Genomic DNA, 56,556 nt, shown 5'->3' with positions numbered 1-56,556 from the left:
CACGCCGAAGCGGATCAACGCCTGCACCTCGTGCATCAAGGCCGGCAAGGTCTCGCGCTAAGCGAGTGATCTTTCCCGCGCAAGCGGACACCGGTCCACCTTTGGGTGGGCCGGTTTTTCGCATGCCCGGAAGCATGCTCTGAAGCACTCCCGGCGGAAGCATGCAGGGCGGATTCCGGGGCGCCCCTTCGAGCGCCCCGCGTTCCGTCATCCCCTGAAACGCCACCCGTGGTCCACGGGCCCGATCCCGCCGCCCAGCGCGAAGCCCGCGGCGATGGCCCCGGTGACATAGTCCTTGGCCGCCGTGACGGCCTCCGGCACCCCGCTCCCCTTCGCCAGTTCCGCGGCGATGGCGCTGGCGAGGGTGCAGCCGGTGCCGTGCGTGTGGCGGTTGTCGTGGCGGGGGGCGCGCAGCCAGTGCTCCTCGGTGCCGTCGGTCAGGAGGTCGACGGCCTCGGCGCCGTCCAGGTGGCCGCCCTTGACGAGCGCCCACGCCGGCCCGAAGGAGAGCACCGCGTCGGCGGCCCTGCGCATGTCGGCCTCCGTGGTGACCCGTACGCCCGTGAGCCAGGCGACCTCGTCGAGGTTGGGGGTCGCGACGGTCGCCACGGGCAGCAGCTTCGTGCGCAGCGATTCGAGCGCGGAGGCGGCGAGCAGGGGGTCGCCGTGCTTGGAGATGCCCACCGGGTCGACGACCACGGGGGCGGCGAGGCCGGTGAGGAGTTCCGCCACGGTCTCCACGAGTTCGGCCGAGGCGAGCATGCCCGTCTTGACGGCCTGGACACCGATGTCGTCGACGACGCTGCGGAACTGGGCGCGCACCGCGTCGGCGGGCAGCTGCCAGGCGCCCTGCACCCCGCGGGAGTTCTGCGCGGTGACGGCGGTGAGCACGCTCATGCCGTGCACGCCGAGGGCGAGCATCGTCTTGAGGTCGGCCTGGATGCCCGCACCGCCGCCGGAGTCGGATCCGGCGACGGTCAGCACGCGTGGAGGTATCGGCATGCCGCCGAATCTACTCGTCGGGTTCGGCGTCCCCGAAGTGGTCCCAGCCGCCGGCCTTGTCCCAGGGGGCGCCGTCGACGGTGACCTGCGGGAGCGCGGAGGGGCTGACGACCTCGCCGATGACCTTCCAGCGGGCCGGGAGCTTCACGTCCGGCGGGAAGGTGGCCACGATCGCGTGGTCCTCTCCCCCGGTGAGCACCCACTGCAGGGGGTCGACGCCGACGGCCTGCCCGATGTCGGACATCTGGGTGGGGACGTCGATCGCCGCGGTCCGCAGGTCGATGCGGACCTTGCTGGCCTCGGCGATGTGCCCGAGGTCGGCGATGAGACCGTCGCTGACGTCGGTCATCGCCGTGGCGCCGAGCCCGGCGGCGGCGGGGCCCGCGTGGTACGGCGGCTCCGGGCGCCGGTGGGCCTCGACGAAGGCGCGGGGCGAGCGGAAGCCGCGGACGAGCACCGCGAGTCCGGCGGCGGACCAGCCGAGCCAGCCGGTGACCGCGACGACGTCGCCCGGCTGGGCGCCGGAGCGGGTGACCGGCTCGTGGTTGCGCAGGTCGCCCAGGGCCGTGATGGCCACGGTGATGGTGTCGCCGCGCACCACGTCGCCGCCGACCACGGCGGCGCCCGCGACCTGGCACTCGTCGCGGATGCCGTCCATCAGCTCGGTCGGCCAGGTGGCGGGGAGTTCGGCGGGCACGACGAGGCCGAGCAGGACGGCGGTGGGGACCGCGCCCATGGCGGCGATGTCGGCGAGGTTCTGCGCGGCCGCCTTGCGGCCGACGTCGTACGCCGTGGACCAGTCGCGACGGAAGTGCCGCCCTTCCAGGAGCACGTCCGTACTGGCCACGACCCTCCGGTCGGGCGCAGCGACCACCGCGGCGTCGTCACCCGGCCCGAGCCGGACCGCCGGGGTGGTGGTGAGCCGGGAAGTAAGCTCTCTGATGAGCCCGAACTCCCCCAACTCGCCCACGGTGCCTTTCACTGAGCTCCTCCTAGGAGTATCGGTTGTGACATTCGCCGCGCCGCGCAGTCAGCGCGGGTCTCCCCGCGCCGTACGGCGACGCGGTACCGTGGCGTCTCTTCTCCCCACATGATCCTCGTAGCCGCCCTGGAGGTTCCGTGGTACAGGCGTACATCCTGATCCAGACCGAGGTCGGCAAAGCGTCGACCGTGGCCGAAGTCATCGCAAAGATCACGGGGGTGATCCAGGCCGAGGACGTGACCGGTCCGTACGACGTGATCGTCCGCGCCCAGGCCGACACGGTCGACGAGCTCGGCCGGATGGTGGTCGCGAAGGTCCAGCAGGTGGACGGCATCACCCGCACACTGACCTGCCCGGTCGTTCATCTGTAGGTCCCCCGTATGCTCGGCCGGTGAAGTTTTCGCTCCGCCGGTCGCTCGGTCCGCCCGCTGTCGTCGTGCTGTTCGCAGCCGTCGGCTGTTCTTCGGGCAACGACACGGCGGGCCCGGCGGTTCCCACGCCGCCGGCGCGGGCGGTCGGGCCCTGCCGGGCACTGCACAAGGCGCTCCCGGAGTCCGTGGGCGGGATGGAACGGCGCAAGGCCGATCCCGTCTCGGACTTCACCGCTGTCTGGGGCGACCCCGCGATCGCGCTGCGCTGCGGGGTGCTGCGCCCCGAGATCATCCGGGAAGGCTCCAAGACGTACGCGCCCTCCACCGGCTCGGTGGAGGCCGACGGTGTGGAGTGGCTGCCCGAGCTGCAGTCGGACGGCAGCATCCGCTGCACCACCGTGCACCGGGAGGTGTGGGTGGAGGTGACGCTGCCGAAGAAGGTCGCCGGTGACGCCGGCGATCTCGGTGCGCTCACCGATCTCGCCGACGCCGTCAAGAAGACGATCCCCTTCGGTTACGTCGACTAGCGCAGGCCCGTGGACCGGCGCAGCGCCGCCTGGACGAGCGCGTCGATCAGCTCGGGGTAGCTCACGCCGCTCTCCTGCCACATGCGCGGGTACATCGAGATGGGCGTGAAGCCCGGCATGGTGTTGATCTCGTTGATGACGAACTCGCCGTCCTCGGTGAGGAAGAAGTCCGCGCGGACCAGGCCCTCGCAGGAGACGGCGTCGAAGGCCTGCACCGCCAGCTCCTGGACGCGGGCGGTCTGCTCCGGCGTCAGCGGCGCCGGGACGATGCCCGCGGCGGAGTCGATGTACTTCGCCTCGAAGTCGTAGAAGTCGTGGGCGGTGACCGGGGGGATCTCGGCGGGGACGCTCGCGCGCGGCCCGTCCTCGAGCTCCAGCACACCGCACTCGATCTCCCGGCCGCGCAGCAGCGACTCCACGATGATCTTGGGGTCGTGGCGCTGGGCCTCGGCGATGGCGTCGTCGAGACCGGCGAGGTCGTCGACCTTGGTGATGCCCATGGAGGAGCCGGCGCGGGCGGGCTTCACGAAGAGCGGCCAGCCGTGCTCGCCGGCGAAGTCGACGATCTTCTTACGGGCGGCGGCCGGGTCGGCCTGCCACTCGCGGGGGCGGACCACCTCGTACGGACCGACGGGCAGGCCGTAGGAGATGAAGACCCGCTTCATGTACTCCTTGTCCTGGCCGACGGCCGAGGCGAGGACGCCGGCGCCCACATAGGGGATGCCGGAGAGCTCCAGCATGCCCTGGAGGGTGCCGTCCTCGCCGTACGGGCCGTGCAGCACGGGGAAGACGACGTCGATCTCGCCCAGCGCCTTGGGGACGTTGCCCGGCTCGGTGTAGACGACCTCGCGGGAGGCGGGGTCGACCGGCAGCACCACGGTGCCGTCGGGCGACCGGTCGAGCTGGTCGACGTTCGGCAGCGTACGGCCGGCGATGGCCATCCGCTCGGGGTCGTCGGCGGTGAGCGCCCAACGGCCGTCGGTGGTAATGCCGATCGGCAGCACGTCGTACTTCGTACGGTCGATCGCGCCCATGACGGCGCCGGCGGTGACGACGGAGATCGCGTGCTCGGAACTGCGACCGCCGAACACGACCGCGATGCGCGGCTTACGGCTCCGGTCAGGGCTCTGGGTGGTGGTCTCGCTGCTCATATCGCGACGAGACTACCTGGTGGTACGGGGTGAGTCAGTGCCGCTCGGGCTTGGCGCTGCGCGACATCAGCTCCTTGAGGGCCACCAGCGGCGGCTTCCCCTCGTGGACGATCTCCACGACGGTCTCCGTGATCGGCATGTCGACATCGTGCCTGCGTGCCAGATCCAGCACGGACTCACAGGACTTGACGCCCTCGGCGGTCTGGCTGGTGACGGCGATGGTCTCGGCGAGGGTCATGCCGCGGCCGAGGTTGGTGCCGAAGGTGTGGTTGCGGGAGAGCGGCGAGGAGCAGGTGGCCACGAGGTCGCCCATCCCGGCGAGACCGGCGAAGGTGTGCGCGTCGGCGCCCATGGCGAGGCCGAGCCGGGTCGTCTCGGCCAGACCGCGGGTGATGAGCGACGCCTTGGCGTTGTCGCCGAGGCCCATGCCGTCGGCGATGCCCACGGCGAGCGCGATGACGTTCTTGACGGCGCCGCCCAGTTCGCAGCCGACGACGTCGGTGTTGGTGTAGGGGCGGAAGTACGGGGTGTGGCAGGCCGTCTGGAGCCGCTTGGCCACGGCCTCGTCCCGGCAGGCGACGACGGCCGCGGCGGGCTGCCTGGCGGCGATCTCCTTGGCGAGGTTGGGGCCGGTGAGGACGGCGACGCGGTCCGCGGAGACCTTGGCGACCTCCTCGACGACCTCGCTCATCCGCTTGGCGGTGCCCAGTTCGACGCCCTTCATCAGGGAGACGAGGACGGTGTCGGCGGCCAGCAGGGGCGCCCACTCGGTGAGGTTGCCGCGCAGGGTCTGCGAGGGCACGGCGAGGACGGTGAAGTCCGCGCCGGCGGCTGCCTCGGCGGGGTCGGTGGTGGCCCGCACGGCGGCGGGGAGCTCGGTGCCCGGGAGGTAGTCGGGGTTGGTGCGGGTGGTGTTGATCTCGGCCACCAGGGACTCCCGGCGGCCCCACATCATCACCTCGCAGCCCGCGTCGGCGAGGATCATCGCGAAGGCGGTGCCCCAGGATCCGGTGCCGAAGACGGCGCAGCGCGTCACTTGGTGTCCTCCTGGGCCTTGCGGCGGTTCGCGGCAAGGGCCTTGCGGTGGTTGTACGGCTCGGCGGGGGCGCTTTCGCCGCGGAGTTCGGCGAGGAGGGCCGTGATGGCGGCCATGATCTCCTCGGTGGCGCCGCGCAGCACCTCGGCGGTGGGCTCCTTGCCGTAGTACGCGGAGAGGTCGACGGGCGGGCCCGCGAGGACCTTGAGCGTCTTGCGGGGGAAGAGCCGGAGCTTCTTCTCCTTGGCGTACGGCGGCATGGCCTCGTTGGCGCCCCACTGGGCGACCGGGATGACGGGCGCCTGCGTGAGCAGCGCCACACGGGCGGCGCCGGTCTTGCCCTCCATCGGCCACATGTCGGGGTCGCGGGTGAGGGTGCCCTCGGGGTAGAAGGCCACGCACTCGCCCCTGTTGATGGCGTCGACGGCGGACCGGAAAGCGGTGGCGGCGTCGGTGGTCTCGCGGTAGACCGGGATCTGCCCGGTGCCGCGCAGCACCGCGCCGACGAAGCTGCCCTTGAACAGGGCCGCCTTGGCCAGGAAGCGGGGGACGCGGCCGGTGTTGTACTGGAAGTGCGCGTAGGAGAGCGGGTCGAGATACGAGTTGTGGTTGACCGCGGTGATAAACCCGCCGTCCGCCGGAATGTGCTCCATTCCGCGCCAGTCCCGCTTGAACAGAACCACGAGCGGCGGTTTCGCCAACACCGCCGTAAAGCGGTACCAGAAGCCGATTCTGTGGCGGGACACTCGGACACCCTTCTCTCGGGACCTGGGGGCTGTATGAACCCGGGGGCCGCACAAGTGTCGCCCCAGGTACCCGGTCTGTCGAGAACACCGTAACCCCGCGCCCCGCGGGCGACTGCGGCAGCGGGTGACAATGAGGCTGATGCGAAGAGAGGGGGCGGATGTGGTCTGGACCCTGGTGGTGCCGCTGAAGCCGCTGTCCCAGGCCAAGAGCCGTCTCGCAGGGGGCACCGGGCACGCTCCGCGGCCCGCCCTCGCGCTGGCGTTCGCCCTGGACACGGTGGCGGCCGCGCTGGCCTGTCCGGCGGTGGGGGGTGTGGTGGTCGTCACGGACGATCCGCTGGCCGGTGCGGAGCTGGGGGCGCTCGGGGCCCGGGTGCTGCCGGAGCCGACGGGGCCGGGCGGGCTGAACGGCGCGCTGGCGCACGGTGCGCGGACCGTGCGGGCGCAGTGCCCGCGGTCCGCCGTGGCGACGCTCAACGCGGATCTGCCGGCACTGCGGCCGGTGGAACTCGGGCGGGTGCTCGATTCGGCCGGGGAATTCCCGCGGGCTTTTCTCGCGGACGCGGCGGGAATCGGGACGACACTTCTCGCGGCGGCTCCCGGAATGGAATTGGCTCCGGCGTTCGAGGGGCGTTCGCGCGCCCGCCACCGGGCCTCGGGGGCCCATGAGATCGAACTCACGGGTGTCGATTCCGTGCGCCAGGACGTGGACACGGAGTCCGATTTGCGGGCGGCGCTGGATCTCGGGCTGGGCCCGCGTACGGCCGCCGCGGCGGCGGATCTGCTGACGCGCGGGCCGGGACGGACCGACTAGGCGGAGCCGGGCGGGGTTTTCCGGGCCGATGGGGGGACATCCCCGAGGGCTCCGGACTGAGTCCGCGTCCAGGGGTCGCGGAGACCCCCGTCGCGGGTGGGGGAAATCCGCCGGGCCCGCCGCAGGCCGTAGGCTCGACCCATGCAGGCCACCGCGTACACCTACGACCCTCAGACCCGTTCCGGCAGCGTGCTGCTGGACGACGGCACGCCCGTGCCCTTCGGCACGGCGGCGTTCGACGCCGGCGGCCTGCGGCTGCTGCGCCCCGGTCAGCGCGTGCGCATCGAGCGCGCGGAGGGGCAGCGGGGCGAGGGCCCCGGGGCCATCACGCTGGTGACGCTGCAGACGTTCTGACAGGCCTCTCGCAACACCGCGGGCCGGGCTCCCCGAAGGGAGCCCGGCCCGGTGCGTGACGCCTTCGCTGCCTTACTTCTTGGCGGCGGCCTTCTTGGCGGTGGTCTTGCGCGCCGTCGTCTTGCGCGTCGCAGCCTTGGTCGCCGTGGCCTTCTTGGCGGGCGCGGTCTTCTTGGCGGCCGCCTTCTTGGTCGTGGCGGTGGCCTTCTTCGCCGTCGTGGTGGTCTTCTTGGCGGCGGTCTTGGTGGCCGTGGCCGCCTTCTTGGCCGGGGCGGCCTTCTTCGCCGTGGTCTTCTTCGCGACGGCCTTGGTGGCGGTGGCCGTCGTCTTCTTGGCGGTGGTCTTCTTCGCCGTGGCCTTCTTCGCGGTGGCGGCCGTGGTGGCCTTCTTCGCGGTGACCTTCTTGGCGGTGGCCTTCTTGGCCGCGGCCTTGGCCGTCACCTTGGTGCCGCCCGAAAGGCTGCCCTTGGGCGCCTTCTTCACGGCGACGTCGTTCTTCGGCAGCTTCTTCGAGCCGCTCACCAGGTCCTTGAAGCCCTGGCCCGCGCGGAAGCGCGGCACGGAGGTCTTCTTGACCCGCACGCGCTCACCCGTCTGCGGGTTGCGGGCGTAACGGGCCGGGCGGTCGACCTTCTCGAACGAGCCGAAGCCGGTGACCGAGACCCGGTCCCCTGCGACAACTGCACGGACGATCGCGTCGAGTACCGCGTCGACCGCGTCTGCGGCCTGCTGACGGCCACCGAGCTTGTCGGCAATCGCTTCAACGAGCTGCGCCTTGTTCACGTCTTCCCCTTCGGAGACATTGCTGGAACGAATGCGTTCCAGCCTTTTCGCACGTTAGGCAGATATATACCGCAAATCAAACACGAAACGGTCTAATCACCCTTGTGCCGCAACGAACTCGACCATCACGGAGTTCCGTCACGGTCGGGCTCTTCGGGGAAACGGCCCTCGTCGAGGTCGTTCATCAGCCGGTCCAGACGCTTTGCCGCGCCTGAGAGATCGTGCTTTGCCGCAGCCGTGATGGCCAGCAGCTTCCGGGACAGCGCCATCCGTACGCCCTCCGGGACTTGCAGTGTGCGCACCCTGGTGTGCGCTTGCTTGAGTTGGTCGGCGACGAGCCGGTAAAGCTCGAGTTGGCTGTCGCGTTCCATGCACCGATTGTGCCATCTGAGGCGAGTTGTCGCTTCACAGGGCCTCAACAATGCGATGCGCCCCCTGTCCGAAGACAGGGGGCGCATCATGTCAAACCCTGGGTGAGCAGCGAAAATCCGGGTCCCCGCAAGCGTGTCGGCCGACCGCCGGACGGGCCTGAAATCCGTGTCAGAACTGGGCCGTGGACGGCTTGTACGAAGGCCTCCGGGCCTCGAAGGCGGCGATGTCGGCCTCGTGCCGGAGGGTCAGGTCGATGTCGTCCAGTCCCTCCAGAAGACGCCGGCGCGCGTTCTCGTCAAGCTCAAAATCAGCCGTGATTCCCTCGGCCCGGACCTGTCGTCCGACGAGGTCGACCGTCACCTCGGCGGTGGGGTCGGATTCGGTCAGCCGCCAGAGCGCGTCGACGGTCTCCTGCGGCAGGACGACGGTCAGCAGTCCGTTCTTCAGCGAGTTCCCGCGGAAGATGTCGGCGAAGCGGGACGAGACGACGGCCTTGAAGCCGTAGTTCTGGAGCGCCCAGACGGCGTGCTCGCGGGAGGAGCCGGTGCCGAAGTCGGGGCCCGCGACCAGGACGGTGGCGCCCCGGCGCTCCGGGCGGTTCAGCACGAACTCCGGGTCCTTGCGCCATGCCTCGAAGAGCCCGTCCTCGAAGCCGTCGCGGGTGACCTTCTTGAGCCAGTGCGCCGGGATGATCTGGTCGGTGTCGACGTTGCCGCGGCGCAGCGGTACGGCCCGGCCGGTGTGCGTGGTGAAGGCTTCCATGTCTCCTCAGACCCCTACGGCAGTACGTACGTCGGACGCGTCGGCCAGGTCGGCCGGGGAGGCCAGCCGGCCCAGGACGGCGGTGGCGGCGGCGACCTGGGGCGACACCAGGTGGGTGCGGCCGCCCTTGCCCTGCCTGCCCTCGAAGTTGCGGTTGGAGGTCGACGCGGACCTCTCGCCGGGCGCGAGTTGGTCGGGGTTCATGCCCAGGCACATGGAGCAACCCGCGTGCCGCCATTCGGCCCCGGCGGCGGTGAACACCTTGTCCAGCCCCTCCGCGACGGCCTCGAGGGAGACGCGTACGGACCCGGGGACGACCAGCATCCGGATGCCGTCGGCGACCTGCCGGCCCTCCAGGACGGCCGCGGCGGCGCGCAGGTCCTCGATGCGGCCGTTGGTGCACGAGCCCACGAAGACGGTGTCCACACGGATGTCGCGCAGCTTCTGACCCGCCGTCAACCCCATGTATTCCAGGGCGTTTTCGGCGGCGAGCCGGTCCGAGGGGTCGGCGTAGGAGGCCGGGTCGGGAACGCTCGCCGACAGGGGTGCGCCCTGGCCGGGGTTGGTACCCCAGGTGACGAACGGCGAGAGCCCGGTGGCGTCGATGACCACCTCGTGGTCGAAGACGGCGTCGTCGTCGGTGCGCAGGGTGCGCCAGTGGGCGACGGCGGCGTCCCAGTCGGCGCCCCGGGGTGCGTGGGGGCGGCCTTCGAGGTAGGCGAAGGTGGTGTCGTCGGGAGCGATCATCCCGGCGCGGGCGCCCGCCTCGATGGACATGTTGCAGACGGTCATCCGCGCTTCCATCGAGAGCTTCTCGATGGCCGGGCCGCGGTACTCGATGACGTAGCCCTGGCCGCCGCCGGTGCCGATGCGGGCGATGACCGCCAGGATCAGGTCCTTGGCCGTGACGCCCTCGGGCAGTTCGCCCTCGACGGTGACGGCCATGGTGCGGAACGGGGCCAGCGGCAGGGTCTGGGTGGCGAGGACGTGCTCGACCTGGCTGGTGCCGATGCCGAACGCCAGCGCGCCGAAGGCGCCGTGGGTGGAGGTGTGGCTGTCGCCGCAGACGACGGTGGTGCCGGGCTGGGTCAGTCCCAGCTGCGGTCCCACCACGTGGACCACACCCTGCTCGACGTCGCCCAGCGGGTGCAGCCGCACCCCGAAGTCGGCGCAGTTCTTGCGCAGGGTCTCCAGCTGGGTGCGGGAGACGGGGTCCGCGATCGGCTTGTCGATGTCGAGGGTGGGGGTGTTGTGGTCCTCGGTCGCGATGGTGAGGTCGAGCCGGCGGACCGGGCGGCCCGCCTTGCGCAGCCCGTCGAAGGCCTGCGGACTGGTCACCTCGTGGAGCAGGTGCAGGTCGATGAAGAGGAGGTCGGGCTCGCCCTCGGCGCGCGTGACGACGTGGTCGTCCCAGACCTTCTCCGCGAGTGTCCGTCCCATCGCTGTCCCTCCGGCCGGCGTCGCCGCCGGTCCCATTCGTGTCGCTCGTGGGTTGCTGTCCCTCCAGGTTGGCGGGTCCGCCGGAAAATTGAACTTGCGTTTCACAGTGTGAGACGGGAGTATCGTTTCATGGACAACTCTGGTGGCGCCTCGAGCGGTGTGGGCGTTCTCGACAAGGCGGCTCTGGTTCTGAGCGCTCTGGAGTCCGGTCCGGCGACGCTGGCCGGACTGGTCACGGCGACCGGGCTGGCGCGCCCGACGGCGCACCGGCTCGCGGTCGCGCTGGAGCACCACCGCATGGTGGCGCGGGACATGCAGGGCCGCTTCATCCTCGGCCCGCGGCTGAGCGAGCTGGCGGCCGCGGCCGGCGAGGACCGGCTGCTGGCCACGGCCGGGCCGGTGCTCACGCACCTGCGGGACGTGACGGGCGAGAGCGCGCAGCTCTACCGGCGGCAGGGCGACATGCGCATCTGTGTGGCGGCCGCGGAGCGGCTGTCCGGCCTGCGGGACACCGTGCCGGTCGGCTCGACGCTGCCGATGAAGGCCGGTTCCGCGGCGCAGGTGCTGATGGCCTGGGAGGAGCCCGAGCGGCTGCACCGCGGCCTCCAGGGCGCCCGCTTCACGGCGACGGCGCTCTCGGGCGTGCGGCGCCGCGGCTGGGCCCAGTCGATCGGCGAGCGGGAGCCGGGCGTCGCCTCGGTCTCCGCTCCCGTGCGGGGCCCGTCCAACCGCGTGGTCGCCGCCGTCTCGGTCTCCGGACCGATCGAGCGCCTCACCCGCCACCCGGGCCGGATGCACGCCCAGGCGGTCATCGACGCGGCCGTGCGCCTGAGCGAGGCCCTGCGCCGCAACGGCTGACCCTTCGGTTCGAAAAAGCCCTGTGAGGGCGGGCGCGACGCCCGCCCTCACAGGGCTTCCGCGTCTCCCGGGCCGGCGACGCGCAGGGTGATCCGGGTCCCGTCGTCCCGGGAGCGCACGTCCAGGGACTCGCTGAGGCGGCGGGCGAGCCAGAGGCCGTCCTCCCCGCCCCGGGCGGCCCCGGGCGGCGCGTAGCCCGCGAGCGCGGGCACGGGGGCGCCGAGCGGCCCGGGACGCCACAGGTCGTACACCAGGGCCCCCGGCTCCTCCCAGGCGCTCAGCGTGACGTGCGCGCCGTCGGCGGTCAGCAGGTGGTCCGCGGCCTCGTGGACGGCGAGCACCGCCAGGGCGAGCCGCTCGCCGGTGAGGCCCGCGGCGGCCCCCCGGGCGCGGGCGAAGCGGCGTACGGCGGGGAGGTCGGCCGTCGGAGGGGCCAGGGCGGCCGAGGGCGGCGGCGGGAGGTCGGGCGGCGGCACCGACGCCGTGTAGTGCGCGGGGTCGCGATAGGCGGCGCACGGTGTCACGCGCTCGCCGTCCAGCCGCGCCGGATGGGTCGCGCAGGCCGCCTCGGCCACGTCGGGCGGCACGGTCCGGGTGTCGTACGGGCAGATCATCCACAGCGGAAGTCCGGCCAGCAGCAGGTTCAGGCCGGACTCCATCCGCTTCCACTCGGCGGTCTGGCGGGCGGATCTGCCGCTCCACACCGGCTCGGCGATCATCCGCAGCCGACCGCCGGGCCGGGCCCGGCGGTCGTGGTAGCGCAGGAAGGCGGAGACCCGCTCGACGGGTCTGCGGCCGAAGTACGCGGTCTCGGCGGTGTCCAGGGCGTGCGCGTCGTCCCCGAGGGCGGCGCGCAGGAGTTCGATGTTGGCGGGGGTCGTCGCCGCCAGTACCGGCTCCCCCGCGGCCAGCCCGGCGTGGACGAAGGGCACCGCCATGGCGAGGAACTCCTCGTCGCTCCCGTACAGGCAGGCGTGATGGACGAACCCCCGGGCGGTTCCGGGCCCGTCGGGGCCCGCGTGCTCAGCAGGCATGGGCGGCCCCCAGCCGGAGGCCCGGTGTCCGGTCCCAGCCGATCAGGGTGATGACATGCAGCAGATGGGGCGGCACCCCGGCCAGTTCGACGGTGCAGTGGCGGGCGGCACGGGCCCTGGCGAAGGTCATCAGCAGCCGCAGCCCGGCGAGGTCGAGGAATTCCACCCGGGACATCTCCAGCCGGACGTCGCCCCGGACGGAGGCGACGGACTGGAGGGCGTCGCGCAGGTGCCGGTGCGAGGCGGTGTCGACCACCCCTTCTATCCGCAGGCCCGGTGGGTCGAAGGTGCGGACGACGACGAGTTCGGCGGTACGGATGAGGGGATCCACTTCGACGCTCCTGGGATGAGCCGATGCGAAGGCGTCCAGGGCGGCGGGGTCGCAGCGGCGGGTGTCGCACTGGCAGACCGCCAGTGCCTCGCCGGAGCCGAACTCCGCGGCCAGCAGGGCCTCGTAGCGCAGCAGCCGGGAGACGTCCCGGCCGTCGCACAGAGCGGTGCACAGATCCCCCGTGATGCGCAGCGCGCGGTAGCCCTCGCTGCGGGACCGGTCGACGGCCGCCCGCAGCGAGCCGAGTAACGCGGCCGGGTCCAACTCGCCCTGCCGCGGGGAGAGCTCGGCCGGTCCGAGCACCTCCAGCTGCCCGGCGGGCACCTCCGGCGGCCCGGTGAACCGGCACTGCTCCAGCAGTTCTCCCGGTCCCCGTGGGCCGTCCGCGCCCGCGAGGTAGAGGATCTTGTGCTTCGCGTCCAGCCCCCCGAGCAGGAAGCCCCGCAGGATCGACGCCCGTTCCTCGTCCGACGCGTAGAGCGCACAGGCGTGGTCGCCGGGACGGAGGTCACCGACGTGAACCGTGCCGGCCGTGCCGCCGGTGCCGCTCGTGCCGCCCCGGTGTCGCGCGCCGTCGGTATGGGCCATGCGTGGATTATCGGCCCCGGTCCGTGCCTGCGGAAGCCCGCACGAAAAAATGCCCCCCGCTTATGCGGGAGGCATCTTTCCTTTTTGTACCCCCGACCGGATTCGAACCGGCGCTACCGCCTTGAGAGGGCGGCGTGCTAGGCCGCTACACAACGGGGGCCTGCTTTGCTGTTTGCAGAGCTATCGCTCTCTGCGCTGGGCTACCAGGACTCGAACCTAGACTAAGGGAACCAGAAACCCTCGTGCTGCCAATTACACCATAGCCCATGGTGTTACAAGTACCCCCGACCGGATTCGAACCGGCGCTACCGCCTTGAGAGGGCGGCGTGCTAGGCCGCTACACAACGGGGGCCCTAGCGATCCATTCCTCGCCTCCGGGAAATCTCCGGATGGTGATGAATTCAGGATCTGTACCCCCGACCGGATTCGAACCGGCGCTACCGCCTTGAGAGGGCGGCGTGCTAGGCCGCTACACAACGGGGGCTCGCACTGCGCTTTACTGCGTTTCCTACTTTATCAAAAGAAATCCGAGTGAATTTCTTTTGCTGGGGTACCAGGACTCGAACCTAGACTAAGGGAACCAGAAACCCTCGTGCTGCCAATTACACCATACCCCACCAGAACTCGACCTCCCTGAAGGGGTCTTGCTCGGGCTTGCTCCGTCCGTTCCGGCCTCTCGGCCCTCTCGGGCGGCGCAGGAAGAACATTACCCGAAGGTGGAGGGTGCTCCAAAACCGATAAGCCCGCGCACCGGCCGGGACACCGCCGCAAGGCCCCGTGGGCGACCGGGAAGAGGTCCCGGGCGCCGCACACGGCCCGTGGAGCGGCCCCGGCGGAAAAGGGCCGAGGGCCTGCCCCGCGGACTCGTACCGCGCGAACAGGCCCTCGGCCCCCGGTGTGCCGGAACGGCCTTACGCCGCCAGCTTCGCCAGCGCCGCGTCGATGCGCGCCAGGGTGCGCTCGCGGCCCAGGATCTCCAGGGACTCGAAGAGCGGCAGGCCGACCGTGCGGCCGGTGACGGCCACGCGGACCGGGGCCTGCGCCTTGCCGAGCTTCAGGCCGTGCTCCTCGCCCGCCGCCAGGACGGCGTTCTTCAGGGACTCGGGGCTGGACCAGTCGGCCGCCCCGAGCTTCTCCCGGGCGGTGCGCAGCAGGGCGTCGGATCCCTCCTTCATGGCCTTGTTCCAGGACGCCTCGTCCTCCACCGGCTCCTTCAGGAAGAGGAAGTCGACGTTGGCCGTGATGTCCGACAGGACCGTGACGCGGGTCTGGGCGTGCGGGGCGATCGCCGCCCAGGCCGCCGGGTCGAAGTCCTCCGCGGCCCAGTTGGCGTGCGGGGCACGCAGCCACGGGGCGCAGGCCTCGGCGAAGGCCTTCACGTCGAGGCGCCGGATGTGGTCGGCGTTGATCGACTCGGCCTTCTTGAGGTCGAAGCGGGCCGGGTTGGCGTTGACGTCCGCGAGCTCGAACTTCGCCACCATCTCGTCGATCGAGAAGATGTCCTGGTCGGCCGAGAACGACCAGCCGAGCAGCGAGAGGTAGTTGAGCAGCCCCTCGGGGAGGAAGCCGCGCTCCCGGTAGAGGTTGAGGGACGCCTGCGGGTCGCGCTTGGAGAGCTTCTTGTTGCCCTCGCCCATGACGTACGGCAGGTGGCCGAAGGCCGGGATCTCCTTGGCGACGCCCAGCTCGATCAGCGCCTTGTAGAGCGCGATCTGGCGCGGGGTGGAGGACAGCAGGTCCTCGCCGCGCAGCACGTGCGTGATCTCCATCAGCGCGTCGTCGACGGGGTTGACGAGCGTGTAGAGCGGGGCGCCGTTGGCGCGGACGATGCCGTAGTCCGGGACGTTCTCCGGGGTGAAGGTCAGCTCACCGCGGACCAGGTCGGTGAAGGTGATCGCCTCGTCGGGCATCCGGAAGCGGACGATGGAGGGGCGCCCCTCCGCCTCGTACGCGGCCTTCTGCTCGGGGGTCACGACCCGGCACTTGCCGTCGTAGCCGGACGGCTTGCCGGCGGCACGGGCGGCCTCGCGGCGGACGTCGAGCTCCTCGGTGGTGCAGTAGCAGTGGTAGGCGTGGCCGCCGTCCAGCAGCTTCTGCGCGACGTCCTTGTAGATGTCCATGCGCTGCGACTGGCGGTAGGGGGCGTGCGGGCCGCCTACCTCGGGGCCCTCGTCCCAGTCGAAGCCGAGCCAGCGCATCGAGTCGAGCAGCTGCTCGTACGACTCCTCCGAGTCGCGCGCCGCGTCGGTGTCCTCGATGCGGAAGACCATGGTGCCGCCGTTGTGGCGGGCGAACGCCCAGTTGAAGAGGGCGGTGCGGACCAGACCCACGTGGGGGTTGCCGGTCGGCGAGGGACAGAAACGGACGCGTACGGGAGTTGCGCTAGCCACGCTTGATCACCTTATTGGTGAGAGTGCCGATGCCTTCGATGGTGACGGCGACCTCGTCGCCGACGTTCAGGGGGCCGACGCCGGCCGGGGTGCCGGTGAGGACGACGTCGCCGGGGAGCAGCGTCATCGCCTCGGTGATGTGGACGATCAGATCCTCGATGGAGCGCACCATGTCGCTCGTGCGGCCGAGCTGGCGCTGCTCGCCGTTGACCGTGCACATGATCCCGAGGTCGCTCGGGTCGAGCTCGGTCTCCACCCAGGGGCCGAGCGGGCAGGAGCTGTCGAAGCCCTTGGCGCGGGCCCACTGCTTCTCGCGCTGCTGGATGTCGCGCGCGGTGACGTCGTTGGCGCAGGTGTAGCCGAGGATGACGTCCTTCACACGCTCGCGCGGGACCTCGCGGCACATCCGCCCGATGACCACGGCCAGCTCGGCCTCGTGGTGCACCTCGCTGGAGAAGGAGGGGTACGCGATGGGGTCGCCGGGGCCGATGACCGAGGTGGACGGCTTGAAGAAGGCGACCGGGGCGTCGGGGACCTCGTTGCCCAGCTCGGCGGCGTGCTCGGCGTAGTTGCGCCCGATGCCGACGACCTTGTTGGGCAGGACGGGCGGCAGGAGCCGCACCTTGGAGAGAGGGATCTTCTGCCCCGAGCGCTCGAATTCGGCGAAGGGGTGGCCCTTGATGATGTCGAGGACGGGGCCGCCTTCGGTTGAGGCGTCCCCTTCCACGACGCCGAAGGCGACGTTGCCGTCGATGGAGAACCTGGCGATGCGCACGGGAAGCTGTTGCCCCTTATCTGATCCGGCCGGAGTCTGACCGTCTCAGGCTATCGCGGGGGGCGTGCGCGGCCCGTGCGCCGCCGGGAGGGTCAGCCCTGGGGGGCCGCGACGGGGGCGGTCATGAGGACCGTGCGGCGCGGGTTGGCCGTGACGGCCGGCAGCTCGACGGCGTGCTCCCGGGGCTCCAGGGCGCGCAGCGCCTGGGCGCTCTCCAGGTGGGCGAGCGTCGTGCGGCGCGGGTTGGCGGTCTTGCGGGACACCAGCGTCGTCGTGGTCTTCGTCTTCTTCGTGGTGCTCTGCACTTGCTGCCTCGCGGTGTGGTGTGTCGCGGTCGTTTTCGCGGCTTGTGTAAAGGACCAGGCTAGGCGCGCCTATCCCCAGTCGTCCGCGCGAGAAGTCATGACTTGCTTGTGAGTTTGCTCACGAGCGCGCTGAAAAATGCCGCATAGCGGGCGTCGATTTCGCCTTCGCGAAACGGACATTGCATGGCTGAACCTGACGTTCCGCTCCTGATCATGGCGACTGGGACACGTGGCGGCCGGGGTTGCCCAAGGGGTGAATTGTCGATTTCAGACCCATATAAAGGCTCTGGTCCTCTACACCCCGTGACGGATCACGGCACCGAGCGTCACGCACCGCACGGGGGCGTGCACCGGCCTTGTTGGAGATCCGGCACTGTGCTGGAATTCCACGGACCGCCAGGGGGCAACCGCGGTCCCCCCACGACTCGACACCGTCCCGCCGCTCCACCGGTGGGACGCCTGGTCCAGAGGTTGCGACGCTAGTGCAGGGACGTTTCAAGAGGGATGGCAGCGCTGCGGCGGAGCCGGAGCCGCGCGGTGCGACCGACCGCGGCACGTCCGTCGACGCGCCGACCGGTGGCGAATCCGCCGAACGGTCGAAGTCCAAGTCGAAGGCGAAAGGGCCCAGCGGGCCGGGCTCACGAATAGCCCTGCGCAACTGGCGCATTTCAACCCGGCTCGTCTCCCTGCTGGCACTCCCCGTCGTCGCCGCGACGACCCTGGGTGCCCTGCGTATCGACAGCTCGCTCCAGAACGTCGACCAGCTCGACCACATGAAGCTCCTCACCGACATGACGGGCAAGGCCACCGCACTGGCCAGCGCCCTGCAGGAGGAGCGCGACAAGACCGCGGGGCCGCTGGCCGCCGGCAACAAGACCAACGACCTCGTGGTCTCCACCCGGCAGCGCTCCGACAAGGCCATCCAGGCCTTCAGCGACGCCACCGAGGGCGTGAAGCCCAACGACACGACGATGGTCGGCGTGCAGACCACCCTGGTCGACATCAGCCGTCAGCTGAAGAAGATCCAGGACGTCCGCAACACCGCGTACAACGACGACGCCTACATCGCGAAGACCGTCAACAACTACGACTCGCTGATCAACTCGCTGCTGTCGCTCTCGCAGGACATGGCCCAGGCCACCAGCAACGCCGACATGATCACCGCGACCCGCTCGCTGGCCACGTTCTCCGCCGCCAAGGAGTACGCGTCCATCCAGCGCGCCGTGATCACCGCGGCGCTGGCCGCCAAGGGCGGCGCCAACCTCTCCGACAACGACCGCCAGTACGCCGACGAGGCGCGGCAGGCCGAGGACCAGGCGATCAAGCGGTTCTCCGCGATCCACGCCGCGGACGCCAAGACGCTGCTTCAGGCGCTCAACGGCGGTGCCCCGGACGTCACCACGGCGAACGCCCTAGCCGAGCGCGTGCTGTCCAAGAAGGACGGGATCAAGGACGCCCAGGCCACCTGGATGGACTGGTCCGACCAGTCGGGCACCAAGATCACCGAGATGTCCAAGGTCGAGCAGACCCTGCTCTCGCAGATGGAGCAGAAGGCGCGCGAGCTGCGCGACGAGGCCCAGCAGGAAGCCATCCTCAACGGTGTGCTGATCGTGCTCGTCCTCGGCATCTCGCTCGTCGGCGCGTTCGTCGTGGCACGGTCCATGGTGCGCTCGCTGCGCCGCCTCCAGGACACCGCCCAGAAGGTCGCCCAGGAACGTCTGCCCGAGCTCGTCAAGCAGCTCTCCGAGACCGACCCGCAGGACGTCGACACGTCCGTGGAGTCCGTCGGCGTGCACAGCACGGACGAGATCGGCAAGGTGGCCGCGGCCTTCGACGACGTGCACCGCGAGGCGGTCCGCCTCGCCGCCGAGCAGGCGCTGCTGCGAGGCAACGTCAACGCGATGTTCACCAACCTCTCGCGCCGCAGCCAGGGCCTCATCCAGCGTCAGCTGTCGCTGATCTCCGAGCTGGAGAGCCGCGAGGCCGACCCCGACCAGCTCTCCTCGCTGTTCAAGCTCGACCACCTCGCGACCCGCATGCGCCGTAACGGCGAGAACCTCCTCGTCCTCGCGGGTGAGGAGCCCGGCCGCCGGTGGACCCGGCCCGTGCCCCTCGTCGACGTCCTGCGCGCCGCCGCGTCCGAGGTGGAGCAGTACGAGCGCATCGAACTCAGCGGTGTGCCGCCGACCGAGGTCGCCGGCCGCGTGGTCAACGACCTCGTGCACCTCCTCGCCGAGCTGCTGGAGAACGCCACGTCGTTCTCCTCGCCGCAGACCAAGGTCAAGGTCACCGGTCACGCGCTGCCCGACGGCCGGGTGCTGGTCGAGATCCACGACACCGGCATCGGCCTCTCCCCCGAGGACCTCGCCTCCATCAACGAGCGGCTCGCCAGCCCGCCGACCGTGGACGTGTCGGTCTCCCGCCGCATGGGTCTGTTCGTGGTCGGCCGCCTGTCCCTGCGACACGGCGTCCGCATCCAGCTCCGCCCGTCCGACTCGGGCGGCACCACCGCGCTCGTCATGCTCCCGGTCGACGTCGCCCAGGGCGGCAAGCGGCCGATGCCCGGTGCCACCGGCGCGCCCGCCCCGGCGGGCATGCCCCCCGCGCCCGGCGGCAAGGGCGGCCCCGGCCCGATGGGCTCCGCGCCGCGCCGCCAGGTCCCGGCCAGCGGCCCGCGTCCGGCGCTGCCCGGCCGCCCGGCCACGACGGAGAGCGGTCTGCCGACGCGCCCCGTCCCCGCGCCCGGCGCGGGCAACGGCGCCGGTGCGGGCGCCGGTTCGACCGGTGGCAGCCTCTTCGACGCCGCGCCGCGCGGTGGCGGCGACGCCAAGGGCGCCCCGGGCGCCGACGGCCGCCCCGCGCTGCCGTCCCGCGGTGAGGGCGGCCCCGCCGCCATCCCCCCGGCGAGCGACAACGTCCGCCGCCCGCAGATGCCGAGGCGCCGGGGCAGCGGTCCCGCGGCCGCCCCCGGCTCCGCGCCCGAGCTGCCGACCCGCAAGACCCCCAGCTGGGGCGGCCAGCAGCAGCCGGCCGCCCCGAAGCCGCCGGCCGACGACTGGCCGGTGCCGTCCGCGGACGCCGCGGGCCGCGCCGCGCAGGACACCCCGCGCGGTCACCAGGACGTCGACGCCCTCGGCTCCTCCGAGAGCACGGGCAGCTTCGCCGCGCCGGCAGGCGGCACGTCGGGCGGGTTCGCCCTGCCCGCGGGTGGCCCCGGCGACACCGCCCAGTTCCCGGCGATCGGGTCCGCGCCCGAGCCGTCGGGCAGCACGTCGGGCGAGTACGCGCGCCCCGACGGTCCGGGCGGCACGGGGCAGTTCGACCTCCCCAACAGCACGAGCGGCCAGTTCCCGCAGCCGAACGGCCCCGGTACGACCGGCCAGTTCGCACTGCCCGCGAGCACGGACGCGCCCAACAGCACCAGCGGCCAGTTCACGCGGCCCGACGGCACCGGCCAGTTCGCACTGCCCGGGACCACGGACGCCCCGAACAGCACCAGTGGCCAGCACGCGCGGCCGCAGGCACCGCAGCACCAGGCACCGGCGGACGACTGGCCGCTGGCCGGTGACGGCTCCGCCCGTACGCCGGAGCGCCGGTTCGGTCAGCAGGACGGCGCCGCGGGCGGTCACGCCCGTCCCGACGCCGCGCCGGCCCCGCTGCCCTCGGCCGGTCCCGGCGACGGCCGGACCCCGCTCTTCGAGGAGCTGGAGTCCAACTGGTTCCGCGGCACGGACGAGAACCAGGCACCCGCGGCGCCGGAGCCCCCGGCGGCCACCCCGCAGCGGCTGCCGCGGCGCGAGCCGCGCCAGACCCTCGACGACCCGCAGCGCTCCCAGGTCCCGCCCGCCCCGCGGGCCGCCCGGCCGCAGCCGGGTGCGCAGGACAACTGGCGCGACTCCCCCAACGACGCGCGCTGGCGCCGGGCCGAGCAGGTCCGTGAGCCGGCCGCGGGCGGGATCACCCAGTCCGGTCTGCCGCGGCGCGTGCCGCGCGCGAACCTCGTCGAGGGCACCGCGGAGCAGCAGCAGAACAACCCGACCGGTCCGCAGGTCTCGCGTGCGCCCGACGACGTGCGCGGCCGTCTGACCAACCTTCGCCGGGGCATCCAGCAGGGCCGTCAGGCCGGTAACTCCTCGGCCACCGGCAGCCACAACGTTGGCCCCACCTACCAGCAGGAGCGTTAGTTGAGTCCGATGAGCCAGGCGGCGCAGAATCTGAACTGGTTGATCACCAACTTCGTGGAGAACACCCCAGGGGTGTCCCACACGGTGGTGGTCTCCGCCGACGGACTCCTTCTGGCGATGTCCGAAGGTTTCCCGCGGGACCGCGCGGACCAGCTGGCGGCGGTCGCCTCCGGCCTGACGTCCCTGACCGCGGGCGCCTCCCGGATCTTCGAGGGCGGCGCGGTCAACCAGACCGTGGTGGAGATGGAGCGCGGCTTCCTCTTCATCATGTCCGTCTCCGACGGATCCTCGCTGGCCGTACTGGCGCACCCCGAGTGCGACATCGGCCTCGTGGGCTACGAGATGGCTCTCCTGGTCGACCGCGCGGGCACCGTGCTCACGCCCGATCTCCGTGCCGAGCTCCAGGGCAGCCTGCTGAACTGACCCGCGCACACCGCAGATACCGTCCGACCGCACGGCCGAAAACCCCCCACCGGCCACCGCTCGACGGCATTATTGCCATCCTGCTGTCCCGTCCGGAGGATTCATGACCCCGCCCGCCTCGCCCGGCCCGTACGGCGCTTCTCACCACGCGTCGTACGGGAGTGAAGGCGACCAGCCGCTGGTCCGCCCCTATGCCATGACGGGTGGCCGCACCCGGCCGCGCTACCAGCTCGCCATCGAGGCCCTGGTCAGCTCCACGGCCGATCCGGCGCACCTCCAGGGGCTGCTCCCCGAGCACCAGCGGATCTGTCACCTGTGCCGGGAGGTCAAGTCGGTCGCGGAGGTCTCGGCGCTGCTGAACATGCCCCTGGGCGTGGCGCGCATCCTCGTCGCGGACCTGGCGGAGGCCGGGATGGTGGCGATCCACCAGCCGGGCGGCAGCGGCGAGTCCGGCGGGACGCCGGATGTGACACTGCTCGAAAGGGTGCTCAGTGGACTTCGGAAGCTCTAGCGGGGGCGCGGGCCGTTCCACCACCTCCGCGAAGATCGTGGTGGCGGGCGGCTTCGGCGTGGGCAAGACCACGTTCGTGGGCGCGGTCTCGGAGATCAGCCCGCTGCGCACCGAAGCCGTGATGACGTCCGCGTCGGCCGGGATCGACGATCTGAGCCACGTCCAGGACAAGACCACGACGACCGTGGCGATGGATTTCGGCCGCATCACGCTGGACGACGATCTGATCCTTTATCTGTTCGGGACGCCGGGTCAGGACCGTTTCTGGTTCATGTGGGACGACCTGGTGCGCGGTGCGATCGGTGCCGTCGTGCTGGTGGACACCCGCCGGCTCGCGGACTGTTTCCCCGCGGTCGACTACTTCGAGAACAGCGGCCTGCCCTTCGTCATCGCCCTCAACGGCTTCGACGGGCACCAGCCGTACGGTCCCGAGGAGGTGCGCGAGGCGCTCCAGATCGGCCCGGACACCCCGATCATCACGACGGACGCCCGCCATCGGAACGAGGCGAAGAGCGCCCTCATCACTCTTGTCGAGCACGCCCTGATGGCGCGGCTGAAGTAGCGACGCGCAATCTCCTGGTTGTCGCAAATGGGTTGTGGTATTGAACACGACCCGGCACTGCGTTCATAACGTTTCGACAGAGAATCGACCGGACGCGGACACAGCGTGCGTTCGACCGACTTCGCTGCGCTCATGATTCGCCCGCCATTTGGCGTCGCTCGCTCTTAATGCCCGTTTTATGTCGGGCAAATCGCTTCGGCCGTCGGCCGCGTGCAGTGTTTGGAATGCGCACGCCTGACGTGCTGGAATTCCAGGAACTGAGCGGTAACGGCTCAGTTCGAAAAACGGCACACAACGCAGGTGCCGACGCCGAGAGGTTGTTGGTCGAGTGACGCGCAGAAAGACGGGCGCCGCACAGCAGGCGCGGGACGAGCGGGGCAACTTCACCCCGCCGTCGCGCACAGCGGTGCCGCCTTCCGACGTGCCAGAAACGCCCGCCCCGCCGCCCGCGGCCCCCGGTGGCCGCTTCTCGCCCCGCAACTGGCGTGTGCCCGTTCGCCTGAACGCGATCCTGCTGATCCCGGTGCTCGTGGCCCTGGTCTTCGGCGGTCTCGACGTCAAGGGCTCGGTGGACACCTGGACCGAGGCGAAGGACGCGGCGAACACCGCGCGTCTGGTCCGTGCCGCGGCCACGTACGCCCATGCCGTCATCGACGAGCGCGACCTGAGCACGCAGCCGATGCTGCTGAAGCACCGGGACGACCCGGTCGTCAAGAAGGCGCAGGCCGCGACGGACACCGCCAGGGCGGAGTTCGACAAGGCCGTCGCCAAGGCGCCGGACACCCAGAGCCTGCGGCGCCGTCTGAAGCTCTTCCGCGAGGCCGAGCTGACGCTGCCGAAGCTGCGCCAGGCGGCCTTCACCTCGGAGATGCCGCAGGTGAAGTCGGAGGACGGCTACGGCGCCATCCAGCAGCCGCTGATGACCTTCGCCAACGAGCTGGGCCTGGGCACCGGCAACAACTCCTACGGCCGCATGGTCTACGCGATCGAGCTGGCGAAGGCCGCCGAGTCGCTCCAGCGCTCCATCGGCACCCACCTGCTGGTCCAGCCGGCCGAGGGCGAAGCCGACCGGGCCGCCCAGACGACCGCGTTCATCTCGTACAACTTCCTGGAGACCATCGCCCGGCGTGAGTACGACGCCGCCGGCAGCGAGGACGACATCAGCCGCCTGAACGACATCATGGCCACCAAGGCCAAGTCGTCCGAGCAGGACAAGATCTTCAACCTGATCGCGGCCGGCAAGATCTCGAAGCAGCAGCAGACCGCCCTGGACATCAGCCCCGAGAGCTGGTTCACGGCCGCGACGGCGAAGTTCGACGCCTACCGCGAGGTCGAGAAGGAGCTGGCCGACAAGGCGGTGAACGAGGCCGAGCAGGTCTCCTCCGACGCTCAGCAGACCGCCTACGTCAACGGCGCCATCCTGGTCACCGTTCTCATCATCGCGTTCTTCGTGGCCGGGATGATGGCCCGCTCGATGAGCCGCAACATGCGCCACCTGCGGCGCGCCGCCTTCGACGTGGCCGAGCAGCGGCTGCCGGCGCTGGTCGACCAGCTCTCGCGCACCGACCCCGGCCGCGTGGACACCCGGATCCAGCCCATCCCGATCACCACCCGGGACGAGATCGGCGAGGTCGCCCGCGCCTTCGACCAGGTGCACCGCGAGGCCGTCCGGCTCGCCGCCGAGCAGGCACTGCTGCGGGGCAACGTCAACGCGATCTTCACCAACCTCTCGCGCCGCAACCAGAGCCTGATCGAGGGCCAGCTGACCCTGATCACGGAGCTGGAGGAGAACGAGGCCGACCCGGACCAGCTGGAGAACCTCTTCCGCCTGGACCACCTGGCCACCCGCATGCGCCGCAACGGCGAGAACCTCCTGGTCCTCGCCGGCGAGGAGCCCGGCCGCCGCTGGGACCAGCCGGTCCCGCTGGTGGACGTGCTGCGCGCCGCCTCCTCCGAGGTGGAGGCGTACGAGCGCATCGAGCTGTCCGGCGTCCCGGACGCCGAGATCCACGGCCTGGCCGTGACCGACCTCGTGCACCTGCTCGCGGAGCTGCTGGAGAACGCGACCTCGTTCTCCTCCCCGCACACCAAGGTCAGGGTCACCGCGACGCGGCTGCCCGACGGCCGCGTGATGGTCGAGATCCACGACAAGGGCATCGGCCTGACCGCCGAGGACTTCGCGGACATCAACCACCGCCTGGCCAACCCGCCGTCCGTGGACGTCGCGATCGCACAGCGCATGGGCCTCTTCGTGGTCGGCCGCCTGGCGACCCGCCACGGCATCCGCGTCCAGCTCCGCCCGTCCGGCGAGCAGGCCGGCACCACCTCGCTGGTGATGCTCCCGGACGCCATCACGCACGGTGGTGGCGGCGAGGACGAGCTGGCCGGCGACGACTTCACGGTCTCCCGGATGGTGCCCGAGCAGCAGGCCACGCCCATGGCCCGGGCCCGCACCGCGGCCGAGCTCGGCTTCGACGACTCGCGCTACGAGCCCCGGCAGGAGAACTCCGGCGCCCCGGCGCTGGACCCGCTCGGCCGCTCGCGACTGCGCGAGGAGCGGCGCGCGGCCCTGGAGGCACAGGTGGCCGAAGGCCGCCCGCTGTTCCAGGACCAGGTGTCCCAGCAGCCGTACGAGCAGCAGGGGTACGAGCAGCAGCCCGACCAGGACACCGGTGGCCACGCGGTCCCCTACCCCGGTCAGCACTCGACGGGCCAGCACGCCGTCCCGCAGCAGGGGCAGCACTCGACCGGCCAGCACGCCGTGCCCCAGCAGGATCAGTACTCGACGGGGCAGCACCAGGCGCCGCAGCCGGAGCACGAGTCCTACGAGCAGACGTCCCAGCACGCCTACCCGGAGACCGCCTATCCGGACGCCGGCTACGACGCCGGCTATGCGGAACCGGGCTACGCCGGGCAGCAGCAGGGCTTCGACGGTTTCAACGCCCCGGCCCAGCAGGGCGGGTGGCAGGAGTCTGGTCCGTACCAGAACGCCCCCCAGCGGGGTTACGGAGCGGATTCGGAATCCCGGCCGCCCGCTGACACGGCACAGCCCGAGCGCGTAGAGTTCGACCGTCCGGGCCCCGCCTCGAGCGGCTCCCACTCGCTGACCGGGTCCGGTCTGCCGCGCCGCGCGACGCAGTGGCAGCAGCCCGAGTCAGTCGAGGACGCCGCGGGGGCCGGCGAACCGGAGCAGCCTCAGCAGGACGTCCGACAGCAGCCGCACGAGGGTGACGAGCCCGACTGGCGATCGACGAACGACGAGCGCTGGCACCGCGCCGAGCAGCTCCGTGAGCCGAAAGCCGGTGGAATCACCCCCTCCGGCCTGCCCCGCCGAGTGCCCAAGGCCAATCTGATCGAGGGCAAGGCGGCGCAGACCCCCCAGGGCGGCACCCAGATATCCCGTGCCCCGGAGGACGTACGCGGCAGGCTGAGCAATCTGCGCCGCGGTGTCCAGCAGGGGCGCAGCGCGGGCGGCGACACCGCCGGCTCCGCGCAGGAGCAGCATGAGCAACACGACCAGGGCTTCGGCCCCGGCGGTACCTACGATCAGGAGCGTTAGTGTGAGCCCGATGAGCCAGGCGGCGCAAAACCTGAACTGGTTGATCACCAGTTTCGTGGAGAACACCCCAGGGGTGTCCCACACCGTCGTGGTCTCCGCCGACGGACTCCTTCTGGCGATGTCCGAAGGTTTCCCGCGGGACCGCGCGGACCAGCTGGCGGCGGTCGCCTCCGGCCTGACCTCGCTGACGGCCGGCGCCTCCCGGATCTTCGAGGGCGGCGCGGTCAACCAGACCGTGGTGGAGATGGAGCGCGGCTTCCTCTTCATCATGTCCGTCTCCGACGGATCCTCGCTGGCCGTACTGGCGCACCCCGAGTGCGACATCGGCCTCGTGGGCTACGAGATGGCTCTCCTGGTCGACCGCGCGGGCACCGTGCTCACGCCCGATCTCCGTGCCGAACTGCAGGGGAGCCTTCTCAACTAGCAAAGAGGCAGTGCGTTTCGCGCCACCGCGCCATAAGGTGCGGTGGCGCGACCAGCAGCAGACAGGCGAGTTGGAGGAGGATCGACGTGGCAACGCCCCCAGGCGGTTACCCGTATGGCAATGAACAGCAGGGACAGCCCCCGCTGAACCGCTTCAACTTCCCCTCTGCGCCGAGCCACCAAGCGCACGCGGAGCCCCCGCGTCCGCCACAGCACGTCCAGCCGGTGCCGCAGCAACAGCAGAACCGGCGCGCAGCTCAGGCGTCCCCCTCGGGGGGCAAGAAGCACAATCCGCTGGTCCGTCCCTATGCGATGACCGGCGGCCGGACCCGGCCGCGGTACCAGCTCGCCATCGAGGCGCTGGTGCACACCACGGCCCAGCCGTCCCAGCTCCAAGGGCAGTTGCCGGAACACCAGCGCATCTGCCATCTGTGCCGTGAGATCAAGTCGGTCGCCGAGATCTCGGCACTCCTTTCCATCCCCCTCGGCGTCGCCCGAATCCTCGTCGCCGACTTGGCGGAGGCCGGGCTCGTCGCCATCCATCAGCCCGGCGGCGACGAGTCCGCCGGCGGCCAGCCTGACGTGACACTGCTCGAAAGGGTGCTCAGTGGACTTCGGAACCTCTAGCGGCGAGGCAGTCCGCTCCACCACCTCCGCGAAGATCGTGGTGGCGGGTGGATTCGGCGTGGGCAAGACCACGTTCGTCGGTGCGGTCTCGGAGATCAACCCGCTGCGCACCGAAGCCGTGATGACGTCCGCTTCCGCGGGTATCGACGACCTCACGCACGCGCCGGACAAGACCACGACGACCGTGGCCATGGACTTCGGCCGCATCACCCTGGACCAGGACCTGATCCTGTACCTCTTCGGTACCCCGGGTCAGGACCGCTTCTGGTTCATGTGGGACGACCTGGTGCGCGGCGCGATCGGCGCCGTCGTGCTCGTCGACACCCGCCGGCTCGCGGACTGCTTCCCGGCCGTCGACTACTTCGAGAACAGCGGCCTGCCCTTCGTCATCGCCCTCAACGGCTTCGACGGACACCAGCCGTACACGCCGGAGGAGGTCCGTGAGGCCCTCCAGATCGGCCCGGACGCCCCGATCATCACGACGGACGCCCGCCACCGCAACGAGGCGAAGAGCGCCCTCATCACCCTGGTCGAGCACGCCCTGATGGCGCGCCTGCGGTGAGCGATCGGCTGTGCCGACGCGAAAAGGTCCCCACACTCACGGAGTGCGGGGACCTTCTGCGTGATCCGGTGGCGGGGGCGGGCTCGCCACCGGTCGAGGCGGCGAGCGCTAGACCTGCCAGCTGTGCGGCGCCCTGAAGCCGGACGTGCGCTCCAGGCGGCGCCACCCGGCGGCCGTGCGGCGGGGCCGGGCCACCGCCGGGGCGTTGCCCGCGGCGGCCGCACGGGCGAGCAGGACGGCCGTGACCGCGGCGACTTCCTCCGCGTCGGCGGTGCCCTTCTCGACGCGTACGAGCGTGTTCTCCATGCGTTACTCCCTTACTGGGGCGGGTTGCCGTGCTTGCGGGAGGGCAGGTCCGCGTGCTTCGTGGCGAGCATCGCGAGCGACTTGATCAGCACCGACCGGGTCTCGACCGGGTCGATCACGTCGTCCACCAGTCCGCGCTCGGCGGCGTAGTACGGGTGCATCAGCTCGGCCTTGTACTCCTTGACCATCCGCGCCCGCATCGCCTCGGGGTCGTCCGCCTCGGCGATCTGCTTGCGGAAGATCACGTTGGCCGCGCCCTCCGCGCCCATGACGGCGATCTCGTTCGTCGGCCAGGCGTAGGTGAGGTCGGCGCCGATGGACTGGGAGTCCATGACGATGTACGCGCCGCCGTACGCCTTGCGCAGGATGACCGAGATCCGCGGCACCGTGGCGTTGCAGTAGGCGTACAGCAGCTTCGCGCCGTGCCGGATGATTCCACCGTGCTCCTGGTCGACGCCGGGAAGAAAGCCCGGTACGTCCAGAAGAGTGATGATCGGGATGTTGAAGGCGTCGCACATCTGGATGAAGCGGGCGGCCTTCTCGCTCGCCTCGATGTCCAGCACTCCGGCGAGGGACTGCGGCTGGTTGGCGACGATGCCGACGACCTGGCCGTCCAGCCGGGACAGGGCGCAGATGATGTTGGTGGCCCAGCGCTCGTGGACCTCCAGGTACTCGCCGTCGTCGACGAGCTCCTCGATGACCTTGCGCATGTCGTACGGGCGGTTGCCGTCGGCCGGGACCAGGTCGAGGAGGGCCTCGCCGACGCGGTCGGCCGGGTCCTCGCTCGCCACGCGGGGCGGGTTCTCGCGGTTGTTCTGCGGCAGCAGCGACAGGAGGTAGCGGACCTCCTCGAGGCACGTCTCCTCGTCGTCGTAGGCGAAGTGGGCCACACCGGAGGTCTCGGCGTGCACGTCCGCGCCGCCCAGGCCGTTCTGGCTGATCTCCTCGCCGGTGACGGCGCGCACGACGTCGGGGCCGGTGATGAACATCTGCGAGGTCTCGCGGACCATGAAGACGAAGTCCGTGAGCGCCGGGCTGTAGGCCGCGCCGCCGGCGCAGGGGCCGAGCATCACGCTGATCTGCGGGATGACGCCGGAGGCCCGGGTGTTGCGCTGGAAGATCCCGCCGTAGCCGGCGAGCGCGGAGACGCCCTCCTGGATGCGGGCTCCGGCGCCGTCGTTCAGGGACACCAGGGGCGCCCCGGCCGAGATGGCCATGTCCATAATCTTGTGAATCTTGGTGGCGTGCGCCTCGCCGAGCGCACCGCCGAAGATCCGGAAGTCGTGGGCGTAGACGAAGACCGTGCGGCCGTGGACGGTGCCCCAGCCGGTGATCACACCGTCGGTGTAGGGCTTCTTGCTCTCCAGTCCGAACCCCGAAGCCCGGTGCCGCCGCAGCGGCTCCACCTCGGAGAACGACCCCTCGTCCAGGAGCAGGTCGATCCGCTCCCGGGCCGTCAGCTTCCCCTTGGCCTTCTGGGCCTGGGTCGCCCGCTCGCTCGGACCACGCCGAACCTGCTCGCGGATGGCGTGCAGCTCGGCGACGCGCCCACGGACGTCACTCGCCTCTACGGGCGCACCTTCGAGATTGCTCATGCATAGACGGTACGTGGCGGGGCCGCCGGAAACTCATGTCGGTTCCATACAACGTCCTGTGCCATTTGGTGGGCAGGGATCACAGAAGGCCACAGCGACTGGGGTCCGGGGCACCCCCAATAGGGGGTGCCCATTGTGAATACCCCACAAAAGTCCTTGACAGGAGCCGTAGGCTGCCCAACTTGACGGCCGTCCGGCGCGGGGCGGCATCCCGGCCGCTCACTCCAGAGCGACCGTACAGCGGTGGGTGGCACAGGCCGTGCCCGGGGTCACCCTGAGCCGCAGTGTGTCACCTGTGGCCAGCACCCGCACCGAGGGGTCGTGGGCGGTCACCCCGCGCACCGGGCGGTGCCAGGTGAGGTCGAGGGGGGTGCCGGTGCGCGGCGGCTCGGCGAGGTGGAGGGTCGCGGTGCGCCCGCGCGCGGCCGGCGCGGGGCCGGGCGCCTCCCTGACGAGCACGGACGCCGGGGCCGAGACGGCGAGGGCGCCCGCCGCACCGGCCGTGCCCGCCACCCAGAAGTTGGCGGCGGTGAGGCCGAGCGAGGGGAGGTGAACCGCCTGGCACTCGGGGGAGTTGGCGAGCACCATGAGCCGGCGCGGGTCCGCGGCCCAGGCCTCCACGGCGCGCTGCCCGGCGCCGGGCAGCAGGAGATACACGTAGGCGGCGTCGGCCGGGTCCGTGCCGTGGGGGCGGAGGAGGGTGAGGTAGCGGCGGGTGAAACGGTCGGGGCTGCCGCCGGAGTTGATGTCGTGCCAGGCGCCGGTGCGGGCTTCGCACAGGGCCTCCAGGGGGGCACCGCCCGGGAAGACATAGCCGCCGTGGCCCGCGAGGTGGACCCAGTGGGCGCGGGCGTAGGACCGCGCCCAGCCGACGGTGGCGGCCTGCGGTTCGCCGTCGACGGTCAGGAGGGGCACACCGTGCTCCCCGAGGGCGCGGTTGTCGACGACCGTTTCCACGGGTGTGCCGTCGTGGGCGGTGATGCCCGCGCCGAGGCAGACGACCGCGTCGGCCGCGCAGAACCAGGACTTACGGGCCTCCAGGGTGGAGGCGAGCCCCTTGAGGTGCTGCCCGACGGCCGCGAACTCCCCGTCGGTGACGCCGCCCACCCAGCGCACGGCGGGTCTGGGCGCTCCCCAGCCGCCGCCTTCGTTGTCGGCGAGCCGCTTGGCCGAGACGGTCGTCCCGGGCAGCCGGTAGGGGTCGACGGTGGGCCAGAAGGCGTCCGTGTACTGCCCGTTGCCACCCGGCGCCGCCCACCAGGAGAGCATTCCGGCGCCGGTGTGCCAGCCGCGGGGGTTCTCTCCGTTGCCGTTCTCGTAGTGGGTGATGCGGTCGGAGGCCATGGCGATGTTGACGGTCCAGCCGGGGCGGCGGTGCACGGCCCGGTCCATGGCGGCGAACAGCCGGTGGCCGACGGGCGCGGGCGCGGCCGGACCCGGGGCGTCGAGGGCAGCGGCGATACGGGCGAGGTCGGCGACGCCGAACTGCGGGTCGCCCCGCAGGCCGGTGCCGCGGTCCGCCCAGCCCTTGATCAGCGCATACCAGCGGTCCCGGTCGGCGGGGGTCGCGCTGCCCGCCAGCAGGGCGACGGCGGCGATGACCGCGTGGCCGCGCTGACGGTCGCTCTGCGGCAGCCCTCGGGGGTCGGCGCGCTGCAGGCCCCGGCTTATGGCGCGGCCGGAGACGCTGTCCATCATCAGGCCGTCGTGGATCAGGGGCGCGTAGGCGTTCTCGACGCTGTCGTGGATGTTCCGCGCGGCCGGGTCGTCGACCTCCCAGCGCGATCCCCGCAGCAGGGCGAAGAGCCGCCCGAGCCCGTCGAGCAGGACCTGGCCGTAGGTGCCGGAGTAGGCGACCCAGGTGTGCTGGACGAAGGAGCCGTCGGCGTAGAGCCCGTCGCCCCGGGTGACATGGGGGAAGACGGGTGAGAGTGCGTCGCGGGCGAGCGCGGTCCGGTCGGCGTCCGCGCCGAGGATGCCGCGCAGGGCGACGACACGGCACAGGTCGACGCGGTTGGCCCCGGTGCTGGTGCCGGAGTAGTCGCCGAGCTCGGAGTCGGGGACGAAGTGGCCGACCGCGTCCAGCTGTCCGGCTCGCCGCTCGGGACCGGCCTCGTCGTGGAGGAGCGTGAGTGTGTCGAGGAGCAGCCGGGGGCTGCCGATCTGCCACTCCCACCAGTTGCCGTACCGCGTGGTGCCCGGGTGGTAGACGCGCTCGTGCACGTGGTCGAGCCCGGCGAGGACGTCGGCGGCGAGGCCGGTGTCCCCCGTGAGCCCGGTGCCGGGCTGGGCGTACGCCTGCGCCATGGTGTGCAGCCGGGCATAGCTCTGGGTGATCCCGCTGGGCGGGTCGAAGGGGGCGTCGGGCCAGAGCGAGGCGGGAGCGGGTCTCATGCCCGCCCGGTGGGCGCGGGCGAGCTCCCCGGTGCCGCGCAGGACGGTGGCGTAGGGCTCGGCGGTGGCGTCGAACCCGGTGCCGAGCATGATGGCGCGCCACCGCTGCCGCAGCGCCGGGAACTCCTCCCCCGGCCCGGCGAGGGTGAGCCCGAGCGCACCGGCGGCGGAGGCGGCGAGGAAGCCGCGGCGGGTCCAGGCGGGGACGGTCGGCACGGCGGGATCCTTCCGGTGGCGGTGCGACGCGGAACGGCTGCGGTGGGACGCGGGGGCGGCGGGGCCGCCGCCGGAGTGGCGCGAGAGGGGTCGTGCGAGAGACGAGGGCACACCGTGGCACGCCCCGGAAGGGCCCACAAGGGACACGACCGCGCCCGGCTCGGAATGCGCCAGGAAATCACCCCCGTCAGATGTTGAAACTTGAACCAGATCGCGCTAACGTCATTCTCGTTGAACCTTCAACAAGATCTCGCCTCTCACCAAGGAGCACGTCATGGCCCTCTTCGCCCGCAAGCGCGGCAACTCCGCCACCGCCACCCTCGAGGCACCCGCCACCACGGCCACCGCCCTCGCCGTCGACCCGGCACTGGCCGCCCTGACCGGCGAATACACCATCGACCCGGCCCACAGCAGCATCGGCTTCACCGTGCGCCACGCCATGGTCACCAACGTCAAGGGCTCGTTCACCGAGCACGAGGGCGCCCTGCGCCTCGACGGCTCCGACCCCTCCCGCTCCACCGCGTCCCTCGACGTGCGGATCGAGAGCGTGGACACCGGCATCAAGGACCGCGACGCCCACCTGCGCGGCGCCGACTTCTTCGAGGCCGAGCGCTTCCCGCTGATGACCTTCCGCTCCACCACCGCCCGGCAGCTCGGCGGCGACCGCTACCGCGTCACCGGCGACCTCACCATCAAGGACGTCACCCGCCCGCTCTCCATCGACCTGGAGTTCAACGGCTCGGCCACCGACGTCTACGGCAACGAGCGGGTCGGCTTCGAGGGCAGCACCGAGATCCTGCGCTCCGACTGGGGCCTGACCTGGAACGCCGCCCTGGAGACCGGTGGCGTGATGGTCAGCGACAAGGTGAAGCTGACCTTCGACATCTCCGCGGTCAAGTCCGCCCCCCAGGCCTGACCCGTGCGGTGTCAGCGGCCGAGGCGCTCCAGACGGTCGACGACCTCGGCGCCTCGGTCCACCGACGCCGTCAGGGCGATGTGGTTGTCGGGCCTCACGAGCACCAGCCCGCCCTTGCCGGCCCTCCCCAGCCCGTCCGCGCCACCGCCCTCCCGTCCCGCCATTCCATACGCCCGCCACGCATGCCTCTCGGGGTCCACCAGCCCCGCGCCGCCTCCGTCGACGAGGCACGTACGGACCAGTTCGCCGCAGGCGGCCGACACCCGCGCGAGTGCCGCCGTGCTCTGCGGGCCGAAGCCCAGCAGGGTGAACCGGGGGCCGGCGAAGACCTCGAAGAGCCTGACGGGCGCGCCGGTCAGGGCGTCGCGGCACGGTGCGTCCGGCGCCCGCTCCCCCGCCGCCGGCCCGCCCCACGCCAGCGAACTCCAGCCGTATCCGACGCCCAGAGTGGTGAGGTCACGGGTGAACCCCGCCTCCGTGCCCACCCCCGCCTTCCGCGCCCCCTCCCTGACGGCCCGCAGCCGCTCGTTGGTGATCCTCAAGGTCCAGGCGGCCACCGGCAGCCGCTCCTCCTCATAGGTGTCCAGCAGCCCCTCCCCCGCCGCGCCGCTCACGACGAGGGCGAGCTTCCAGCCGAGGTTGTAGCCGTCCTGGATGCCGGTGTTCATGCCGAGGCCGCCGGCGATCGAGTGGATGTGAGCCGCGTCGCCCGCGAGGAAGACCCGGCCGACCCGGAAGCGCTCCGCCATCCGGACATTGACGCGGTAGGTCGAGAGCCAGCCCGGGTTGGTCAGCCGCAGCCCGGGTATCCGCGCGTGGCGGTCGAGCTGGCGCTGGAACACCTCCAGGGACGGCTTCGCATAGCCCCCTTCGGCATCGGGCTCGGGCGAACTCTGGAGCTGCCAGCGCGGGGTGCCGGGCAAGGGGCAGAGGAGAACGGCGCCACCCTCGTCCATCCACTGGTGCCAGTACCCGCGGTCCAGGCCGCCCTCGACCTCGACATCCCCGACCAGCGCGAGCTCCGGTTCGGCCGCCCCGTCGAAGGACAGCCCGAGCGCCTTGCGGACCATGCCCCGGGCGCCGTCGCAGCCCACGAGATACGAAGCATCGACGCGCCGGCCGTCGGTGAACGTGACCGCCACCCCGGCCCGGTCCTGGGTGAACTCGGCCACCTCACTGCCCAGTTCGACCAGCACCCCGTACGACGCGAGCTTCGCCCTCAGGATCTCCTCGGTCCGCCACTGGGGTATCCACAGCCCCGTCGCGTAGGGCACATCGGGCGTCGGGGCCGCACCCTCCTGAGGCGTGTGGTCGGCCACCGCGACGCCGTCCCGGTATTTGCGGAAGGTCAGGCGGGGGTTGCCCGCCGCCGTGAACTCCTCCCCCATCCCGAGGTCCGCGAGCACCTCACGGCTGCGCTGATTGAGCCCCTTGCCCCGCGAACCGTCGTGGAACGCGGACGACTTGTCGACGATCCGCACCGGGACCCCGGCCCGGGCGAGCGTGCAGGCCAGCGTCAGGCCCGTCGGCCCCGCGCCCACGATCAGCACTGCGGTGGTGGTCATGCGGTGTCCCTCCGTCGTTCGGTACGCCCATCAAAGACCCCGCGAGGAGAAAATGCAACCGAGTAACAAAAGATCCTGGGTAACAAACCCCTGATAGAGTGAATCCGTGACTGACGAGACCGGACTGCGGGAACGCAAGAAGCAGCGCACACGGCAGGCGCTGTCCGAGACGGCGATCGAGCTCTTCCTCGCGCGCGGCTTCGACCAGGTGTCGGTCGCGGACGTGGCCGCCGCGGTGGAGGTGTCCAAGCCGACGCTCTTCCGCTATTTCCCGGCCAAGGAGGATCTGGTCCTCCACCGCATCGCCGACCACCAGGGCGAGGCGGCCCGCGTGGTGCGGGAGCGGGCGGCGGAGATGTCACCGCTGGGCGCGCTGCGCACGCACTTCCACGAGCGGCTCGACGCGCGTGATCCCGTCACGGGGCTGTGCGACGTGCCCTCCGTGCTGGCCTTTCACGACCTGGTGTTCACGACGCCGAGCCTGGCGGCGCGGCTCGTGCGGTACACGGGGCGGGACGAGGAGCTGCTCGCCGCCGCGCTGTGCGAGACGGGTGGGGGGGACGAGATCACCGCCGGGCTGGCGGCCGCGCAGATCGTCTGCGTGCAGCAGCGGTTGGCGCAGGGGAACTGGCGTCGGGTGACGGGTGGTTCGAGCGCGACTGAGGCTCTGCCGTTTGCTCATGCGGATGCGGATGTCGCGTACGGGCTGCTCGGGGGTGGGTTGGGGGCGGCGTACGGCTGAGCTGGGCGGGTGGGTCTGTTCCCCGGTCCCGCCCCTTCCCGGCCGCATCCAATATGCGGCTCCGCCGCGCGAGGGGCTCGCGCCCCGGGCCCCGCCGCCCGGCTGCAGGCCGGTGGTCGGGTTGTGCCCACCCTCCCCCGGCCCAGCGGAACGATTGCCCACAACCCTGCGCGCCGGCTACTCCTGCGGTTCCACCCCCGCGCGCCGCAGACCGTACGCGTAGGCGTCGTCCAGTGCCTGCCACGACGCCGCGATGACGTTCTCCGCCACGCCCACCGTGGACCACTCCCCGCTCTCGTCGCTCGTGGAGACGAGGACCCTGGTGATGGAGCCCGTGCCCAGGCTGCCTTCCAGGATGCGGACCTTGTAGTCGGTGAGCTTCAGGGCGGCGAGTTGGGGATAGATGCGCTCCAGGGCGACGCGCAGGGCCCGGTCCAGGGCGTTGACCGGGCCGTTTCCCTCGGCGGTGGCGACGATGCGCTCGCCCTTGGCCCACAGCTTCACGGTCGCCTCGTTGGCGTGCGTGCCGTCGGGGCGGTCCTCGACGATGGCGCGCCAGGACTCCACCCGGTAGTAGCGGCGCGCCCGGCCCTCCGTCTCCTGGCGCAGCAGCAACTCGAAGGAGGCGTCGGCGGCTTCGTAGGTGTACCCCGCCAGCTCGCGCTCCTTGACGCGCTCGACGACGCGGCCGATCAGCTCGCGGTCGCCGCCCAGGTCGATGCCCAGTTCCTTGCCCTTGAGCTCGATGGAGGCGCGGCCGGCCATGTCGGAGACCAGCATCCGCATGGTGTTGCCGACCCGCTCCGGGTCGATGTGCTGGTAGAGGTCCGGGTCGACCTTGATCGCGGAGGCGTGCAGCCCGGCCTTGTGCGCGAAGGCGGAGACGCCGACGTAGGGCTGGTGGGTGGAGGGGGTGAGGTTGACGACCTCGGCGATGGCGTGCGAGATCCGGGTCATCTCGGCGAGTGAGCCCTCCGGCAGCACGCTGCGGCCGTACTTGAGCTCCAGGGCGGCGACGACGGGGAAGAGGTTGGAGTTGCCGACGCGCTCGCCGTAGCCGTTGGCCGTGCACTGCACGTGGGTCGCGCCCGCGTCCACGGCGGCGAGGGTGTTGGCCACCGCGCAGCCAGTGTCGTCCTGCGCGTGGATGCCGAGCCGCGCCCCGGTGTCGGTGAGCACGGTGCGGACGACGGACTCCACCTGCCGGGGCAGCATCCCGCCGTTGGTGTCGCAGAGGACGGCCACGTCGGCGCCCGCCTCGTGCGCGGTGCGCACGACCTGCGTCGCGTAGCGGGGGTTGGCGCGGTAGCCGTCGAAGAAGTGCTCGCAGTCGACGAAGACGCGGCGGCCCTTCGCCCGGAGGTAGGAGACGGTGTCGCGCACCATCGCGAGGTTCTCCTCCAGCGTGGTGCGCAGCGCGAGTTCGACGTGGCGGTCGTGGGACTTGGCGACCAGGGTGATGACAGGGGCTTCCGAGGCGAGCAGCGCCGCGACCTGCGGGTCGTCCTCCGCGCGCACGCCCGCCTTGCGGGTGGCGCCGAACGCGACGAGCTGTGCGTGCTTGAAGTCGATCTCCAGGCGGGCCCGCTGGAAGAACTCGGTGTCCCGGGGGTTCGCGCCCGGCCAGCCGCCCTCGATGAAGCCGACACCGAAGTCGTCCAGGTGCCGGGCGATGGTCAGCTTGTCCGCGACGGTGAGGTTGATGCCTTCGCGCTGCGCGCCGTCACGCAAGGTGGTGTCGAAGACATGAAAGCTGTCGTCGGTTGCGTCCGTCATGCTGCTCTGACTCCTGTCGGGATCTCGGTCTACCGGATTGACCGGTTCCACCGTCCCCTCATGGTCCCTCGCGCCTCGCCCCGGCGAGGTGGTGCCGGGAAACGAAAAGACCCCTCGCGGGTGCGAGAGGTCTGCGCGCGGGTCTGGGACGACGGTGGCCGCGCCGTACGTCGTGGGTACGGCGGGGTCACTGCGGACCGGCGCGCTCACTGCCCATAATCGTGGCGAGGTGAAGCACGGGGCCATCTTGGCACGGGGCCGGACGCGGTGCGGTGCGGTCTCACGATGCGGTCACTTCGGGCGTTCGGGGCACTTCGTCGCGCCGCGCCCCCTTCAGGTCGATGTCCCGCGTCTCCCTCATCGTGAGGTAGACGATCAGGGAGACCGCCGCGCAGCCCGCCACGTACCAGTAGAAGCCCGATTCCACGCCCGCCTTCTTGAACCACAGGGCCACGTACTCCGCCGTGCCGCCGAAGAGCGCGTTGGCGATCGCGTACGGCAGGGCGACGCCCAGGGAGCGGATGGCGGTGGGGAAGAGCTCGGCCTTCACGCACGCGTTGATCGACGTGTAGCCGGTGACCACGACCAGGGCCAGCAGGGACAGGCCGAGCGCGGGCCAGAAGGAGCCCGCGCGCTTGAGCAGGGTCATGATCGGCACCGTCAGGAACGTGGAGCCCACCGCGAAGGTGATCAGCAGCGGGCGGCGGCCGATGCGGTCGGAGAGCGCCCCGGCGAGCGGCTGGAGGCAGGCGAAGACGATCAGCGCGCAGAAGCTGACCAGGGTCGCGGTCTGCTTGGGCAGGCCCGCGCTGTTGGAGAGGTATTTGGTGAGGTAGGTGGTGTAGGTGTAGTACGCGACCGTGCCGCCCATGGTGAGCGCGATGACCAGGAACGCCTCCCGCTTGTGCCGTAGCAGCGCGCGGATCGTGCCCCGGTCCTCCCGCGCCGTCGCGTCCGCTCCGTCGATCTCCTCGTACGCCTCCGTCTCCAGCATGTTGCGCCGCAGATAGAAGATGACTGCGGCGCCGAGCGCGCCCACGACGAAGGGGATGCGCCAGCCCCAGCTGTGCAGCTCGCCGCTGGAGAGGGTGTGCTGGAGCAGGATCTGGAGGCCGAGGCCGATGATCTGGCCCGCGGTCATCGAGACGTACTGGAAGCTGGAGGCGAAGCCCCGGCGGCCCGGCGCGGACGCCTCGGTGAGGTAGGTGGCGCTGGCCGCGTACTCGCCGCCGACGGAGAGGCCCTGGAGCAGCCGGGCGACGAGGAGGACGGCGACCCCGCCGTAGCCCGCGACCGCGTAGGTCGGGGCGACGGCGATCAGCACGGCGGACGCCGACATCAGCGACACGGTCAGGGTGAGTGCCGCCTTGCGGCCCTTGCGGTCGCCGACCCGGCCGAGCAGCCAGCCGCCGACCGGGCGCATGAAGAAGCCCACCGCGAAGATGCCTGCGGTGTTCATGAGTTTGGCGGTGTCGTTGCCCGCGGGGAAGAAGGCACCCGCGAAGTAGGTCGCGAAGCTCGCGTAGACGAACCAGTCGAACCATTCGACCATGTTGCCGGCCGAGCCGACCCAGATCTTCTTCCAGTGCTGTCCCATGGTCGATCACGGTGGCGGAACAGCGGGGTTTCGGACAAGGGTACGGGCGACAACGATCATGCGTACTTGCGTGCGTTGTGATCACCGCGCACGCAAGTACGCAACTGCCGGAGTCGTCAGCCGCCCAGCGGGTGCATCCAGCCGTGGGTGTCCGGCGCGGCGCCGGTCTGGATGTCGAGGAGCGCCTTGCGGAGCTTCATGGTGACCTCGCCGGGCTTGCCGTCGCCCACCGTCCAGTCGGCGCGCGTGGACTTCACCGAGCCGACCGGGGTGATCACGGCGGCGGTGCCGCAGGCGAAGACCTCGGTGAGGGTGCCGTCGGCGTTGGCGTTCTTCCAGTCGTCGACGGAGATGCGGCCCTCGGTGACCTCGTAGCCGAGGTCCGCGGCGATCGTCATCAGCGAGGCGCGGGTGATGCCGGGGAGGAGGGAGCCGGTGAGTTCCGGGGTGATGATCTTGTCTCCGTACACGAAGTACAGGTTCATGCCGCCCATCTCCTCGATCCAGCGGCGCTCGATGGCGTCCAGCCAGACCACCTGGTCGCAGCCGTGCTCCATCGCCTGGGCCTGGGCGACGAGGGAGGCGGCGTAGTTGCCGCCGGCCTTCGCGGCGCCCGTGCCGCCGGGGGCGGCGCGCACGTACTCCTCGCAGAGCCACACGGAGACGGGCTTGACGCCGCCCGGGAAGTAGGCGCCCGCGGGCGAGGCGATGACGACGAAGAGGTACTCGTTGGCCGGGCGGACGCCCAGGCCGACCTCCGTCGCGAACATGAAGGGCCGCAGGTACAGCGAGGCCTCGCCGGAGCTCGGCACCCATGCCTTGTCCTGGGTCACGAGCGCGTCGCACGCCTCGATGAAGGTCTCGACGGGCAGCTCGGGCATGGCCAGGCGGCGCGCGGACGCCTGCAGGCGCTTGGCGTTCTCCTCCGGGCGGAAGATGGCGACCGAACCGTCGGGCTGCCGGTAGGCCTTGGCGCCCTCGAAGATCGTCTGCGCGTAGTGCAGCGTCATGTTCGCCGGGTCGATCGACAGCGGCGCGTACGGAACGAGCTGCGCGTCGTGCCAGCCGCGGCCTTCGGTCCACTTGATGGTCACCATGTGGTCGGTGAAGTGGCGGCCGAAACCGGGGTTCGCCAGGATCCGTTCCCGCTCGGCGTCCGACAGCGGGTGCGAGGAAGGCTTGAGCTCGATCGTGGGCGTCGTCATGAATCCGTGTCCTTCACCTTTGTGTGTGGCGGACCGCGAACTCAAACTCCGTCCCGTTCGGTACGGGACGTCCGAGATTCCCCTCGTACCGCGGCCCCACGTTCGATTATCGCTCGTGGGGCCGTGGACGGAAAATGTGTTGCGCGGCCCGGGTCGATGGTCGCACCCAACCGCGCGGTAGCACAGCGGGGCGGTGGCTAGCCGACGGTTACGCGTAGTGCGAGCGCGTCGCCGATCTCGTCCGTGGTGCGGAACGCGTCGCCGCGCTCCGCGAGGTCCTCGCTCACCGCGGACTCGATGCGGGCCGCCTCGTTCTCGTGGCCGAGGTGGCGCAGCAGCAGGGCCACGGAGAGGACGGTGGCCGTCGGGTCGGCCTTGCCGGTGCCCGCGATGTCCGGCGCGGAGCCGTGCACCGGCTCGAACATCGAGGGGAACTCGCCGCTGGGGTTGATGTTGCCGGAGGCGGCGAGGCCGATGCCACCGGTGACGGCGGCGGCGAGGTCGGTGAGGATGTCGCCGAAGAGGTTGTCGGTGACGATGACGTCGAAGCGCTCGGGCTGCGTGACGAAGAAGATCGTCGCGGCGTCGACGTGCAGATAGTCGGTCGTGACCTCGGGATACTCCCGGCCGACGCGGTCGAAGATGCTCTTCCACAGGTGGCCCGCGTGCACGAGGACGTTGTTCTTGTGGACGAGGGTGAGCTTCTTGCGGGGACGGGCCTCGGCGCGCTCGTAGGCGTCGCGCACCACGCGCTCCACGCCGTACGCGGTGTTGACGCTGACCTCGGTGGCGACCTCGGCCGGGGTGCCGGTGCGCAGGCTGCCGCCGTTGCCGACGTACGGACCCTCGGTGCCCTCGCGCACGACGACGAAGTCGATCGCGGGGCGCCCGGCGAGCGGGGTCGCCGTGTGGGGGAAGAGCTTCGACGGACGCAGGTTGACGTAGTGGTCGAAGGCGAACCGCAGCTTGAGCAGCAGCCCGCGCTCCAGCACCCCCGAGGGGACGGACGGGTCGCCGATCGCGCCGAGCAGGATCGCGTCGTGGCGCCTGAGGGACTCCAGCTCGGCGTCCGGCAGGATCTCGCCGGTGGCGTGCCAGCGGCGGGCACCGAGGTCGTATTCCTCGGTCTCCAGCTTGACGTCCGAAGGGAGCACGGCGCCAAGGACCTTGAGGCCCTGGGCCACGACTTCCCGGCCGATTCCGTCACCGGGGATGACTGCGAGGCGAAGGCTGCGAGACATACCGGGACCGTACTCCCCGTCCCGCTGGATGACACGCCACGTCCACCATACGGACACATTGCGATTCGTATAGGCCGTGTTCATGCAAAGTCCTCATTCGCGTCGTCGATCCCTGGCACGTTCTGCGTCATGGACACACCACGGGTAGGCATCCCCCAACAGCTCGCGAGCCGGATGACGATGGCCGAGCAGCACGAATACCTGCGGACCAAGCTGACGCGGCGCGGCATGCTGCGCGCCGGAGCCGTCACGGCGGGCACCGTGGCGGGCGCGGGTCTGCTGGGCGGCGGCGGCACGAGCGCGTACGCCGCGGCACCCGCGCCCCTCTCCCCCACCCTGCTCACCTCGGCCGCGACGACCAAGGTGGACGGCAAGCACGTCGCGCCCTTCGGCCGTCACCTCGCCTTCGGCGCCGACCCCAAGACGCAGATGCGGATCTCCTGGCAGGTGCCGTTCGCGGTCAAGCGGCCGTATCTGCGGGTGGGCCTGAAGCCCTGGGACCTCGGCCACCGCATCGACGCGGAGGTGCGGGACCTGCACACCCCGTCGCTGTCCTCGAAGCTCCCGGCCGTCGACCAGGTCTATCTGCACGCGGCCCTGGACAACCTCCGCCCCGGCCGGACCTATTACTACGGCGTCGGGCACGACGGCTTCGACCCGGCGGATCCCGCCCACTTCTCGACCATAGGCACCTTCAGCACCGCCCCGGCGCGGCCGGAGAAGTTCACCTTCACCGCCTTCGGCGACCAGGGCGTCAGCTACCACGCGCTCGCCAACGACCAGTTGATCCTCGGCCAGAACCCGGCCTTCCACCTCCACGCGGGTGACATCTGCTACGCCGACGACAGCGGCGAGGGCAAGCCCACGGACCACTACGACGCGCGGGTGTGGGACCAGTTCCTCGCCCAGACCGAGTCGGTGGCCAAGTCCGTGCCCTGGATGGTGACCACCGGCAACCACGACATGGAGGCCTGGTACTCCCCCGACGGCTACGGCGGCCAGAACGCCCGCTGGACGCTGCCGCACAACGGCATCGACGCGACGAAGTCGCCGGGCGTCTACTCCTTCGTCTACGGCAACGTCGGCGTCGTCGCCCTCGACGCCAACGACGTCTCGTACGAGATCACCGCCAACACCGGCTACACCGGCGGCAAGCAGACCCGCTGGCTCGACCGGCGCCTGGGCGAGCTGCGCAAGCAGCGGGGCCTGGACTTCATCGTGGTCTTCTTCCACCACTGCGCCTTCTCGACCACCAACTCGCACGCCTCGGACGGCGGCGTGCGCGACGCGTGGCTGCCGCTCTTCGAGAAGCACAAGGTCGACCTCGTCATCAACGGCCACAACCACGTCTACGAGCGGACCGACGCGATCCGGGGCACCGGGGTCGGCAAGAAGCTCCCCATCGGCGGGAGCACCGACTCCACCCGCGACGGCATCGTCTACGTCACCGCGGGCGGGGCGGGGAGGTCGCTGTACGACTTCCCGGTGCCGGACAGCTACGAGGGCCACGTCAAGGACCTGGAGAGCGTGGCCACCTACCACTGGGAGAAGGGCGGCAAGGAGCACAAGGAGACGGTGGAGTGGTCCCGCGTGCGTTACACCGGCTACTCGTTCCTCGCGGTCGAGTCCGAGCCCGGCCCGCGGCCGCGGCTGCGGGTGACGGCGCTGGCGGAGAGCGGCGCGCGCATCGACCACTTCGATGTGACCCGTCCGGGTCAGTGACCGGTCTCGCCGCCGTTGTCCCTGCGGTCCAGCGCGCGCTGGAGGGCGGCGGCGGCGTTCATCCGGTCGGTCCTGCGGTCGGCGCTCTCGGCCGGACGGGGGGCGCGGCGGATCCTGCGGACGGCGGTTTCGGGCATGGACGTCACGTCTCCTCTTACTGAGTCGTCTTGGCTGATCCCCCGAGAGGGGTCGGACGGAGCCGGGAGGAGGGCGCGGGGCGGGGTGCCGCAGGGGTCACCTGCGCGGGGCGCGCCGGCCGGGGCCGCTGTCGCTCGATGGAGCGGAAGGTTTCGGCTCCTTACACGCTAGGACAGGGCGGCGGCGGTGTCTGCCCAATTACTCGGTCTTCCTACTATCTGAGACGGCGAGCAGGGCGCGGGGAACGACACCGCCCCCGCCGGCTGGGGGGCCGACGGGGGCGCGTCAACAGAAGGGGTCAACAAGAGGGCAGGTCAGCCCATGTGCGGGTAACGGTAGTCGGTCGGCGGGACCAGGGTCTCCTTGATGGAGCGGGTCGACGTCCAGCGCATCAGGTTCGACGCGGCACCGGCCTTGTCGTTCGTGCCCGACGCACGGCCGCCACCGAACGGCTGCTGGCCGACGACGGCACCCGTCGACTTGTCGTTGATGTAGAAGTTGCCCGCGGCGAAGCGGAGCTTCTCCATCGCGTCGGCGGCCGCGGCACGGTCCTGCGCGATGACCGCGCCGGTCAGGGCGTACGCCGAGACGGACTCCATCTGCGCCAGCATCGCGTCGAAGTCGCCGTCCTCGTAGACGTGCACGGCGAGGATCGGGCCGAAGTACTCGGTCGTGAAGACCTCGTTCGCCGGGTCGGTGCACTCGATGACCGTCGGGCGGACGAAGTAGCCGACGGAGTCGTCGTACGTGCCACCGGCGACGACCGTGCAGCTCGGGTCGGCCTTGGCGCGGTCGATCGCGGCCTTGTTCTTGGCGAAGGAGCGGTCGTCGATGACGGCGCCGATGAAGTTCGACAGGTCGGTGACGTCACCCATGGTGATGCCGTCGACCTCGGCCGCGAACTCCTCCTTGAAGCCGTCCTCCCAGATGGAGCGCGGGATGTAGGCACGGGAGGAGGCCGAGCACTTCTGGCCCTGGAACTCGAAGGAGCCGCGGGTCAGCGCGGTCTTCAGGATGGCGCGGTCGGCGCTCGGGTGGGCGACGACGAAGTCCTTGCCGCCGGTCTCGCCGACCAGGCGCGGGTAGGACCGGTAGTTCTCGATGTTGTTGCCGACCGTCTTCCAGAGGTACTGGAAGGTCTTGGTCGAACCGGTGAAGTGGATGCCGGCCAGCTCGGGGTGGTTCAGGGCCACCTCGGAGACGGCGATGCCGTCGCCGGTCACCAGGTTGATGACGCCCTTGGGCAGGCCCGCCTCCTCCAGGAGCTGCATCAGCAGCACGGCGGAGTGGGTCTGGGTCGGGGACGGCTTCCAGACGACCACGTTGCCCATCAGGGCCGGGGCGGTCGGCAGGTTGCCGGCGATGGCGGTGAAGTTGAAGGGCGTGATCGCGTAGACGAAGCCCTCCAGCGGCCGGTGGTCGCTGCGGTTCCACACGCCGGTGGAGTTGGCGACCGGCTGCTCGGCGAGTATCTGGCGCGCGAAGTGCACGTTGAAGCGCCAGAAGTCGACGAGCTCGCACGGGGTGTCGATCTCGGCCTGCTGGGCGGTCTTCGACTGGCCCAGCATGGTGGAGGCGGCCAGCGTCTCGCGCCAGGGGCCGGCCAGCAGCTCGGCGGCGCGCAGGATGATCGCGGCGCGGTCGTCGAAGGACATCGCGCGCCAGGCCGGGGCGGCGGCGAGGGCCGTGTCGACGGCGTCCTGGGCGTCCTGCCGCGTGGCGTTGTTGAACGTGCCGAGCACGGCGGCGTGGTTGTGCGGCTGTACGACCTTGAACGGCTCGCCGCCGCCCATCCGCTTCTCGCCGTTGATCGTCATCGGCAGGTCGATGGGGTTCCCGGCCAGCTCCTTGAGCTTCGCCTCGAGGCGGGCGCGCTCGGGGGAACCGGGGGCGTAGCTGTGCACCGGCTCATTGACCGGGGCGGGGACCTGGGTAACGGCGTCCATGATTTTCCGTTTCTCCTTCGGGGCTCGTCAGGGGGGTCGGGCGGCTCAGCCCTTGGTGAGGATGGAGCGGGCGAAGAACAGCAGGTTCGCGGGCTTCTCGGCGAGACGGCGCATGAAGTAGCCGTACCAGTCGGTGCCGTAGGCCGTGTAGACCCGCATCCGGTGGCCCTCGGCGGCCAGCCGGACGTGCTCCTCGCTGCGGATGCCGTACAGCATCTGGAACTCGTATTCGTCCAGTTTGCGCCCCGCCTGCCGGGCCAGCTCCTGCGAGATGGCGATCAGCCGCGGGTCGTGCGAACCGATCATGGGGTAGCCCTCGCCCGCCATCAGGATCTTGACGATGCGGACGAACGCCTTGTCGATCTCGGCCTTGTCCTGGTACGCGACGGAGGCCGGCTCCTTGTACGCACCCTTCACGATACGCACACGGCTGCCGGCCGCGGCCAGGCGGCGGGCGTCGTCCTCGGTGCGGAAGAGGTACGCCTGGATGACGCAGCCGGTCTGCGGGAAGTCCCTCCGCAGCTCCTCGTGGATGGCGAACATCGAGTCGAGGGTGGTGTGGTCCTCGGCGTCGAGCGTGACCGTGGTGCCGATGGCGGCGGCGGCCTCGACGACCGGGCGGACGTTGGCGAGCGCGAGCTCGTGGCCGCCCTCCAGCGCCTGGCCGAACATGGAGAGCTTGACCGACATCTCGGCCCTGGCGCCCAGGCCGAGCTCCTCGAGGCGGCCGATCAGCTCCAGGTAGGCGTCACGCGCCGCGTACGACTGCTCGACCGTGGTGATGTCCTCGCCCACCACGTCGAGGGTGACCTCGAGGCCCTCGGCCGCGGCGTCCTTGACGATCGGGATGACCTGGTCGAGGGTCTCGCCGGCGATGAAGCGGGCGACGACCTGCTTGGTGCCCGGCGCGGCCGAGACAAGACGGCGGATGGCGTCGCTGCGGGACGCGGCGAGCAGCACAGGACCCAGCACTGGGCACCTCCACGATGACGGCCGGCCCCACGGAGGGGAACGGCATAAGTAACTCATCGTGAAACCTAGAGATCACAGCGATCCTCGGCCATCGACAGCTGTCACGCATCCGTGGCCCGGATCTCAGACACGTGTATGACAATAGTGAGCGGCACATGAAACCGGGGGGCGAATTCGGGCCATAAGGGGTCCAGTGGAGGGGCCCCAGGGCCGGAAGGAGCGCGGCGGGGCGATGCGCGGCGACTATCAGCAGCTCGTGGACGAGATATCGGCCGCGCTCGGCGCGCCCGCGACCCTGGAGGACCGGGATTTCGGGCTGATCGCCTTCGGCGCCCACGACGGTGACGACGACGTCGAGCTGACGATGGACCCGGTGCGGACCCGGTCGATCCTCCAGCGGCGGTCGACGGCGGCCGTCCGGGCGTGGTTCGAGGCGTTCGGCATCGCGCGGGCGCAGGCGCCGCTGCGGATCCCGCCGGATCCGGCGGCCGGGGTGTTCAAGGGCCGCATCTGCCTGCCCGTACGCCATCGGGGTGTGGTGCTGGGCTATGTGTGGCTGCTGGACGACGAGCACCTGGCGGGGCTGGACCTCTCCGTGCCGTTCGCGGACCCGCGGCTCGCGCAGGCGATGGAGACGGCCGCCCGGATCGGGGCGCTGCTGGCCGCCGAGGCCCGGGCGGGCGCCGAGCTGGGCGAGCTGCTGCGGGAGCTGCTGACCGGCAGGCCCGCGGGCCGGGACGCGGCGCGGGCCGCGCTGCGCGAGGCGCTGGGCCCGGCGGGCGACGGGCCGCTGGCGGTGGTCGCGGTGGCGCCCTGGCGGGCGGCGGGCGACGCCGACGGCGAGACGGGCGAGGCGGGCGATACGGAAGGGACGGCGGCGGGGTCGGCACTGGCCGGGCAGTCGGGGGTGGCGGCGCTGTGCGCGGTGCCGGACGCCCTGCCCGACGGGTCGGCCGCGCTGGCCGCGCTGATCCGCCTGCGGGCGACGACGTCCCCGGCGCCCGCGCACACGGCGGCGGACCGGCTGCTGCGCTCACCCCGCGCGGGCGGTGCGCCCGGCCGTCCCGTACGGGCCACGGCCGGGCTCGGCACCCCGCGCCGGGGGCTCGCGGAGCTGCCCGCCGCCTGGCGCGAGGCGCTGGCGGCGGCGCGGGCGGCCGGGGCGGAGGCGCGGCTGGGGCCGGTGGCGGAGTGGTCGGGCATCGGCCCGTACCGCGTGCTGTCCGCGCTGCCCGCGGAAGCCGCGGCCGATCCGTCCATCCGGCCGCTGCTGGCACCGGCCCACACGGAGCTGGCCCGCACGGCGGAGGTCTTCCTCGACTGCGCGGGGCAGGCGGGGCGGACGGCCGCGGCGCTCGGCATCCACCGGCAGACGCTCTACTACCGGCTCTCCCGGGTGGAGCAGCTCACGGGCCTGGACCTGGACGACGGCGAGGGCCGCCTGCTGCTGCACATGGCCCTGAAGGCGGACCGCCTCTAGCGCCGGGAGGTCTAGTCCTCCTCCACCGTGACCGCGCCGACGGGGCACGCCCGCGCCGCCTCGCGGGCCAGCGGGTCGCCCCCGCCGTCCTCGCGGCCGGGCAGCACCGCGCCGTAGCCGTCGTCGTCCTGGGTGAAGACACCGGGCGCGGTCAGCGCGCACTGGCCCGAGCCGACGCAGAGGTCGGAGTCGATGGAGATACGGATGGTGCTCATGGTGGTTTTCCGTTTCCGTGAGGCCGTCACCAGGTGACGGGGAAGGCGAAGAGACCCTGCAGGCTGTGCCCGGGCTTGAGGGGGACCTCGTCGGGGGCGACGGCCGGGCTCAGGGTCGGGATGCGCTGGAAGAGCGTGGTGAGGGCGATCTCCATCTCGGCCCGGGCCAGGTTCTGGCCGAGGCACTGATGGACGCCGAAGCCGAAGGCGACGTGGTGGCGGGCCGACCGGTGGACGTCGAGGGCGTCCGGGTCGGCGTAGGCGGCCGCGTCCCGGTTGACCAGCGAGGTGCCGATCATGACGCCGTCCCCGGCGCGTACGGTCCGGCCGCCGATCTCGAAGTCCTCGGTGGCCACGCGTATGAGCCCGTCGGCGATGGACAGGAACCGCAGCAGCTCCTCGACCGCCCCGGGCATCAGCGCCGGGTCGGCGCGCAACGCGGCGAGCTGGTCGGGGTGTTCGAGCAGGGAGTACGTTCCCAGGGAGATCATGTTCGAGGTGGTCTCGTGCCCGGCGACGAGCAACAGCAGGGCGGTCAGCGCGACTTCGTTCCGGTCGAGCTCCCCGGCGGCGAGCCGGTCGGCCACGAGTTCGTCGAGGAGGCCCTCGCCGGGCTCCGCCCGCCTGCGGTCGACCAGGTCCTCCAGATAGTCCCGCAGCTCGTCGAAGGCGGCCATCGACTCGTCCGACGTCCCGGCGATGAGCATCGCCCGCGAACTGTCCTCGAAGAAGGCGTGGTCGGCGTAGGGGATGCCGAGCAGGTCGCAGATGACCATCGACGGCACGGGCAGGGCGAAGGCGCGGACGAGATCCGCCCCCGGCCCCTCGGCCAGCATGGTGTCGAGCAGGCCGTCGACGACCTGCTGGATCCGCGGCCGCATGGCGGTGACGCGCTTCAGGCCGAAGTGGGGGATGAGCATGCGGCGCTGCCGGCCGTGCTCGGGGTCGTCGACGCCGAGGACCGGCAGGCGGATCTCGCCCTGCCGCTCGCTGCTCGGGGCGATGACGGGGAAGGCCGGATTCTGCCGGTCGGTGGACAGCCGGGGATCGACGAGCAGGGCCCTGGCCTCGGCGTGCCCGGTCACCAGCCACACCTGGCGCCCGTCGTACAGCGTGGCGCGCGTCAGCGGCCCGTCCGCGATCAGCCGGTCGTAGTCCGCGGGCGGCCGGTACGGACAGGTGCGGTCCTGGGGGAACACGGGCGCGGCGGGCGGGAGGGTACGGATTCCGGAGTCGGTCATGGCCAACCTTCCAGGCGTTCGGACGAATGTCCTCTACATCCAGTACGTCCAGTGCAAGCTGCTCCAGCGCGGTCGGCTACGCGTAATCCGGCCACTTCCCGTACAACGACGAAATACGGCACACCGCTACGCCTTCCCGGACAGGTCCGCACACACGGGTGCGGCCGTGACATCCCCCGAGGTGTCACGGCCGCATCCGCGTACGCGTTTCCTTACGCCACAGGCTTCCTGAACGTCCCGATCAGGCTGGTGAAGCTGTCGCCCGCGTGCCCCCGGTCGAGTCCGCGGTGGAAGATCTCCAGGACGGCCGTGGGCAGCGAGCTGTCGACGCCCGCGTCCTCGGTGGTGTGCACGACGTGGTCGACACTGGCGGCGCCCATGGCGAGGTTGTCGACGTCGCCGTCGTGCCGCCCGGCGTCGATGCGCGGGGTGTAGAACGTGAGGAAGTTCGGGACCGACGCCACGATCGAGCTCGCGTACGGCAGGAACTCCTCGGCGGTGATGCCGTGGGCGTCGGCGACGGTGACGGCGTGCAGGTAGCCGGTCATCGTGGTCCAGAAGACGTCCATCATGAGCTGGTAGTACAGCGCGGCCAGGCCCGGGTCGGTGCCGCGGAAGTCGGTGCCGGTGAGCACCTGGAGGGTGTGCCGGTGGGCCTCGAAGACGTCCCGGGGGCCGCTGTAGAAGGTGGACGACCCCGGCGAGCCGATGCCCGAGGGCGGCACCTGCACCCCGCCGGTGAGGTGGCGCGCGCCGTGGCTCTCGGCCCACGCGGCGGCCTCGCGGGCGCGCGCCGGGGTGTCGGAGCTGAGGTTGACGAGGACCCGGCCGGACAGCGCCGCGGTGGCGGGACCGAGGATCGCGTACATCGCGTCGTAGTCGGTCAGGCTGAGGACCACCAACTCGTTGGCGGCCAGCGCCTCCTCGACCGTGGCCGCCCGCTCGGCGCCCTTGGCGACGAGGGCGTCGGCCTTGGCGGCCGTGCGGTTCCACACGGTCACCCGGTGGCCGGCGGCCAGGAACGCCTCGGTCATCGCCGTGCCCATGGGGCCGAGACCGATGACGGTGACGGCCTGCTTGTCCTGGGAAGCCTGAAAAGACATGGGAGATCCCCCTCGCTAGAACGAACGCTCCATCCAGGAGGAACCTAGCACGCCTCTGGAACGAACGCTCTATTCGGTATCCTTGCGGGGTGAAGACCACTACGCAGGCAGGCACGGGCGCCGCCCTCGGCACGCGCGAACGGATCGTCCGGGCGACATCACGGCTGATGCAGCGTCAGGGCTACGAGGGGACCGGGATCAAGCAGATCTCCCGGGAGGCCGAGGCCACGCTCGGCTCGGTCTACCACTTCTTCCCGGGTGGCAAGCAGGAGCTGGCGGCGGAGGCGATCCGCCACGGCGACCGGGAGTTCGCCGGCATCCTGCGGTCGGTGCTGGGCGCCGAGGAGGATCCGGCACAGGCGGTGACCGACGTGGCCCGCGTCGTCGCCGAGGAGCTGCGCGCCTCCGACTGGGTCGACGGCTGCCCGGTCACGGCGACGAGCCTGGGGACGGCCGGGCGCGCGCCCGATATCCAGCGGGCGGCGGCGGAGGCGTTCGAGCGCTGGCGGGGGCTGGTGGCCGACAAGCTCCGTGGCTGCGGGATCGCCGAGCAGGACGCCTACGAGCTCGCGCACACGGTGATCAACACGCTGGAGGGCGCGGAGCTGGCGGCCCAGGTCGCGCGGAGCGAGGAGCCGCTGCTGATCGCCGGGCGGCATCTGGCCCGGCTGATCACTTCCTATCGGTGAGCTGCCGATGAGCCTTCGATGGGCTGTCGATGAGCTATCGATGAGCGGAGGGGTCCGACGCCCGCGGGGCGCCGGACCCGTCAGACACCCTCGCCGCCGTCCGCCGCCGTATCGCCGGTGGACCCGGGCGACCCGGAGAGCCGGCCCGCCAGCACCCGGCGCATCCCCTCGACCACATCCGCGCCGGTCGGCGCGGATTCGGCGTCTATGGCCCACTGGACCCACATCCCGACGAAGAGGGAGTGGTAGAAGGCACCCACGGTGCGCACCACCTCGTCGCTCGCGGAACAGCCGTCGACACCCTCGAAGATCGACACCATGCCTTGCCGGCCTTCCGGGAAGACCCCGGCGAACCACTTCTTGAGCTCCGGGTTGCTCCCCAACTGGCCGATCACCTCCAGCTGGAGCTCCCAGAACTGCCGGTTGTTCCCGAACCCCGCGGTCAGCGTGTCCAGCCTCGCCGCGAGGAGCTCCGCACGCGAGGCGTCCGCCGGCACACCGGCCTCCAGGGCGCGGCCCATCTCGGCACCCCACTCCTCGGTCATCCTCACGAACGCCGCCATCATCAGCGCGTCCTTGGAGCCGTAGTGGTAGCCGATCGAGGCGAGGTTGGCGCCGGAGGCGGCCACGATGTCGCGCGCGGTGGTGCGCACCCAGCCCTTTTCGAGCATGCAGGCCTTCGCACCGTCGAGCAGGTCTTCGCGATGTCCCATGTCAGCAGCCTAGTGCCGGGCCATACGCGTGTACTAGACGCTCGTCTTATACAAAGTTCCAGACCATCGTTCGGAGCCACCGCGGCGACGTCCGACGTGGGATTCGCATGAGCGACACGACCGTGGCCTGTGAGCACCCCGACCACCCCCGGCACGGGCGCATCGGAGCGCGCCCAGGGATGGCGTGTCCATGTCTGCGTGCGCACAACAGTCAAGTGCCTCGGTTCGATCCACGCGCCCCCCTGACGCGGTATACGCCTCGGTCCCTGCGGAATACATCAGGGAGTCGGGGGAGGTTGAACTGTGGGCCATGTCATCCCGGACCTGGATGCGCCCGAGCCGGGAGAACCATGCCGGCACTGACCGCTCGAGAGCCGAAACTGCGCCATGTCGCCGTGATCCTGGACGGGAACCGCCGGTGGGCCCAGGGCCGCCACGTGCCGCTGGAGCAGGCTTATCGCCAAGGGGCCCTGCGCGTCCACGACTTGGTGACCTGGTGCGAACAGGCCCAGGTCTGCGCGGTCACGGTCTGGGCCCTGTCCCAGGACAACCTTCAGCGCCGCCCACAGGAGGTCGCGCAGATCCTGAACAGCGTCACCCACGGGCTCGACAGGATCGTCACCGCCACCCGGTGGCACATCCGCCTCATCGGGGCCCTCGACCGGATCCCCTCCCACCACGCCGTCCGGCTGCGCACCCTCGCTCTGCGGTCCGCCGGAGCGAACAGCGCGGGCACCCTCACCATCGCCGTCGCCTACGACGGACGCGCCGACATCGTCACCGCGATCCGGTCCCTGCTCCACGAGCGCACCCCGGAAGAGCGCACCGCCCCGATCGACGAAACAGCCATCTCCCGGCACCTCTCCACCGCCGGCCAGCCCGACATCGACCTCGTCATCCGCACCTCCGGCGAACAGCGCCTCTCCGGGTTCATGCCCTGGCAGACCGCCCACGCCGAGTTGTACTTCACCGACACCCTCTGGCCCGACTTCACCCGCGGCGACTTCGACGAGGCCAGACGGTGGTTCGCCGGCCGACAGCGCCGCCACGGGAGCTAGCACCCGCATCCCACCAGGAGAAGAGACGTGCCCAAGCCCAGGCTGTTCGATGACACCCACGGCCAGGACATGGCAGCCATGACCCGGTACGAGGTCCCCGACTACCACATGCCGTGGCCCGTCACCCTCAATCCGGATCACGAACGGGCCGAGCGGGCGGCCCGGAAGTGGGCGACGGACTTCGGCCTGCTGGACGACGACGCGGCCCGGCAGCGCATGATCGACATGCAGTGCGGCCTGTTCTCCGGCTGGTGGTGCCCGCGTACCGACACCCACGGCGCCGTTCTCATGGCCAAGTGGGTCGCCTGGCTGTTCCTGTGGGACGACATCTTCGACGACGGGCCGCTCGGCAGGGACCCCGAGGTGTTCAAGGACGGCAAAGCCCGGCTCGACCTGCTCCTGAGCCAGGATCCGCCCCCGTCACCGAACGCCCCCGGACTCGCCTTCCCGCTGGCCCGCGCCCTGGCCGATCTGTGGGGCGACTTCTACGACTATTTCCCCGAACACCCGCGCGGCCGCTTCGCGCTGCACGTCAAGCAGTATCTGAGCGCCATGGAAAAAGAGGTCGGCAACCGGTCCGCGGAGGAACTCCCGGACACGGACGCCTACTTACGTCTGCGCGTGGTCAACGGAGCCACCCGGCCCAGCATCGACGTCCTGGAAGGGCTCCAGGGCGCCAACATTCCCGACCACCTCCACCGGGGCCTCTTCTACGAACTCCGCGACATGGCAGCCGAACTGTGGCTCTGGTCCAATGACACGTTCACCGTCCGCAAGGACCTGCATTACCGCAACCCCCACAACCTCGTTCTCGTCCTGCGCCAGGACCGGGACCTCAGCCTTCAGTCGGCAGCACATCACGTCGCGTACATGACCCAGCAGCGTCTGCGTGACTTCCGCAGGATCGCCGACAGGTTGCGCGGCCTCACCGATATCGCCGATGACCCGCACGCCAGGCACAAGGAGGACATCCTGCGTGGCGTCCGGGTTCTCGAGGACGCGCTGTCCGGCTACTACCGCTGGCAGGAGACGTGCCTGCGGTACAAGCGCAAGGAAGGGTTTCTCACTCCCGCCACCACCGGCCCGGCCCAAGGAAGGTGACAAGAATGCGCAAGAATTCGACTGCGCGAGTCCATCGATTCCCCGATGAGGCCCGACCCGGGTACCGGAGCGGCCCTCCCGCCCTGCCTTATCCCAACGGATGGTTCTGCGCGGGATTCTCCGACATGTGGGCACCCGGGAGCGTCCACACCGTCCCCTTCATGGGCGAGGACCTCGTCGTGTTCCGCACCGCGCGGGGCACCCTCAAAGCCACCCGCCCGTACTGCCCCCACCTCGGCGCACACCTCGGAGTCGGCGGCACAGTGCGGGACGAGGAACTGCAGTGCCCCTTCCACCATCTCCGCTATTCGACGAACGGGGATTGTGTCCACAGCCCCTACGGGCCCGCTCCGGACATCTCCCTGTCCATGCTCCCGCTGCGGGAGGAATGGGGGATCGTCTGGGTCTGGCACCATGGCGAGAACACGGGCCCGACCTGGGAGCTGTCCGCCGGCCTCACCGGGCTCGAACACGCCCGCGACCCCGTCTATCAGATCACCGATCTCGGCGGATATCCCCAGGACGTCTCGGAGAACGTCGTCGACTACACCCACCTCACGTACCTGCACGGGCTGATCGACCTGGAAGTCGTGGTGCCCCCGCGGTACGACGGCCCCTTCGGCCGGGTGACGATGAGGGCAGGTCGCAGGATCGGCCCGGTCACCGCGAAGTCCGAGTTCCTCAACCAGTTCCCAGGACTCGCCGGCGCCAACATCAACGTGGAAATGCGCGAATACGGCCTCTACTCCGTCAATTGGCTGCTCGCCACGCCCATAGGCCCCGGCCGCATGCGCTACAGCCTCGCGTCCAGCCTGGAATTCCTCGATCACTCCGACGCGCCCGGACCGGTCGGCGCGCTGCTCTCCCGGAAGGTGCTGCGGCTGCTCCAGTACCCCATCTTCTGGCAGACCAGGAAGGACGCGGCCCGCGACCTCGGAGTGTTTCACCACAAACGATTCACCGCGCCGCCCAGGCTCGCCGGCGGCGACGGCCCCATCGGAGCCCACCGCAAGTGGTCCCGTCAGTTCTACCCCACCCCTGACGGCCAGGATCCTGACGCCTATTTCGCACGGGCCAAGCTCTGAAATGCGGGACGGGCCGGACCCGCGGGTCCGGCCCGTCCGGTGCCCTGACTCAGTCGGTCAGATTCACCGCGCGCGCCGACGCCGCGCCGATCTCCTCGGCGATCTCGGCGAGGACCGGTGCCGGGATGGATTCGTCGACGGTCAGGGCGACCAGGGCCTCGCCGCCCTCCCGCGCCCGGGAGACCTGCATGCCGGCGATGTTGATGCCCGCCTCGCCCAGGATCCGGCCGACCGTGCCGACGACACCGGGGCGGTCGCCGTAGCGCAGGAACGCCATGTGGTCGGCGAGCGCCAGGTCCACGTCGTGCTCACCGACCGCGACGATCTTCTGGAGGTGCTTGGGGCCCGCGAGCGTGCCGGAGATCGAGACCTCGTCGCCGCCCGACAGGGTGCCGCGCACGGTGACCACGTTGCGGTGTTCGGCCGACTCCGAGCTGGTGGTCAGGCGGACCTCGACACCCCGCTCCTGCGCGAACAGCGGGGCGTTGACGTACGACACGGTCTCGTCGACGACATCCTCGAACACGCCCTTGAGCGCGGACAGTTCGAGCACCTTGACGTCGTGCTGGGTGAGCTCGCCGTACACCTCGACGTCGAGCCGCACCGCGACCTCGCCCGCGAGCGCGGTGAAGATGCGGCCGAGCTTCTCGGCGAGCGGCAGACCCGGCTTGACGTCCTCGGCGATGACACCGCCCTGGACGTTGACCGCGTCCGGCACCAGCTCGCCGGCCAGCGCGAGCCGGACCGACTTCGCGACCGCGATGCCCGCCTTCTCCTGCGCCTCGCCCGTGGAGGCGCCCAGGTGCGGGGTGGCGACCACGCTGTCGAACTCGAACAGCGGGGAGTCCGTGCACGGCTCCTGGGTGTAGACGTCCAGGCCCGCGGCCGCGACCCGGCCCTCCTTCAGCGCCGTGGCCAGCGCCGCCTCGTCCACGATCCCGCCGCGCGCGGCGTTGACGATCCGCACCGACGGCTTGACCTTGTGCAGCGCCTCGTCGCCGATGAGGCCGAGCGTCTCGGGGGTCTTGGGCAGGTGGACGGTGATGAAGTCCGCGGCCTCCAGCAGCTCGTCCAGCGTCAGCAGCTTCACCCCCATCTGCGCGGCCCGCGCGGGCTGCACATAGGGGTCGTAGGCGACGATCTTCATGCCGAACGCGGACATGCGCTGGGCGACGAGCACCCCGATGCGGCCGAGACCGACGACGCCGAGGGTCTTCTCGGACAGCTCGACGCCGGTGTACTTCGAACGCTTCCACTCGCCGTTCTTCAGCGCCGAGTTGGCCTGCGGGATGTTGCGGGCGGTGGCGATCAGCAGGCCGCACGCGAGCTCGGCGGCGGTGACGATGTTGGAGGTCGGGGCGTTCACGACCATCACGCCGGCCTTGGTCGCGGCGGCGACGTCGACGTTGTCCAGACCGACACCGGCGCGCGCGACGACCCGCAGCCGCTTGGCGGCCGCGATCGCCTCGGCGTCGATCTTCGTGGCGCTGCGGACGAGGACGGCGTCCACATCGACGATGGCGGGCAGCAGGGCGGCGCGGTCCGCGCCGTTGCAGTGCCGGATCTCGAAGTCCGGACCCAGGGCGTCGACGGTCGCGGGCGAGAGCTCCTCCGCGATCAGTACGACGGGTTTACGGGACGAAGCTGTGCTCACGTGGTCCTCACTAGTCCTTTGCGGACGGCCGTCCCGACGGCCGAAGGCGGTGAAGGGCAGCCGCGTGTGACGCACGACGCTGTGAGCCTGACGCGTTTGTGGTTGGCAGTGTATCGGGGGTTGGACCCCGGGTCGGGTGCGTACGGGTGAACGTCACCCCGGAGTACGGCGCGGGGACCCGGGGAACGCGCCCCCGGGTCCCCGCGCCGGAAACGGCCTACTTGTCGTCGACCCAGCTCATCAGCTTGCGGAGCTTCTTGCCGGTGGTCTCCAGCAGGTGGTCCTCGTCGGCCTTCTTGTACTCGTTGTACTTCGGCAGGCCCGCCTCGTACTCCTTCATCCAGTTGGTGGCGAAGGTGCCGTCCTGGATCTCGCCCAGGACCTTCTTCATCTCGGCCTTCGTCTGCTCGGTGA

General features: G+C 71.0%; 53 protein-coding genes and 5 tRNA genes (2 of these 58 only partly in view). 22 read left to right on the top strand and 36 right to left on the bottom strand.

All coding sequences use genetic code 11. The features are described 5' to 3' along the window. Positions 1-61, top strand: partial view of a 50S ribosomal protein L28 gene (rpmB, locus tag DXZ73_RS29790; protein WP_087926075.1) — the final stretch only. The gene continues 125 nt to the left of window position 1, outside the view; the window shows 61 of its 186 coding nt (coding positions 126-186); the start codon falls outside the window, past its left edge; it ends in the stop codon at positions 59-61. A 146-nt stretch (positions 62-207) separates the two neighbouring features. Here rpmB and thiD read toward each other — a convergent pair whose 3' ends face one another. Together thiD and DXZ73_RS29780 are read right to left on the bottom strand one after the other, a co-directional pair. After that, complete coding sequence (thiD, locus tag DXZ73_RS29785) at positions 208-1,002, bottom strand: bifunctional hydroxymethylpyrimidine kinase/phosphomethylpyrimidine kinase (RefSeq protein ID WP_116214095.1); 795 nt, start codon at positions 1,000-1,002, stop codon at positions 208-210. A 10-nt stretch (positions 1,003-1,012) separates the two neighbouring features. Next, positions 1,013-1,984, bottom strand: coding sequence for a thiamine-phosphate kinase (locus DXZ73_RS29780; protein WP_116214094.1), 972 nt, complete (start codon positions 1,982-1,984; stop codon positions 1,013-1,015). Positions 1,985-2,121: 137 nt separating this feature from the next. Here DXZ73_RS29780 and DXZ73_RS29775 point away from each other — a divergent pair, with 137 nt between their 5' ends. Both DXZ73_RS29775 and DXZ73_RS29770 read left to right on the top strand, forming a co-directional pair. Next, positions 2,122-2,355: an Lrp/AsnC ligand binding domain-containing protein gene (locus DXZ73_RS29775; RefSeq protein WP_116214093.1), complete on the top strand. Its 234-nt coding sequence runs from the start codon at positions 2,122-2,124 to the stop codon at positions 2,353-2,355. 20 nt (positions 2,356-2,375) lie between these two features. Continuing rightward, positions 2,376-2,882 carry a DUF3515 domain-containing protein gene (locus DXZ73_RS29770; protein ID WP_116214092.1) on the top strand — a complete coding sequence of 169 codons (507 nt, stop codon included), beginning with the start codon at positions 2,376-2,378 and terminating at the stop codon, positions 2,880-2,882. Here DXZ73_RS29770 and DXZ73_RS29765 read toward each other — a convergent pair. Genes DXZ73_RS29765 through DXZ73_RS29755 form a run of 3 tightly spaced genes read right to left on the bottom strand, consistent with a single transcriptional unit; the run spans position 2,879 to position 5,815 of the window. Then, entirely contained in the window at positions 2,879-4,033 is a 1,155-nt protein-coding gene (locus DXZ73_RS29765) for a D-alanine--D-alanine ligase family protein (protein WP_116214091.1), read from the bottom strand. The genes DXZ73_RS29770 and DXZ73_RS29765 overlap by 4 nt on opposite strands. Positions 4,034-4,067: 34 nt before the next feature. Further along, the gene (locus DXZ73_RS29760; protein ID WP_116214090.1) at positions 4,068-5,069 is read right to left on the bottom strand and encodes an NAD(P)H-dependent glycerol-3-phosphate dehydrogenase; all 1,002 of its coding nucleotides are present in this window, start codon (positions 5,067-5,069) and stop codon (positions 4,068-4,070) included. Beyond that, positions 5,066-5,815, bottom strand: coding sequence for a lysophospholipid acyltransferase family protein (locus DXZ73_RS29755; RefSeq protein WP_116214089.1), 750 nt, complete (start codon positions 5,813-5,815; stop codon positions 5,066-5,068). The genes DXZ73_RS29760 and DXZ73_RS29755 overlap by 4 nt, the downstream gene beginning before the upstream one ends. 160 nt (positions 5,816-5,975) lie before the next feature. Here DXZ73_RS29755 and cofC point away from each other — a divergent pair, with 160 nt between their 5' ends. After that, entirely contained in the window at positions 5,976-6,629 is a 654-nt protein-coding gene (gene cofC / locus DXZ73_RS29750) for a 2-phospho-L-lactate guanylyltransferase (RefSeq protein WP_116214088.1), read from the top strand. 141 nt (positions 6,630-6,770) lie between these two features. Beyond that, a complete protein-coding gene (locus DXZ73_RS29745) occupies positions 6,771-6,983 on the top strand; it encodes a hypothetical protein (RefSeq protein ID WP_116214087.1) in 213 nt (70 codons plus the stop codon). Between the two features lie 72 nt (positions 6,984-7,055). Here DXZ73_RS29745 and DXZ73_RS29740 read toward each other — a convergent pair whose 3' ends face one another. The 4 genes from DXZ73_RS29740 to leuC all read right to left on the bottom strand — a co-directional run bounded on the left by DXZ73_RS29740 (position 7,056) and on the right by leuC (position 10,340). Continuing rightward, positions 7,056-7,766 (bottom strand): HU family DNA-binding protein, encoded by a 711-nt coding sequence (locus DXZ73_RS29740; protein WP_116214086.1) that lies wholly within the window; start codon positions 7,764-7,766, stop codon positions 7,056-7,058. A gap of 125 nt (positions 7,767-7,891) precedes the next feature. After that, positions 7,892-8,137 (bottom strand): hypothetical protein, encoded by a 246-nt coding sequence (locus DXZ73_RS29735; RefSeq protein ID WP_116214085.1) that lies wholly within the window; start codon positions 8,135-8,137, stop codon positions 7,892-7,894. A gap of 169 nt (positions 8,138-8,306) precedes the next feature. After that, on the bottom strand, positions 8,307-8,900 hold the full coding sequence (gene leuD, locus DXZ73_RS29730; RefSeq protein ID WP_116214084.1) for a 3-isopropylmalate dehydratase small subunit: 594 nt from the start codon (positions 8,898-8,900) through the stop codon (positions 8,307-8,309). Positions 8,901-8,906: 6 nt separating this feature from the next. Beyond that, the gene (gene leuC, locus DXZ73_RS29725; RefSeq protein WP_116214083.1) at positions 8,907-10,340 is read right to left on the bottom strand and encodes a 3-isopropylmalate dehydratase large subunit; all 1,434 of its coding nucleotides are present in this window, start codon (positions 10,338-10,340) and stop codon (positions 8,907-8,909) included. Between the two features lie 129 nt (positions 10,341-10,469). Between leuC and ndgR the strand changes: the two genes are divergently transcribed. Continuing rightward, positions 10,470-11,198, top strand: coding sequence for an IclR family transcriptional regulator NdgR (gene ndgR / locus DXZ73_RS29720; protein WP_087926089.1), 729 nt, complete (start codon positions 10,470-10,472; stop codon positions 11,196-11,198). A 47-nt stretch (positions 11,199-11,245) separates the two neighbouring features. Here ndgR and DXZ73_RS29715 read toward each other — a convergent pair whose 3' ends face one another. The 10 genes from DXZ73_RS29715 to DXZ73_RS29670 all read right to left on the bottom strand — a co-directional run bounded on the left by DXZ73_RS29715 (position 11,246) and on the right by DXZ73_RS29670 (position 16,621). After that, positions 11,246-12,232, bottom strand: a complete 987-nt coding sequence (locus DXZ73_RS29715; RefSeq protein ID WP_116214082.1) for a sensor histidine kinase — start codon at positions 12,230-12,232, stop codon at positions 11,246-11,248. Further along, positions 12,222-13,151 (bottom strand): MEDS domain-containing protein, encoded by a 930-nt coding sequence (locus DXZ73_RS29710; protein WP_116214081.1) that lies wholly within the window; start codon positions 13,149-13,151, stop codon positions 12,222-12,224. Before DXZ73_RS29710 ends, DXZ73_RS29715 begins: the two co-directional genes overlap by 11 nt. 87 nt (positions 13,152-13,238) lie before the next feature. Further along, positions 13,239-13,311, bottom strand: a tRNA-Glu gene (locus tag DXZ73_RS29705). 35 nt (positions 13,312-13,346) lie between these two features. Then, positions 13,347-13,418, bottom strand: a tRNA-Gln gene (locus tag DXZ73_RS29700). Positions 13,419-13,430: 12 nt separating this feature from the next. After that, positions 13,431-13,503: transfer RNA gene (locus DXZ73_RS29695), tRNA-Glu, on the bottom strand. 59 nt (positions 13,504-13,562) lie between these two features. Beyond that, positions 13,563-13,635, bottom strand: a tRNA-Glu gene (locus tag DXZ73_RS29690). A gap of 61 nt (positions 13,636-13,696) precedes the next feature. Beyond that, positions 13,697-13,768, bottom strand: a tRNA-Gln gene (locus DXZ73_RS29685). Positions 13,769-14,062: 294 nt separating this feature from the next. Then, positions 14,063-15,541 (bottom strand): glutamate--tRNA ligase, encoded by a 1,479-nt coding sequence (gltX, locus tag DXZ73_RS29680; RefSeq protein ID WP_116214080.1) that lies wholly within the window; start codon positions 15,539-15,541, stop codon positions 14,063-14,065. Beyond that, positions 15,534-16,316 (bottom strand): fumarylacetoacetate hydrolase family protein, encoded by a 783-nt coding sequence (locus DXZ73_RS29675; RefSeq protein WP_116214079.1) that lies wholly within the window; start codon positions 16,314-16,316, stop codon positions 15,534-15,536. Before DXZ73_RS29675 ends, gltX begins: the two co-directional genes overlap by 8 nt. 92 nt (positions 16,317-16,408) lie before the next feature. After that, a complete protein-coding gene (locus DXZ73_RS29670) occupies positions 16,409-16,621 on the bottom strand; it encodes a hypothetical protein (protein ID WP_116214078.1) in 213 nt (70 codons plus the stop codon). A 482-nt stretch (positions 16,622-17,103) separates the two neighbouring features. Here DXZ73_RS29670 and DXZ73_RS29665 point away from each other — a divergent pair, with 482 nt between their 5' ends. The 8 genes from DXZ73_RS29665 (at position 17,104) to DXZ73_RS29630 (ending at position 27,472) form a co-directional block, all read left to right on the top strand. Further along, entirely contained in the window at positions 17,104-20,805 is a 3,702-nt protein-coding gene (locus DXZ73_RS29665; RefSeq protein WP_116214077.1) for a sensor histidine kinase, read from the top strand. 9 nt (positions 20,806-20,814) lie between these two features. Then, positions 20,815-21,228 (top strand): roadblock/LC7 domain-containing protein, encoded by a 414-nt coding sequence (locus tag DXZ73_RS29660; RefSeq protein WP_153451728.1) that lies wholly within the window; start codon positions 20,815-20,817, stop codon positions 21,226-21,228. Positions 21,229-21,331: 103 nt separating this feature from the next. Beyond that, positions 21,332-21,739, top strand: a complete 408-nt coding sequence (locus DXZ73_RS29655) for a DUF742 domain-containing protein (RefSeq protein WP_116214075.1) — start codon at positions 21,332-21,334, stop codon at positions 21,737-21,739. After that, positions 21,720-22,301 (top strand): GTP-binding protein, encoded by a 582-nt coding sequence (locus DXZ73_RS29650; RefSeq protein ID WP_116214074.1) that lies wholly within the window; start codon positions 21,720-21,722, stop codon positions 22,299-22,301. Before DXZ73_RS29655 ends, DXZ73_RS29650 begins: the two co-directional genes overlap by 20 nt. Before the next feature lie 328 nt (positions 22,302-22,629). Beyond that, positions 22,630-25,860: a sensor histidine kinase gene (locus tag DXZ73_RS29645; RefSeq protein WP_116214073.1), complete on the top strand. Its 3,231-nt coding sequence runs from the start codon at positions 22,630-22,632 to the stop codon at positions 25,858-25,860. A gap of 10 nt (positions 25,861-25,870) precedes the next feature. Then, positions 25,871-26,284, top strand: coding sequence for a roadblock/LC7 domain-containing protein (locus DXZ73_RS29640; protein WP_162890378.1), 414 nt, complete (start codon positions 25,871-25,873; stop codon positions 26,282-26,284). Between the two features lie 86 nt (positions 26,285-26,370). Beyond that, entirely contained in the window at positions 26,371-26,910 is a 540-nt protein-coding gene (locus DXZ73_RS29635) for a DUF742 domain-containing protein (protein ID WP_116214071.1), read from the top strand. Continuing rightward, the gene (locus DXZ73_RS29630; protein WP_116214070.1) at positions 26,891-27,472 is read left to right on the top strand and encodes a GTP-binding protein; all 582 of its coding nucleotides are present in this window, start codon (positions 26,891-26,893) and stop codon (positions 27,470-27,472) included. The genes DXZ73_RS29635 and DXZ73_RS29630 overlap by 20 nt, the downstream gene beginning before the upstream one ends. 108 nt (positions 27,473-27,580) lie before the next feature. Here the strand turns inward: DXZ73_RS29630 and DXZ73_RS29625 are convergent, their stop codons facing one another. The 3 genes from DXZ73_RS29625 to DXZ73_RS29615 all read right to left on the bottom strand — a co-directional run bounded on the left by DXZ73_RS29625 (position 27,581) and on the right by DXZ73_RS29615 (position 31,983). Further along, complete coding sequence (locus DXZ73_RS29625; RefSeq protein WP_116214069.1) at positions 27,581-27,778, bottom strand: acyl-CoA carboxylase subunit epsilon; 198 nt, start codon at positions 27,776-27,778, stop codon at positions 27,581-27,583. Between the two features lie 11 nt (positions 27,779-27,789). Next, positions 27,790-29,373: an acyl-CoA carboxylase subunit beta gene (locus DXZ73_RS29620; protein ID WP_116214068.1), complete on the bottom strand. Its 1,584-nt coding sequence runs from the start codon at positions 29,371-29,373 to the stop codon at positions 27,790-27,792. 219 nt (positions 29,374-29,592) lie between these two features. Continuing rightward, complete coding sequence (locus DXZ73_RS29615; RefSeq protein WP_116214067.1) at positions 29,593-31,983, bottom strand: polysaccharide lyase 8 family protein; 2,391 nt, start codon at positions 31,981-31,983, stop codon at positions 29,593-29,595. A 274-nt stretch (positions 31,984-32,257) separates the two neighbouring features. Between DXZ73_RS29615 and DXZ73_RS29610 the strand changes: the two genes are divergently transcribed. After that, positions 32,258-32,899 carry a YceI family protein gene (locus DXZ73_RS29610; protein WP_116214066.1) on the top strand — a complete coding sequence of 214 codons (642 nt, stop codon included), beginning with the start codon at positions 32,258-32,260 and terminating at the stop codon, positions 32,897-32,899. A gap of 11 nt (positions 32,900-32,910) precedes the next feature. On the opposite strand, the gene DXZ73_RS29605 is transcribed toward DXZ73_RS29610, so the two are convergent. Continuing rightward, entirely contained in the window at positions 32,911-34,464 is a 1,554-nt protein-coding gene (locus DXZ73_RS29605; protein WP_116214065.1) for an FAD-dependent monooxygenase, read from the bottom strand. Positions 34,465-34,570: 106 nt separating this feature from the next. Between DXZ73_RS29605 and DXZ73_RS29600 the strand changes: the two genes are divergently transcribed. After that, entirely contained in the window at positions 34,571-35,206 is a 636-nt protein-coding gene (locus DXZ73_RS29600) for a TetR/AcrR family transcriptional regulator (protein ID WP_116214064.1), read from the top strand. 177 nt (positions 35,207-35,383) lie between these two features. Here the strand turns inward: DXZ73_RS29600 and cimA are convergent, their stop codons facing one another. The 4 genes from cimA to DXZ73_RS29575 all read right to left on the bottom strand — a co-directional run bounded on the left by cimA (position 35,384) and on the right by DXZ73_RS29575 (position 41,025). Further along, positions 35,384-36,982 (bottom strand): citramalate synthase, encoded by a 1,599-nt coding sequence (gene cimA / locus DXZ73_RS29595; protein ID WP_116214063.1) that lies wholly within the window; start codon positions 36,980-36,982, stop codon positions 35,384-35,386. A 280-nt stretch (positions 36,983-37,262) separates the two neighbouring features. Beyond that, positions 37,263-38,579, bottom strand: a complete 1,317-nt coding sequence (locus tag DXZ73_RS29585) for an MFS transporter (protein WP_116214062.1) — start codon at positions 38,577-38,579, stop codon at positions 37,263-37,265. Positions 38,580-38,695: 116 nt separating this feature from the next. Beyond that, complete coding sequence (locus tag DXZ73_RS29580) at positions 38,696-39,784, bottom strand: branched-chain amino acid aminotransferase (RefSeq protein WP_116214061.1); 1,089 nt, start codon at positions 39,782-39,784, stop codon at positions 38,696-38,698. Positions 39,785-39,981: 197 nt separating this feature from the next. After that, a complete protein-coding gene (locus DXZ73_RS29575) occupies positions 39,982-41,025 on the bottom strand; it encodes a 3-isopropylmalate dehydrogenase (RefSeq protein WP_116215946.1) in 1,044 nt (347 codons plus the stop codon). 129 nt (positions 41,026-41,154) lie between these two features. Between DXZ73_RS29575 and DXZ73_RS29570 the strand changes: the two genes are divergently transcribed. Then, positions 41,155-42,747, top strand: a complete 1,593-nt coding sequence (locus tag DXZ73_RS29570) for a purple acid phosphatase family protein (protein ID WP_116214060.1) — start codon at positions 41,155-41,157, stop codon at positions 42,745-42,747. Here the strand turns inward: DXZ73_RS29570 and DXZ73_RS38440 are convergent. From DXZ73_RS38440 to DXZ73_RS29560, 3 genes are all read right to left on the bottom strand, one after another. After that, a complete protein-coding gene (locus DXZ73_RS38440; RefSeq protein ID WP_162890377.1) occupies positions 42,741-42,884 on the bottom strand; it encodes a hypothetical protein in 144 nt (47 codons plus the stop codon). The genes DXZ73_RS29570 and DXZ73_RS38440 overlap by 7 nt on opposite strands. 315 nt (positions 42,885-43,199) lie before the next feature. Further along, entirely contained in the window at positions 43,200-44,831 is a 1,632-nt protein-coding gene (pruA, locus tag DXZ73_RS29565; protein ID WP_116214059.1) for an L-glutamate gamma-semialdehyde dehydrogenase, read from the bottom strand. A 45-nt stretch (positions 44,832-44,876) separates the two neighbouring features. After that, positions 44,877-45,803 carry a proline dehydrogenase family protein gene (locus DXZ73_RS29560; RefSeq protein WP_116214058.1) on the bottom strand — a complete coding sequence of 309 codons (927 nt, stop codon included), beginning with the start codon at positions 45,801-45,803 and terminating at the stop codon, positions 44,877-44,879. Between the two features lie 232 nt (positions 45,804-46,035). Between DXZ73_RS29560 and DXZ73_RS29555 the strand changes: the two genes are divergently transcribed. Then, complete coding sequence (locus tag DXZ73_RS29555; protein WP_116214057.1) at positions 46,036-47,283, top strand: PucR family transcriptional regulator; 1,248 nt, start codon at positions 46,036-46,038, stop codon at positions 47,281-47,283. 11 nt (positions 47,284-47,294) lie between these two features. On the opposite strand, the gene DXZ73_RS29550 is transcribed toward DXZ73_RS29555, so the two are convergent. The 3 genes from DXZ73_RS29550 to DXZ73_RS29540 form a co-directional block, all read right to left on the bottom strand. After that, complete coding sequence (locus DXZ73_RS29550) at positions 47,295-47,489, bottom strand: ferredoxin (protein ID WP_116215945.1); 195 nt, start codon at positions 47,487-47,489, stop codon at positions 47,295-47,297. A 35-nt stretch (positions 47,490-47,524) separates the two neighbouring features. Beyond that, on the bottom strand, positions 47,525-48,739 hold the full coding sequence (locus tag DXZ73_RS29545; RefSeq protein WP_116214056.1) for a cytochrome P450: 1,215 nt from the start codon (positions 48,737-48,739) through the stop codon (positions 47,525-47,527). 212 nt (positions 48,740-48,951) lie between these two features. Beyond that, positions 48,952-49,842 (bottom strand): NAD(P)-dependent oxidoreductase, encoded by an 891-nt coding sequence (locus tag DXZ73_RS29540; protein ID WP_116214055.1) that lies wholly within the window; start codon positions 49,840-49,842, stop codon positions 48,952-48,954. 89 nt (positions 49,843-49,931) lie between these two features. Between DXZ73_RS29540 and DXZ73_RS29535 the strand changes: the two genes are divergently transcribed. Beyond that, positions 49,932-50,531, top strand: a complete 600-nt coding sequence (locus tag DXZ73_RS29535; RefSeq protein ID WP_116214054.1) for a TetR/AcrR family transcriptional regulator — start codon at positions 49,932-49,934, stop codon at positions 50,529-50,531. Positions 50,532-50,611: 80 nt separating this feature from the next. Here DXZ73_RS29535 and DXZ73_RS29530 read toward each other — a convergent pair whose 3' ends face one another. After that, complete coding sequence (locus DXZ73_RS29530) at positions 50,612-51,244, bottom strand: TetR/AcrR family transcriptional regulator (protein ID WP_116214053.1); 633 nt, start codon at positions 51,242-51,244, stop codon at positions 50,612-50,614. A 350-nt stretch (positions 51,245-51,594) separates the two neighbouring features. Here DXZ73_RS29530 and uppS point away from each other — a divergent pair, with 350 nt between their 5' ends. The 3 genes from uppS to DXZ73_RS29515 are packed head-to-tail and all read left to right on the top strand — an operon-like array spanning position 51,595 to position 54,488. Beyond that, entirely contained in the window at positions 51,595-52,302 is a 708-nt protein-coding gene (uppS, locus tag DXZ73_RS29525) for a polyprenyl diphosphate synthase (protein WP_162890376.1), read from the top strand. A 27-nt stretch (positions 52,303-52,329) separates the two neighbouring features. After that, positions 52,330-53,403, top strand: coding sequence for a terpene synthase family protein (locus tag DXZ73_RS29520; protein ID WP_116214051.1), 1,074 nt, complete (start codon positions 52,330-52,332; stop codon positions 53,401-53,403). 5 nt (positions 53,404-53,408) lie between these two features. Continuing rightward, positions 53,409-54,488 (top strand): Rieske 2Fe-2S domain-containing protein, encoded by a 1,080-nt coding sequence (locus DXZ73_RS29515; RefSeq protein ID WP_116214050.1) that lies wholly within the window; start codon positions 53,409-53,411, stop codon positions 54,486-54,488. Between the two features lie 49 nt (positions 54,489-54,537). Here the strand turns inward: DXZ73_RS29515 and serA are convergent, their stop codons facing one another. Further along, positions 54,538-56,142, bottom strand: a complete 1,605-nt coding sequence (serA, locus tag DXZ73_RS29510; RefSeq protein WP_116214049.1) for a phosphoglycerate dehydrogenase — start codon at positions 56,140-56,142, stop codon at positions 54,538-54,540. A 217-nt stretch (positions 56,143-56,359) separates the two neighbouring features. Then, positions 56,360-56,556, bottom strand: the 3' end of a protein-coding gene (ilvC, locus tag DXZ73_RS29505; RefSeq protein ID WP_116214048.1) for a ketol-acid reductoisomerase. Its footprint extends 802 nt past the window's final position; 197 of the gene's 999 nt are visible here — the last part of the coding sequence; its start codon lies beyond the right edge, outside the window; it ends in the stop codon at positions 56,360-56,362.

Source organism: Streptoverticillium olivoreticuli subsp. olivoreticuli (assembly GCF_003391135.1).
Taxonomy (GTDB): domain Bacteria; phylum Actinomycetota; class Actinomycetes; order Streptomycetales; family Streptomycetaceae; genus Streptomyces; species Streptomyces blastmyceticus.
Note: the sequence above shows the minus strand (reverse complement) of the source record. Positions and strands in the feature narration are given on the sequence as shown.

Bases quoted from the DNA above. Each gene is read 5' to 3' on its own strand.
- DXZ73_RS29660 (WP_153451728.1), top strand. From the start codon at position 20,815: ATGAGCCAGGCGGCGCAGAATCTGAACTGGTTGATCACCAACTTCGTG.
- DXZ73_RS29570 (WP_116214060.1), top strand. From the start codon at position 41,155: ATGGACACACCACGGGTAGGCATCCCCCAACAGCTCGCGAGCCGGATG.
- DXZ73_RS29655 (WP_116214075.1), top strand. From the start codon at position 21,332: ATGACCCCGCCCGCCTCGCCCGGCCCGTACGGCGCTTCTCACCACGCG.
- DXZ73_RS29545 (WP_116214056.1), bottom strand. From the start codon at position 48,739: ATGACCGACTCCGGAATCCGTACCCTCCCGCCCGCCGCGCCCGTGTTC.
- cimA (WP_116214063.1), bottom strand. From the start codon at position 36,982: ATGACGGACGCAACCGACGACAGCTTTCATGTCTTCGACACCACCTTG.
- DXZ73_RS29715 (WP_116214082.1), bottom strand. From the start codon at position 12,232: ATGCCTGCTGAGCACGCGGGCCCCGACGGGCCCGGAACCGCCCGGGGG.
- DXZ73_RS29540 (WP_116214055.1), bottom strand. From the start codon at position 49,842: ATGTCTTTTCAGGCTTCCCAGGACAAGCAGGCCGTCACCGTCATCGGT.
- leuC (WP_116214083.1), bottom strand. From the start codon at position 10,340: ATGGGACGGACACTCGCGGAGAAGGTCTGGGACGACCACGTCGTCACG.
- DXZ73_RS38440 (WP_162890377.1), bottom strand. From the start codon at position 42,884: ATGCCCGAAACCGCCGTCCGCAGGATCCGCCGCGCCCCCCGTCCGGCC.
- DXZ73_RS29575 (WP_116215946.1), bottom strand. From the start codon at position 41,025: ATGTCTCGCAGCCTTCGCCTCGCAGTCATCCCCGGTGACGGAATCGGC.
- DXZ73_RS29710 (WP_116214081.1), bottom strand. From the start codon at position 13,151: ATGGCCCATACCGACGGCGCGCGACACCGGGGCGGCACGAGCGGCACC.
- DXZ73_RS29585 (WP_116214062.1), bottom strand. From the start codon at position 38,579: ATGGGACAGCACTGGAAGAAGATCTGGGTCGGCTCGGCCGGCAACATG.
- DXZ73_RS29620 (WP_116214068.1), bottom strand. From the start codon at position 29,373: ATGAGCAATCTCGAAGGTGCGCCCGTAGAGGCGAGTGACGTCCGTGGG.
- DXZ73_RS29610 (WP_116214066.1), top strand. From the start codon at position 32,258: ATGGCCCTCTTCGCCCGCAAGCGCGGCAACTCCGCCACCGCCACCCTC.
- uppS (WP_162890376.1), top strand. From the start codon at position 51,595: ATGCCGGCACTGACCGCTCGAGAGCCGAAACTGCGCCATGTCGCCGTG.
- ndgR (WP_087926089.1), top strand. From the start codon at position 10,470: ATGGACAACTCTGGTGGCGCCTCGAGCGGTGTGGGCGTTCTCGACAAG.
- DXZ73_RS29515 (WP_116214050.1), top strand. From the start codon at position 53,409: ATGCGCAAGAATTCGACTGCGCGAGTCCATCGATTCCCCGATGAGGCC.
- DXZ73_RS29580 (WP_116214061.1), bottom strand. From the start codon at position 39,784: ATGACGACGCCCACGATCGAGCTCAAGCCTTCCTCGCACCCGCTGTCG.
- DXZ73_RS29605 (WP_116214065.1), bottom strand. From the start codon at position 34,464: ATGACCACCACCGCAGTGCTGATCGTGGGCGCGGGGCCGACGGGCCTG.
- DXZ73_RS29735 (WP_116214085.1), bottom strand. From the start codon at position 8,137: ATGGAACGCGACAGCCAACTCGAGCTTTACCGGCTCGTCGCCGACCAA.
- thiD (WP_116214095.1), bottom strand. From the start codon at position 1,002: ATGCCGATACCTCCACGCGTGCTGACCGTCGCCGGATCCGACTCCGGC.
- DXZ73_RS29625 (WP_116214069.1), bottom strand. From the start codon at position 27,778: ATGGAGAACACGCTCGTACGCGTCGAGAAGGGCACCGCCGACGCGGAG.
- pruA (WP_116214059.1), bottom strand. From the start codon at position 44,831: ATGGACGCCGTTACCCAGGTCCCCGCCCCGGTCAATGAGCCGGTGCAC.
- DXZ73_RS29745 (WP_116214087.1), top strand. From the start codon at position 6,771: ATGCAGGCCACCGCGTACACCTACGACCCTCAGACCCGTTCCGGCAGC.
- DXZ73_RS29765 (WP_116214091.1), bottom strand. From the start codon at position 4,033: ATGAGCAGCGAGACCACCACCCAGAGCCCTGACCGGAGCCGTAAGCCG.
- leuD (WP_116214084.1), bottom strand. From the start codon at position 8,900: ATGGAAGCCTTCACCACGCACACCGGCCGGGCCGTACCGCTGCGCCGC.
- DXZ73_RS29555 (WP_116214057.1), top strand. From the start codon at position 46,036: ATGCGCGGCGACTATCAGCAGCTCGTGGACGAGATATCGGCCGCGCTC.
- DXZ73_RS29530 (WP_116214053.1), bottom strand. From the start codon at position 51,244: ATGGGACATCGCGAAGACCTGCTCGACGGTGCGAAGGCCTGCATGCTC.
- DXZ73_RS29640 (WP_162890378.1), top strand. From the start codon at position 25,871: ATGAGCCAGGCGGCGCAAAACCTGAACTGGTTGATCACCAGTTTCGTG.